Source organism: Halostella salina, assembly GCF_003675855.1.
GTDB classification, from domain to species: domain Archaea; phylum Halobacteriota; class Halobacteria; order Halobacteriales; family Natronoarchaeaceae; genus Halostella; species Halostella salina.
The window spans coordinates 216,678-272,337 of sequence record NZ_RCIH01000006.1 but is presented as its reverse complement, the minus strand read 5'-3'; the positions used below and the strand labels follow the sequence as shown (position 1 = coordinate 272,337).

Annotated in this window: 53 protein-coding genes, 2 tRNA genes and 3 pseudogenes (1 of these 58 running past the window's edge); 26 read left to right on the top strand and 32 right to left on the bottom strand. The window is 69.5% G+C overall.

The features are described from left to right. Window positions 1-94 precede the first annotated feature (94 nt). The 3 genes and pseudogenes from D8896_RS13650 to D8896_RS13640 all read left to right on the top strand — a co-directional run. Window positions 95-484 carry a DUF4260 domain-containing protein gene (locus D8896_RS13650; protein ID WP_121822658.1) on the top strand — a complete coding sequence of 130 codons (390 nt, stop codon included), beginning with the start codon at window positions 95-97 and terminating at the stop codon, window positions 482-484. 169 nt (window positions 485-653) lie between these two features. Further along, window positions 654-1,808 (top strand): galactonate dehydratase, encoded by a 1,155-nt coding sequence (dgoD, locus tag D8896_RS13645; RefSeq protein WP_121822657.1) that lies wholly within the window; start codon window positions 654-656, stop codon window positions 1,806-1,808. A gap of 127 nt (window positions 1,809-1,935) precedes the next feature. Then, a pseudogene (locus D8896_RS13640) lies at window positions 1,936-2,925 on the top strand (sodium-dependent transporter); the annotation flags it as partial. On the opposite strand, the pseudogene D8896_RS20145 reads toward D8896_RS13640, so the two are convergent. After that, window positions 2,860-3,531: pseudogene (locus D8896_RS20145) on the bottom strand (cytochrome P450); the annotation flags it as partial. The pseudogenes D8896_RS13640 and D8896_RS20145 overlap by 66 nt on opposite strands. A gap of 106 nt (window positions 3,532-3,637) precedes the next feature. On the opposite strand from D8896_RS20145, the gene D8896_RS13635 reads away from it, so the two are divergent. From D8896_RS13635 to D8896_RS13610, 6 genes are all read left to right on the top strand, one after another. Then, a complete protein-coding gene (locus tag D8896_RS13635) occupies window positions 3,638-4,297 on the top strand; it encodes a helix-turn-helix domain-containing protein (protein ID WP_121822655.1) in 660 nt (219 codons plus the stop codon). 88 nt (window positions 4,298-4,385) lie between these two features. After that, on the top strand, window positions 4,386-6,230 hold the full coding sequence (locus tag D8896_RS13630; RefSeq protein WP_121822654.1) for an acetyl-CoA carboxylase biotin carboxylase subunit: 1,845 nt from the start codon (window positions 4,386-4,388) through the stop codon (window positions 6,228-6,230). Window positions 6,231-6,325: 95 nt separating this feature from the next. Continuing rightward, window positions 6,326-7,063, top strand: a complete 738-nt coding sequence (locus D8896_RS13625; protein WP_121822653.1) for a zinc ribbon domain-containing protein — start codon at window positions 6,326-6,328, stop codon at window positions 7,061-7,063. Window positions 7,064-7,113: 50 nt separating this feature from the next. Further along, window positions 7,114-7,776, top strand: coding sequence for a zinc ribbon domain-containing protein (locus D8896_RS19470; RefSeq protein WP_162991565.1), 663 nt, complete (start codon window positions 7,114-7,116; stop codon window positions 7,774-7,776). 107 nt (window positions 7,777-7,883) lie between these two features. Continuing rightward, complete coding sequence (locus tag D8896_RS13615; protein WP_121822652.1) at window positions 7,884-9,335, top strand: hybrid sensor histidine kinase/response regulator; 1,452 nt, start codon at window positions 7,884-7,886, stop codon at window positions 9,333-9,335. Window positions 9,336-9,412: 77 nt separating this feature from the next. After that, window positions 9,413-9,889 (top strand): cupin domain-containing protein, encoded by a 477-nt coding sequence (locus tag D8896_RS13610; protein ID WP_121822651.1) that lies wholly within the window; start codon window positions 9,413-9,415, stop codon window positions 9,887-9,889. A gap of 5 nt (window positions 9,890-9,894) precedes the next feature. Here the strand turns inward: D8896_RS13610 and D8896_RS13605 are convergent, their stop codons facing one another. After that, the gene (locus D8896_RS13605; RefSeq protein WP_121822650.1) at window positions 9,895-10,782 is read right to left on the bottom strand and encodes a DUF4097 family beta strand repeat-containing protein; all 888 of its coding nucleotides are present in this window, start codon (window positions 10,780-10,782) and stop codon (window positions 9,895-9,897) included. 305 nt (window positions 10,783-11,087) lie between these two features. Between D8896_RS13605 and D8896_RS13600 the strand changes: the two genes are divergently transcribed. Both D8896_RS13600 and D8896_RS13595 read left to right on the top strand, forming a co-directional pair. Continuing rightward, window positions 11,088-11,600: a hypothetical protein gene (locus tag D8896_RS13600; protein ID WP_121822649.1), complete on the top strand. Its 513-nt coding sequence runs from the start codon at window positions 11,088-11,090 to the stop codon at window positions 11,598-11,600. Between the two features lie 447 nt (window positions 11,601-12,047). After that, entirely contained in the window at window positions 12,048-13,784 is a 1,737-nt protein-coding gene (locus D8896_RS13595) for a histidine kinase N-terminal 7TM domain-containing protein (protein ID WP_162991564.1), read from the top strand. Window positions 13,785-13,948: 164 nt separating this feature from the next. Here the strand turns inward: D8896_RS13595 and D8896_RS13590 are convergent. From D8896_RS13590 to thyX, 3 genes are all read right to left on the bottom strand, one after another. Next, window positions 13,949-14,023 (bottom strand) — tRNA-Glu (locus D8896_RS13590). Window positions 14,024-14,094: 71 nt separating this feature from the next. Next, a complete protein-coding gene (locus tag D8896_RS20140) occupies window positions 14,095-14,598 on the bottom strand; it encodes a helix-turn-helix transcriptional regulator (RefSeq protein ID WP_375137063.1) in 504 nt (167 codons plus the stop codon). Between the two features lie 90 nt (window positions 14,599-14,688). After that, complete coding sequence (thyX, locus tag D8896_RS13580; RefSeq protein WP_121822647.1) at window positions 14,689-15,432, bottom strand: FAD-dependent thymidylate synthase; 744 nt, start codon at window positions 15,430-15,432, stop codon at window positions 14,689-14,691. Window positions 15,433-15,568: 136 nt separating this feature from the next. On the opposite strand from thyX, the gene D8896_RS13575 reads away from it, so the two are divergent. After that, window positions 15,569-16,150, top strand: a complete 582-nt coding sequence (locus tag D8896_RS13575; protein ID WP_121822646.1) for an MBL fold metallo-hydrolase — start codon at window positions 15,569-15,571, stop codon at window positions 16,148-16,150. Window positions 16,151-16,187: 37 nt separating this feature from the next. Here D8896_RS13575 and D8896_RS13570 read toward each other — a convergent pair whose 3' ends face one another. The 6 genes from D8896_RS13570 to D8896_RS13545 form a co-directional block, all read right to left on the bottom strand. After that, window positions 16,188-17,003, bottom strand: a complete 816-nt coding sequence (locus D8896_RS13570; RefSeq protein WP_121822645.1) for an ATPase — start codon at window positions 17,001-17,003, stop codon at window positions 16,188-16,190. Next, on the bottom strand, window positions 17,000-17,263 hold the full coding sequence (locus D8896_RS13565) for a DUF5827 family protein (protein WP_121822644.1): 264 nt from the start codon (window positions 17,261-17,263) through the stop codon (window positions 17,000-17,002). The genes D8896_RS13570 and D8896_RS13565 overlap by 4 nt, the downstream gene beginning before the upstream one ends. 226 nt (window positions 17,264-17,489) lie before the next feature. Further along, window positions 17,490-20,462 (bottom strand): FAD-binding and (Fe-S)-binding domain-containing protein, encoded by a 2,973-nt coding sequence (locus D8896_RS13560; protein ID WP_121822643.1) that lies wholly within the window; start codon window positions 20,460-20,462, stop codon window positions 17,490-17,492. 137 nt (window positions 20,463-20,599) lie between these two features. After that, window positions 20,600-21,202: a superoxide dismutase gene (sod, locus tag D8896_RS13555; protein ID WP_121822642.1), complete on the bottom strand. Its 603-nt coding sequence runs from the start codon at window positions 21,200-21,202 to the stop codon at window positions 20,600-20,602. Window positions 21,203-21,316: 114 nt separating this feature from the next. Then, entirely contained in the window at window positions 21,317-21,943 is a 627-nt protein-coding gene (locus D8896_RS13550) for a hypothetical protein (RefSeq protein ID WP_162991563.1), read from the bottom strand. An 86-nt stretch (window positions 21,944-22,029) separates the two neighbouring features. Further along, on the bottom strand, window positions 22,030-23,457 hold the full coding sequence (locus tag D8896_RS13545) for a cryptochrome/photolyase family protein (RefSeq protein ID WP_121822640.1): 1,428 nt from the start codon (window positions 23,455-23,457) through the stop codon (window positions 22,030-22,032). Window positions 23,458-23,702: 245 nt separating this feature from the next. Here D8896_RS13545 and D8896_RS13540 point away from each other — a divergent pair, with 245 nt between their 5' ends. Beyond that, window positions 23,703-24,614 (top strand): DUF7504 family protein, encoded by a 912-nt coding sequence (locus tag D8896_RS13540; protein ID WP_162991562.1) that lies wholly within the window; start codon window positions 23,703-23,705, stop codon window positions 24,612-24,614. A 21-nt stretch (window positions 24,615-24,635) separates the two neighbouring features. Here the strand turns inward: D8896_RS13540 and D8896_RS13535 are convergent, their stop codons facing one another. Next, the gene (locus D8896_RS13535; RefSeq protein WP_121822638.1) at window positions 24,636-25,697 is read right to left on the bottom strand and encodes a phosphotransferase family protein; all 1,062 of its coding nucleotides are present in this window, start codon (window positions 25,695-25,697) and stop codon (window positions 24,636-24,638) included. A gap of 125 nt (window positions 25,698-25,822) precedes the next feature. Here D8896_RS13535 and D8896_RS13530 point away from each other — a divergent pair, with 125 nt between their 5' ends. From D8896_RS13530 to D8896_RS13520, 3 genes are all read left to right on the top strand, one after another. Next, window positions 25,823-26,599: an SDR family NAD(P)-dependent oxidoreductase gene (locus tag D8896_RS13530; RefSeq protein ID WP_121822637.1), complete on the top strand. Its 777-nt coding sequence runs from the start codon at window positions 25,823-25,825 to the stop codon at window positions 26,597-26,599. Beyond that, complete coding sequence (locus D8896_RS13525) at window positions 26,596-27,600, top strand: TIGR04024 family LLM class F420-dependent oxidoreductase (RefSeq protein WP_121822636.1); 1,005 nt, start codon at window positions 26,596-26,598, stop codon at window positions 27,598-27,600. Before D8896_RS13530 ends, D8896_RS13525 begins: the two co-directional genes overlap by 4 nt. A gap of 107 nt (window positions 27,601-27,707) precedes the next feature. After that, window positions 27,708-28,055: a DUF952 domain-containing protein gene (locus tag D8896_RS13520; protein ID WP_121822635.1), complete on the top strand. Its 348-nt coding sequence runs from the start codon at window positions 27,708-27,710 to the stop codon at window positions 28,053-28,055. Between the two features lie 100 nt (window positions 28,056-28,155). Here the strand turns inward: D8896_RS13520 and D8896_RS13515 are convergent, their stop codons facing one another. Continuing rightward, a complete protein-coding gene (locus tag D8896_RS13515) occupies window positions 28,156-28,398 on the bottom strand; it encodes a PRC-barrel domain containing protein (protein WP_121822634.1) in 243 nt (80 codons plus the stop codon). A 254-nt stretch (window positions 28,399-28,652) separates the two neighbouring features. Between D8896_RS13515 and D8896_RS13510 the strand changes: the two genes are divergently transcribed. Together D8896_RS13510 and D8896_RS13505 are read left to right on the top strand one after the other, a co-directional pair. Next, on the top strand, window positions 28,653-29,396 hold the full coding sequence (locus D8896_RS13510; RefSeq protein WP_121822633.1) for a TraB/GumN family protein: 744 nt from the start codon (window positions 28,653-28,655) through the stop codon (window positions 29,394-29,396). 105 nt (window positions 29,397-29,501) lie between these two features. Next, window positions 29,502-30,476: a quinone oxidoreductase family protein gene (locus tag D8896_RS13505; RefSeq protein WP_121822632.1), complete on the top strand. Its 975-nt coding sequence runs from the start codon at window positions 29,502-29,504 to the stop codon at window positions 30,474-30,476. Between the two features lie 3 nt (window positions 30,477-30,479). Here the strand turns inward: D8896_RS13505 and D8896_RS13500 are convergent, their stop codons facing one another. The 7 genes from D8896_RS13500 to D8896_RS13470 all read right to left on the bottom strand — a co-directional run bounded on the left by D8896_RS13500 (window position 30,480) and on the right by D8896_RS13470 (window position 39,932). Then, entirely contained in the window at window positions 30,480-31,169 is a 690-nt protein-coding gene (locus tag D8896_RS13500) for a hypothetical protein (protein ID WP_121822631.1), read from the bottom strand. Window positions 31,170-31,240: 71 nt separating this feature from the next. After that, complete coding sequence (locus D8896_RS13495) at window positions 31,241-31,927, bottom strand: 6-hydroxymethylpterin diphosphokinase MptE-like protein (RefSeq protein ID WP_121822630.1); 687 nt, start codon at window positions 31,925-31,927, stop codon at window positions 31,241-31,243. Between the two features lie 132 nt (window positions 31,928-32,059). After that, a complete protein-coding gene (folP, locus tag D8896_RS13490; RefSeq protein ID WP_121822629.1) occupies window positions 32,060-33,199 on the bottom strand; it encodes a dihydropteroate synthase in 1,140 nt (379 codons plus the stop codon). 102 nt (window positions 33,200-33,301) lie between these two features. Beyond that, the gene (locus tag D8896_RS13485) at window positions 33,302-33,502 is read right to left on the bottom strand and encodes a hypothetical protein (RefSeq protein ID WP_121822628.1); all 201 of its coding nucleotides are present in this window, start codon (window positions 33,500-33,502) and stop codon (window positions 33,302-33,304) included. 87 nt (window positions 33,503-33,589) lie between these two features. After that, window positions 33,590-35,998, bottom strand: a complete 2,409-nt coding sequence (locus D8896_RS13480) for a DEAD/DEAH box helicase (protein ID WP_121822627.1) — start codon at window positions 35,996-35,998, stop codon at window positions 33,590-33,592. After that, on the bottom strand, window positions 35,995-37,512 hold the full coding sequence (locus D8896_RS13475) for a ribonuclease H-like domain-containing protein (protein WP_121822626.1): 1,518 nt from the start codon (window positions 37,510-37,512) through the stop codon (window positions 35,995-35,997). Before D8896_RS13475 ends, D8896_RS13480 begins: the two co-directional genes overlap by 4 nt. 53 nt (window positions 37,513-37,565) lie before the next feature. Then, window positions 37,566-39,932 carry a DUF262 domain-containing protein gene (locus D8896_RS13470; RefSeq protein ID WP_162991561.1) on the bottom strand — a complete coding sequence of 789 codons (2,367 nt, stop codon included), beginning with the start codon at window positions 39,930-39,932 and terminating at the stop codon, window positions 37,566-37,568. Between the two features lie 98 nt (window positions 39,933-40,030). Between D8896_RS13470 and D8896_RS13465 the strand changes: the two genes are divergently transcribed. Further along, entirely contained in the window at window positions 40,031-40,504 is a 474-nt protein-coding gene (locus tag D8896_RS13465; RefSeq protein ID WP_121822624.1) for a metal-dependent hydrolase, read from the top strand. 70 nt (window positions 40,505-40,574) lie between these two features. Continuing rightward, complete coding sequence (locus tag D8896_RS13460; RefSeq protein ID WP_121822623.1) at window positions 40,575-42,260, top strand: thiamine pyrophosphate-binding protein; 1,686 nt, start codon at window positions 40,575-40,577, stop codon at window positions 42,258-42,260. 37 nt (window positions 42,261-42,297) lie between these two features. Here D8896_RS13460 and D8896_RS13455 read toward each other — a convergent pair whose 3' ends face one another. The 5 genes and pseudogenes from D8896_RS13455 to D8896_RS13435 all read right to left on the bottom strand — a co-directional run bounded on the left by D8896_RS13455 (window position 42,298) and on the right by D8896_RS13435 (window position 45,855). Then, complete coding sequence (locus tag D8896_RS13455; RefSeq protein WP_121822622.1) at window positions 42,298-42,498, bottom strand: hypothetical protein; 201 nt, start codon at window positions 42,496-42,498, stop codon at window positions 42,298-42,300. A 142-nt stretch (window positions 42,499-42,640) separates the two neighbouring features. Beyond that, window positions 42,641-42,742 (bottom strand): annotated as a pseudogene (locus tag D8896_RS13450) (helix-turn-helix domain-containing protein); the annotation flags it as partial. Between the two features lie 12 nt (window positions 42,743-42,754). Then, window positions 42,755-43,726 (bottom strand): bacterio-opsin activator domain-containing protein, encoded by a 972-nt coding sequence (locus D8896_RS13445; RefSeq protein ID WP_162991560.1) that lies wholly within the window; start codon window positions 43,724-43,726, stop codon window positions 42,755-42,757. Window positions 43,727-44,044: 318 nt separating this feature from the next. Further along, complete coding sequence (locus D8896_RS13440) at window positions 44,045-45,538, bottom strand: alpha/beta hydrolase (RefSeq protein ID WP_121822619.1); 1,494 nt, start codon at window positions 45,536-45,538, stop codon at window positions 44,045-44,047. Continuing rightward, complete coding sequence (locus D8896_RS13435) at window positions 45,535-45,855, bottom strand: hypothetical protein (protein WP_121822618.1); 321 nt, start codon at window positions 45,853-45,855, stop codon at window positions 45,535-45,537. The genes D8896_RS13440 and D8896_RS13435 overlap by 4 nt, the downstream gene beginning before the upstream one ends. A 99-nt stretch (window positions 45,856-45,954) precedes the next feature. Here D8896_RS13435 and D8896_RS13430 point away from each other — a divergent pair, with 99 nt between their 5' ends. Together D8896_RS13430 and D8896_RS13425 are read left to right on the top strand one after the other, a co-directional pair. Then, window positions 45,955-46,302, top strand: coding sequence for a helix-turn-helix domain-containing protein (locus D8896_RS13430; RefSeq protein ID WP_240452030.1), 348 nt, complete (start codon window positions 45,955-45,957; stop codon window positions 46,300-46,302). Further along, a complete protein-coding gene (locus tag D8896_RS13425) occupies window positions 46,295-46,600 on the top strand; it encodes a DUF7521 family protein (RefSeq protein WP_121822617.1) in 306 nt (101 codons plus the stop codon). Before D8896_RS13430 ends, D8896_RS13425 begins: the two co-directional genes overlap by 8 nt. A gap of 126 nt (window positions 46,601-46,726) precedes the next feature. Here D8896_RS13425 and D8896_RS13420 read toward each other — a convergent pair. Then, window positions 46,727-46,801: transfer RNA gene (locus D8896_RS13420), tRNA-Val, on the bottom strand. A 43-nt stretch (window positions 46,802-46,844) separates the two neighbouring features. Then, window positions 46,845-47,099: a DUF7553 family protein gene (locus D8896_RS13415; protein WP_121822616.1), complete on the bottom strand. Its 255-nt coding sequence runs from the start codon at window positions 47,097-47,099 to the stop codon at window positions 46,845-46,847. Between the two features lie 374 nt (window positions 47,100-47,473). On the opposite strand from D8896_RS13415, the gene D8896_RS13410 reads away from it, so the two are divergent. Together D8896_RS13410 and D8896_RS13405 are read left to right on the top strand one after the other, a co-directional pair. After that, a complete protein-coding gene (locus D8896_RS13410) occupies window positions 47,474-48,421 on the top strand; it encodes an MBL fold metallo-hydrolase (protein WP_121822615.1) in 948 nt (315 codons plus the stop codon). Further along, window positions 48,418-50,142: an adenine deaminase C-terminal domain-containing protein gene (locus tag D8896_RS13405; RefSeq protein WP_121822614.1), complete on the top strand. Its 1,725-nt coding sequence runs from the start codon at window positions 48,418-48,420 to the stop codon at window positions 50,140-50,142. The genes D8896_RS13410 and D8896_RS13405 overlap by 4 nt, the downstream gene beginning before the upstream one ends. A gap of 6 nt (window positions 50,143-50,148) precedes the next feature. Here the strand turns inward: D8896_RS13405 and D8896_RS13400 are convergent, their stop codons facing one another. Next, window positions 50,149-50,682 (bottom strand): cob(I)yrinic acid a,c-diamide adenosyltransferase, encoded by a 534-nt coding sequence (locus D8896_RS13400; RefSeq protein WP_121822613.1) that lies wholly within the window; start codon window positions 50,680-50,682, stop codon window positions 50,149-50,151. Between the two features lie 209 nt (window positions 50,683-50,891). Here D8896_RS13400 and D8896_RS19465 point away from each other — a divergent pair, with 209 nt between their 5' ends. Then, window positions 50,892-51,068, top strand: a complete 177-nt coding sequence (locus D8896_RS19465; RefSeq protein ID WP_162991559.1) for a DUF7838 family putative zinc beta-ribbon protein — start codon at window positions 50,892-50,894, stop codon at window positions 51,066-51,068. 659 nt (window positions 51,069-51,727) lie between these two features. Here the strand turns inward: D8896_RS19465 and D8896_RS13395 are convergent. The 3 genes from D8896_RS13395 to gcvPA form a co-directional block, all read right to left on the bottom strand. Further along, window positions 51,728-51,979 (bottom strand): hypothetical protein, encoded by a 252-nt coding sequence (locus D8896_RS13395; protein ID WP_121822612.1) that lies wholly within the window; start codon window positions 51,977-51,979, stop codon window positions 51,728-51,730. Window positions 51,980-52,016: 37 nt separating this feature from the next. Further along, complete coding sequence (gene gcvPB / locus D8896_RS13390; protein WP_121822611.1) at window positions 52,017-53,441, bottom strand: aminomethyl-transferring glycine dehydrogenase subunit GcvPB; 1,425 nt, start codon at window positions 53,439-53,441, stop codon at window positions 52,017-52,019. A gap of 82 nt (window positions 53,442-53,523) precedes the next feature. Beyond that, complete coding sequence (gcvPA, locus tag D8896_RS13385; RefSeq protein WP_121822610.1) at window positions 53,524-54,861, bottom strand: aminomethyl-transferring glycine dehydrogenase subunit GcvPA; 1,338 nt, start codon at window positions 54,859-54,861, stop codon at window positions 53,524-53,526. Between the two features lie 232 nt (window positions 54,862-55,093). On the opposite strand from gcvPA, the gene D8896_RS13380 reads away from it, so the two are divergent. After that, window positions 55,094-55,420, top strand: a complete 327-nt coding sequence (locus D8896_RS13380) for a DUF7344 domain-containing protein (protein ID WP_162991558.1) — start codon at window positions 55,094-55,096, stop codon at window positions 55,418-55,420. Window positions 55,421-55,447: 27 nt separating this feature from the next. Here D8896_RS13380 and D8896_RS13375 read toward each other — a convergent pair whose 3' ends face one another. Next, window positions 55,448-55,660, bottom strand: the 3' portion of a protein-coding gene (locus D8896_RS13375; RefSeq protein WP_121822608.1) for a HalOD1 output domain-containing protein. Its footprint extends 75 nt past the window's final position; 213 of the gene's 288 nt are visible here — the last part of the coding sequence; the start codon falls outside the window, past its right edge — the gene reads right to left on this strand; its stop codon occupies window positions 55,448-55,450.

Here is a 55,660-nt window from a genome sequence, read left to right as displayed (position 1 = left end):
GCAGCCGGTCCATCGGGTTGTACGGTTGTGCCGGCAGACACCTTTCCGGAGCCCGTCGGCTCCGGTTAAGGGCGTTCCCGGCGTCCGTACGCACATGGAACCGCGAACGCTGCTGCGGGTCGAGGGTGGGGTCGTACTCGGACTGTCGGTGGCCGGCTATCTGTCGCTCCTCGACGGGCCGGTCTGGCTGCTGCTGGCGCTCGCGCTGGCACCGGACCTGTCGATGCTCGGGTATCTCGCGGGGCCGCGGACCGGCAGTCGCCTGTACAACGCGGTGCACACGTACACGGTACCGCTGGCGCTCGGGGCGGTCGGCGTCGCGACGGAGACGCGGTTCGCCCTGCTCGTCGCGCTCGTGTGGACGGGCCACATCGGCGCGGACCGGCTGTTCGGGTACGGACTCAAGTTCGAATCCGGCTTCGGGGACACGCACCTCTCGACGCAGCCAGCCCCGGCGGCGGCGTTGACCGCCGACGAGGACTGACCGTGGTTGTGACGCCGACGCGTCGCGGCACACCGGGCGTGAGCGCCGCGGGAAACGGGACCTTCTTTGACGCGGGCCGACCACGCCGAACCATGACCGACCGACCCACTCAGCCGGGACCGACGGCGGGAACGCACGCGACAAGCGCCCCGAGTGGAGGTGCCCGGCCGTGACCGGCCGCATCGTCGACTACGACCTGTACGAGGTGCCGCCGCGCTGGCTGTTCCTCCGACTGGAGACGGCCGACGGCGTCGTCGGGTGGGGCGAACCGGTCGTCGAGGGCCGGGCACACACCGTCCGCGCCGCCGTCGAGGAACTGCTGGAGGGCTACCTCGTCGGCGAGGACCCGGCCGACATCGAGGACCACTGGCAGACGATGTATCGGGGCGGTTTCTACCGCGGCGGCCCGGTGCTGATGAGCGCCATCGCGGGCATCGACCAGGCGCTCTGGGACATCAAGGGCAAGCGCTTCGGCGCGCCCGTCTACGAACTGCTCGGCGGGAAAGCGCGGGACCGCGTCCGCGTCTACCAGTGGGTCGGCGGCGACGAACCCGAAGACGTCGCCGAGCAGGCGAAGGCGAAGGTCGACGCCGGGTTCACGGCGCTGAAAATGAACGCCACGCCCGCGCTCCGGCGTAACGACACGCCCGCCGTCGTCGACGACGCGGCCGACCGCCTCCGACAGGTCCGCGAGGCCGTCGGCGACGAGGTGGACGTGGCCGTCGACTTCCACGGCCGCGCGTCGAAGACGATGGCAAAGCGCCTCGCGGTCGCGCTGGAGGAGTACGACCCCTTCTTCATCGAGGAGCCGGTGCTGCCGGAACACAACGAGTTCCTCCCGAAGCTGGCGGCACACACCTCGGCACCCATCGCCACCGGCGAACGGATGTACTCGCGGTGGGACTTCAAGGAGGTGTTCGAGGGGGGCGCCGTCGGCGTGATCCAGCCGGACCTCTCGCACGCCGGCGGGATCACCGAGGTCAAGAAGATCGCAGCGATGGCTGAGGCGTACGACGTGGCGATGGCTCCGCACTGCCCGCTCGGCCCGGTCGCGCTGGCGTCGTGCATCCAGGTCGACGCCGTCGCGCCGAACGCGCTGATCCAGGAGCAGAGCCTCGACATCCACTACAACGAGACCAGCGACGTACTGGACTACCTCGCCGACCCCTCCGTGTTCGACTACGACGACGGCTACGTCGACCTGCCCGACGGGCCCGGCCTCGGCGTCGAGGTCGACGAGGCCGTCCTCCGCGAGCGCGCCGGCGACGTGGACTGGCACAACCCGGTCTGGCGGCACGACGACGGTAGCGTCGCCGAGTGGTGAGGCGATCGGCGCACGAACGCCCAGTCGGCACCGCCGCGCCGCTGTGTTCCCCGACGTTCGTGTAGTTTTTCGCCCGACACCTCGGAATTCGCAACGCTCTTTTGTCGCCCCGGGTGAGTGGTTCCCAGTGACACGCGAATCGTGGACGACGCGGACGGGCTTCATCCTCGCGGCGGTCGGGAGCGCCGTCGGCCTGGGGAACGTCTGGCGGTTCCCCTGGATGACGGCGGAGAACGGCGGGAGCGCGTTCCTGCTGGTGTACCTCGCGCTGGTGCTTTCCGTCGGCGTCCCGGGCCTGCTCGCGGAGTTCGTCATCGGTCGCCGGTCGCGGCGCAACCCGGTCGGCGCGCTGGCCTCCCTGTCCGACTCCGACCGGTGGGGGATCGTCGGCCTGCTGCCCGTCGCCACGACCGTCCTCCTGCTGTCGTTCTACAGCGTCGTCGGCGGGTGGATCCTCCGCTATCTCGTCGCCAGCGCGGGCGGCACGTACTTCGACGCGCCGGGGGCGTACTTCGACGCCGTCTCCTTCGGGCCGTCGGCCGTCGTGTATCAGGTCATCTTCCTGCTCATGACCGCCGGCATCGTCCTCGCGGGCGTCCGACGCGGCATCGAACTGGCGACGAAGGTGATGATGCCCGCCATCGCCGCCCTGCTGGTCGGCCTCGCCGCGTGGGCGGCGACGCTGCCCGGTGCCGGCGGCGGGTTCGAGTACTTCCTCGCCTTCGATCTGGCCTACCTCCGTGCGAACTTCGCGTCGGTGCTCGGCGCGGCGCTCGGGCAGGCGCTGTTTACCCTCTCGGTCGGCGCGGGGACGATGATCACCTACGCCTCATACATCGGCGAGGACCGGTCGCTCCCGGCCGACGGCACGACGATCGCCGTGCTGAACACGCTCGTCGGCGTCGTCGCGGGGCTGGTCGTGTTCCCGCTCCTGTTCGCCGGCGACCTGCCGGTCGGCGGGAGCGGCCCGGGCGCGCTGTTCGTCAGCCTCGCCAGCGCGTTCGCGACGCTCCCGGGCGGTCGGGTCGTCGACGGCGTCGGCGAAATCGTCCTGTGCGCGCCGGAATCGGCGGTTCGACGGCGTCGGGACCCATTCGGGGATGAACGCAGTCGCGCTCGACGAGTCGGCCCGACGGTTCAGTTCGGCGGCGGCGCGGGTGATCGCCTCGCCCCGGCCGTCGGCGTCGACGTCCACGTCGAACAGCGAGTCGGCGAGGATCCGGAGCGTGAGGTCGGAGAACCGCTCGTTGGCGACGACGCTGTCGCCGTCGCTCCACTCCGCGACCATCTCGCGGGCGAACGCCGTCATCCGGTCGCCGTACGCCCGCACGCGGTCCAGCTGGAACGCCGGCTGGGCGGTGGTTCGCTGCTCGCGCCACTGCTCGCCCTCCGTGAACAGGAGCCCGTTCGGCGCGAACTCCGTCCCGAAATCCTGTAGCTGCCACTTGCCGTACCTGTCGGCGTCGGTGACGAGCACGCGCTCCACGTGGTCGGGATGGAGCACCGTCACCATGTCCTGTCCGGCGACGCTGTAGCCGACCACGTCGCCGTGCTCGGCCAGCGTCTCGTAGAACCCGTGGGGGTCACGGACGAACTGGTGGGTGTTCCCGAGCAGCGGGAGCCCGGACGGGCCGGGCGGGAACCCACCGCGCCCGTCGTCGCCCCTGGCGTCGCCGTCGTCGCCCGCCGCGTCCGCGCTGCCGGTCTGGCTGGAGGAACTCATTGGTGATCGATACGCCGCCGCGGTCCAAGCCGGTTCTGTCGGTGTGGCTAGCCGATTTATAAGCGCGGTCGGCACCGTTTAGTCCCCCGGCTCCCGACGTGCGGGCGTGAACTACGTCGACGTCCGGCTTCGCCAGCCCGACGGGATGCTCCACCCGATGCAGACGTTCATCCGCGAGGGGGACGCCGTCGAGCGCGAGGAGCTTCGGGCGTGGCACCTGCTCCGGGAGCGGGAGATCGAGTACACGCTGTTCTACGTCGAGGGCGACCGCGACCGCTACGAGGCGGCCATGGACGGCGTCGACTCCGTGCGGTGGTACGACTGCACGTCGGTCGACGACGGCTCCTTTCACGTCTACGTCTGCCAGGAAACGCGGGCCGAGGACCGGCGGTGGCGGTCGGCGTTCGCGGCGCTGGACCTCGTCGTCGTGCCGCCGATCGTGTACGACCGCGAGGCCGCGATGCGGCTGGTTGTCGTCGGGGCGAGCGAGGACATCCAGACCATGCTGGACGGCCTCCCCGACGGCATCGACGTGCAGGTGAACGCGATCGGCGAGTTCGACGAGCGACGGCCCACGCTGGCCGGGGCGCTCACCGCCCGGCAGTCGGAGGCGGTCGAGGTCGCTGCGGCGCTTGGCTACTACGACGTGCCGCGGACTGCGTCGCTCGCCGACGTGGCAGCCGAACTCGGCTGTGCCGAGAGCACCGCGTCGAACCACCTCCGGAAGGCCGAGTCGGCCGTGATGACCGAACTGGCCGGGCGGTGACGCCACGCTCGTCAACCTCCTGTCTATCTGGGTTCACGATACGGTAGCGAAACAATAAGGTGCCCGCTCCGTGTCACTACTCTCAAGAATGTTCAGGAAGGTTCTGGTGGCCAACCGCGGGGAGATCGCAGTCCGCGTGATGCGAGCCTGTGAGGAACTGAACATCGGCACCGTCGCCGTCTACAGCGAGGCCGACAAGAACGGCGGACACGTCCGCTACGCCGACGAGGCGTACAACGTCGGCCCGGCGAAGGCGAGCGAGTCGTATCTGGACCAGGCGGCGATCATGGAGGCCGCCCGGAAGGCCGACGCCGACGCCATCCACCCGGGCTACGGCTTCCTCGCGGAGAACGCCGAGTTCGCGGCCCGCGTCGAGGAGAGCGAGATCACCTGGGTCGGCCCGGAAAGCGACGCGATGGAGCAGATGGGCGAGAAGACGAAGGCCCGGACGGCGATGGCATCGGCCGACGTGCCCATCGTCCCCGGGACGACCGACCCCGTCGAGGACCCCGCCGAGGTCGAGCACTTCGGCGAGGAGCACGGCTACCCCGTCGCCATCAAGGCCGAGGGCGGCGGCGGCGGCCGCGGGATGAAGGTCGTCGAGAGCGCCGACGAGGCCGCCGACCAGCTGGAGAGCGCCAAGCGCGAGGGCGAGGCGTACTTCGACAACGATTCCGTCTACCTGGAGCGCTACCTCGAAAACCCGCGACACATCGAGGTACAGATCCTCGCCGACGAGCACGGCAACGTCCGCCATCTCGGCGAGCGGGACTGCTCGCTCCAGCGCCGCCACCAGAAGGTGATCGAGGAGGGACCGAGCCCCGCGCTCTCGGACGAACTCCGCGAGAAGATCGGCGAGGCCGCCCGCCGCGGCGTCAGCGAGGCCGGCTACACGAACGCCGGCACCGTCGAGTTCCTCGTCGAGGAGGAGGACCGCGACCCCGACGACCCGCTCGGGCCCGACGCGAACTTCTACTTCCTCGAGGTGAACACCCGGATTCAGGTCGAGCACACCGTCACCGAGGAGATCACGGGGATCGACATCGTGAAAGAACAGCTCCGGGTCGCGGCCGGGCAGGAACTCGAGTTCGCGCAGGACGACGTTACCTTCGACGGCCACGCAATCGAGTTCCGGATCAACGCCGAGAACGCCGCCAACGACTTCGCGCCCGCACAGGGCGGCGAACTGACGACGTACGACCCACCGGGCGGCATCGGCGTCCGGCTGGACGACTCGCTCCGGCAGGGCGACGAACTCGTCACGGACTACGACTCGATGGTCGCGAAGCTGATCGTCCACGGCTCCGACCGCGAGGAGTGCATCTCCCGGAGCCTCCGGGCGCTCCGCGAGTACGACATCGAGGGGATCGTCACCATCGTCCCGTTCCACCGCCTGATGCTCACCGACGAGCGGTTCACGAACGGCACGCACACGACGAAGTATCTCGACGAGGAACTCGACCGCGACCGCCTCACGGAAGCACAGGAGCAGTGGGGTACCGAGGGGACTGGAAGCGCGGACGATGACGACGAGGATGTGGTCGAGCGCGAGTTCACCGTCGAGGTCAACGGCAAGCGCTTCGAGGTGAACCTGGAGGAGCGCGGCGCGGCACCGGTCGCCGTCGAGTCCGCCGGCACCGGCTCCGCGACGGCCGAACGGCCCGACTCGGCCGGATCCGGCGGCGACGGTGGCGACGGCGGCACCGAGATCACCGGCGAGGGCGAGCAGGTGACCGCGGAGATGCAGGGCACCATCCTCGACGTGAACGTCGCCGAGGGCGACGAGGTCGCGTCCGGTGACGTGATCTGCGTGCTGGAGGCGATGAAGATGGAGAACGACGTGGTCGCCGAGCGCGGCGGCACCGTTACGGGGGTCGCCATCGACGAGGGCGACAGCGTCGACATGGGCGACGTGCTGGTCGTGCTGGACTGAGGCGGCCCGTCGTGCCGGGACGACCAACGGGCAGGATCCGGACGAAAACGGCGAGAGGGCAACGTTTTTCTCCCCTCCTTCTGACACGAAGACGAATGCCGGAGGAAATGGAGTTCTGCATCGAGTGCGGCGAGAGCCTCCCAGACACGGCTGCGTTCTGCCCGAGTTGCGGTCTGAACATCGACCGTGCGAGGGAGTCGAACGCCGGCGGTGGGTCGGCCCGGGCGGCCGAACCGGCGCGTGGCGGGACTGCCGACGCAGCGACGGGAGCGACCGCCGGTGGGACGGCGGACCGGACGAAGGAGCCGAACGCCGGCCGAGCGCCGGCCGGCGGCGGGACAGCGCGCTCGGAGGCGGCGTACGACGACGCCGGCGAGTCGCTCGTCGAAGAGGGCGAACAGATCAGCACGGTGGCGCTCCTGTTCATGGGGGTCGCCGGCGGGCTGTTCGTGCTTGCAGCGTTCATCCCGACCTGGTACATGAAATGCGTCGAGATGGAGCAGTTCGGGTACGGCTGTGCGAGTCACGCACCCGCCGATGTCCCGGCAGAGTGGCGGGCCTGGGTCGCGTTCTGGGGCGGGTTCGTGTTGCTCTCCCTGGCCGACGAGTACGCGAACCTCGGCGTGTTCGGTTCCTGGCGGATCAAGAAGTCGAAGGTCCTGCTCATCGCCGGGATATTCGGGATGGCACCCACCAGCGCGCTCGAACCGGTCAACGGGGAACTCCAGCTCGGCGCCGTCGTCATCCTGGCCGCCGGGTCGCTGATGTTGCTGTACGCGGTCCCTGCGATAGTCTGGCAGTGGCTGTTCGACAAGCGCATCGGGAGCCGGTGAGCCGCCCCGGTACCACAACAAACTTACAGTTTCGCCGGGGTGAGTCGGATATGCAGGAACCGGAGGCGGCACAGGAGGCGGCCGAGGCGGAGTATCTCCGGTCGCTCGCGGGGCGACTCGAGGGGGCCGGACTGTCCGAGCGCGACGACGGCCCGGAGGGGTACCGGACGAGGGTGTTCCACCGTCGTGGCGTCTCGCTGAAGAAGCTCGGCTACGTGGACACGTTCGTCGTCGTCGCGGAGTTCGATTCGCTCACGCCCGAGCGGGCCGAGGAGTTCAGCAAGGCCGCTTTCAAATACGGACTGGCCAACAAGTCGTGGTTCCCGCGGATTCTCGGCACCGCGCTGGTCGTCTATCCGGTCATCGTCGGCGAGGAGTTCGACCGCTCGGTACTGGACTGGATCAACTCCTACCGGAACAACCACCTGTCGTCGTACGAGTTCCCGGTCCTCGTCGACCCGACCCACCGGCGGACGTTCTACAACGACAAGCGGTCCATCATGGGGTGGCTCCACTACGGGAGCTTCCAGCGGTTCGCCGACCGGCGGATCGGGCCGGCCGGCGAGCCGGTCGAGCCGTCCCCGGCCGGCGACGCCGCCGAACCGGGAGGCGACGCACGCGGGCAGGGGGTCGAAGTGAACTACTGCCCGAGTTGCGGGTCGGAGATCAGCCACGACGCGGCGTTCTGTGGGTCCTGTGGCACCGAACTGTAGCGCCGGCTGACCGATCCGCGCTCACCGGTCCGCGCGCGACTCGACCGTTGCCCGTCAAAGCTGCCCGCAACCACCGAGTATTTACCTCCTCTTTGGCATGAACGACCATGGAGCCGTCAGGTCCGACATCGCTGACAGTCCTCCACGTCGAGGACGACCCGGCCTTTAGTACCTTGACGGCCACACGGCTCGAACGCACCGACGCCGTCGGGTCCATCCTCCAGGAGGCGACGGTCGACGACGGACTCGCCCGGGTCGAGGCCGTCGGGACGGGCGAGGGGGGCATCGACTGCGTGGTGAGCGACTACCGGCTGGACGGCGACGACGGGCTGGCGTTCCTGCGGTCGCTTCGTGAACGGTATCCCAACCTCCCCTTTATTCTGTTCTCCGGGGAGGTCGACGACGAACTGACGACGACGGCGTTCGAGGCGGGCGCGGACGACTGCGTCGCGAAGGGGACCGGCGAGCGGTTCGAGACCCTCGCCGCGCGGATCGAGCGCGCCGTCGAGAGTGCGCGGACGGCCGACGCCCTCGCGGAGAAGCGCCGACAGCGTGAGACGTTCGTCCGCAACCTCCCCGGGGTTGTCTACCGCGCGGCCATCGAGGACCCGTGGGAGATGGAGTTCGTCGGCGGACAGGCCGAGGCGGTGACCGGCTACCCCGCCGAGGCGTTCGAGCGCCGCGAAGTGTCGTTCGGCGACGACCTCATCCTGCCGGAGGACAACGACGAGGTCAACGACACCATCAGCGAGAGCGTATCGTCGGGGACGGCGTTCGAGGTGACCTACCGGATCCGGACCGCCGACGGTGACCTCCGCCACGTCTGGGAGCGCGGCGAACCGGTGTACGACGGCGGCGAGGCCGTCGCGCTCGAAGGGTACATCATGGACATCACGCCGCTTCGGGAGCGGGAACAGCGCCTCCGCGAACAGAACGAGCGGCTGGACGAGTTCGCGTCGCTCGTCTCCCACGACCTCCGGAACCCGCTGAACGTCGCCGTCAGCCACGTGTCGATGCTCCGCGAGGAGGTGGACGAACCGGACCGGCTCGATGCGATAGAGCGGTCGCTGGCGCGCATGGAGTCGATCATCGAGGACCTGCTCACGCTCGCCCGCGAGGGCCGCGGCGTCACCGACCCGACGCCCGTCTCGCTGCACGAGGTCGCCCACAGGGCCTGGCGGACCGTTCCGACCGACGACGCCGACCTGGTGGTGGCCGACGACCGCCGCGTCGTCGCCGACGAGGGGCGACTCGGCAGGCTCCTCGAGAACCTGTTCCGCAACTCCGTCGAACACGCCGCCTCCGACGGCGTCACCGTCACCGTGGGGACGCTCGACGATTCCGATCCGGAGGGCTTCTACGTCGCCGACGACGGGCCGGGGATCCCCGACGAGCGCCGGGACGCGGTGTTCGACCGCGGGTACACGACCGCGGAGACGGGGACCGGCTACGGGCTTGCAATCGTCGAACGGATCGCGGAAGCACACGGCTGGACGGTCGCGGTCGCGGGCGACGACGACGGGACGCGAATCGAGTTCACCGGAGTCGGCGACGCCTGACGACCGTCGGCAGCAACGGTGCGCCACGGACTCGCGGTTCACGAACGGTTTTGCCGGTCTCGGCCGTGTGCCCCCGCATGGAGAAAGTCGAGATCGACGAGGTCGAGAACCGGGTTAACCCGCTGAAGGTCCACAGCGTCCGCAAGCCGGTGTCGAAGGAACTCGGCACCGAGCACTTCGCGATGAACTACTTCGAACTCGCCCCGGGCGAGTCCTTTTCCGGCGGCCTCCACGCCCACGGCGACCAGGAGGAGGTGTTCTACGTCGAGTCCGGGACGGCCACGTTCGAGGTCGGTCTCGACCGCGAGACGGTCGCGGTCGACGCCGGGGAACTGGTCCGGTTCCCGCCGGGGCAGTTCCAGAAAGGGTACAACGACGGCGACGAGCGCGTCGTCGGCTGGGCGCTCGGCGCGCCCGGCGCGAGCCACGACTGGGACGAACTGCAGTCCAGAACCTACTGCCCCGAGTGCGAGGGCGAACGGACACACGACGTCGACATGGCCGAGGGGGCGTTCGAACTCACCTGCACCGACTGCGGGACGGTCCAGGGCTGACGGGACTACGACCCGCCGGCGATCTCCACGTCGCCGGTATCGGTCGACACGGACAGCGAGTTCGTCCCCTCGGCGACCGTCGCCTCGAACGTCGACTCCGTCTCGATCCGGCCGATGTCGCCCAGCGTCTCGACGACGATGTCGCCCGTCTCCGTCGAGACGACCACGCCGGCGTCCAGCGGCTCGGCGAACGACAGCGACACGTCGCCGGTGTCGGCCGAGACCGACGCGTTGCCCCCGACCCGCGTCGCCGACACCTCGATATCTCCCGTATCTGTTTCGACGTCGCCGAGTCGGGACGCGCCCGTCGCCGTCACGTCGCCGGTGTCCGCAGTCGCGCTCAACCGTCCGGCCACGCCGTCGATTCGCTGGTCGCCCGTGTCGCTCAGGGTCGTGAGGTCGCCCTCGACCGACACGGCCTCGATGTCGCCGGTGTCCGTCTCCACCCGTAGCGGGCCGGTCGCCCGCTCGACGGTCACGTCGCCGGTGTCGGCGATTACCTCCGCGACCCGGAACCCCTCGGGCACCGCGACCGCGACGTTCGCCAGCGGCGACGGCGAGAGCTGGAACAGCCCGTTCTCCTCCTCCTCCCGGTCGGTCGTGACCGAGACCGTATCGCCCTCCCGGCCGACCTGTACGTCGACCCGGTCCAGTCCCTCCTCGCCGGCGGCCCGCTTCGTCGCCTCGACGCGGACGTCGTCGCGTGATTCGGCGGTCACCGTCACGTCTCCAGCGTCCCCGTCGACGACCAGCGAACTCACGCCGTCGACCGCAACTGTCTCGGTGACGGTCTCTTCGGCCTCCCTCGAGGTGGTGATACAGCCCGCTAACCCGCCGAGGACGGCCGTGACACCGGTCCCGAGCAGGGTCCGTCTCGTCAGCGTGTCGCTCATACTACAGCCTGCGACCGGACACCCATTAAAACCGGAGCAGGTGTCGTTCGCGCGGGGATCCTGGGAAACGTATTTATAGGAGGTTCGGATCCGGCGAGTAGGGTCCCGCGTAGGCGTCGTTCCCGGGGGGAGGAGCGGTCACGACCCGAGATTCGCTCCCGATACCGTCCGAGAGGTGAGTCGACCGAAACGAATACTGACAGCGACACCGGCGAACAGACCGTTGCCGTCGTTCGCTCGTCGGCGCTCTCCCGATAACCCATCTGTCAGGTGCGTTTATTACGGAGTCCGGACTACTCCGAATTGTGACTGCTCCGCTCCAGTTTGCCCTGTTTCGCGCTCTGCAACTCCAGCCCGACCCCGGTTTCCACGTCGACATCGATATTGGCACCCTCGGCGGCGGTGCCGTCGGCGGGTTCGTAACGACGCTCACCATCGGAGCGATCATGATCGCGGTCGTTCCCGAGTACACCGAGCGAACGATGGCGTCGCTGGTCGACGAACCGGTCGACTCGGCCGTGTACGGGCTCCTCTGTCTCGTCGGCGTCGCCGCTCTGGCGGTCCTGTTCGTACTCACCCTCGTCGGTATCGTCGTCGCGATACCGCTCCTGATCGTCGCCTGGCTGTTGTGGGCGGTCGGGGCCGCCGTCGCGTACCTGGCCATCGGCGAGCGGCTGGTCGGCCGGGAGGACGGCTGGCTGAAACCGCTGTTCGTCGGTGCGGCGATCAACGGCGGGCTGTTGCTCACCGGCGTCGGCGGCATCGTCGCGTTCATCATCGGTGCGACCGGGTTCGGGGCCGTCGCCCGGCAGCTATAGTAGACACTGACCGTCGTTGCTTGCGGATCGCACGACCGCGTTGCGTTCAGCGTGTGAATCGTTCCAGTAGCAAGGGCGGGGCATTCAGCAGTGTGAGCCTCTGGAGCCGACGGTACCGACCGGACTCCGCCCGGCGGCGTCCGGGCGGCGGGCCGAAGCTGCGGGACGAAAAATGCGGCAGGGGGAGAGGGGGCGGCTGGTGGGATGTCAGGGCGGCGGTGTCGGATACTTGGTCCCGCCTCCGATCCGGGCGGGCATCTGTGGATCGAGGCCATGGGAATATCAAACGGAGTCCAGCGTTTCAGGCTCTGAAACAGTGGCGGCGTTCGGCGGGCCGATACGCCGTTGTCCGCGGGTTCGTTCCCGGCCTGCGACGGTCGGGACGCGTCCGCAGCCCACAACCCCGGAACCCATAAATATAATTACCTGTCGGGGGTGTGATTACGAGTGAGTAGCGCAGCGCAGTCCATGGCTATCCTGATGGTTATCTGTGCCGTCCCGATAGCCGGCTTCGCTGCGTACGCGTTCACCAACCGACAGCAACCCGGCGCACGCGGCTTCTTCCTCTGTCTCGTCGGCGAGGCCGGGTGGTCGGTCATGCTCGCCCTGATAACGTGGCCGACCCCGATACTGCCGGTGTATCTCAACACCGCCCTCCGCTTTGCGTTCCAGTCGCTGGTCATCTTCGGCTGGCCACTGCTCGTCTGGGAGTACACCCAGCGCGACACGGTCCAGTTGCGTCCGCGGTACGTCGTCGCCCTCCTCGTCGTTCCCGTCTTCACGGTCCTGCTCACCGCGACGAACCCGCTGCATCATCTCGTCATCATGCCCGAGACGCCCGCGAACCCGGTCGGTATCAGCGGGATCGTGCTCGGCCCCGGATATCTCCTCCAGATGGCGTTCGCGATCACGCTGGTCATGCTGCCCGTCGGCGTCCTGCTGTACGACCTGCGCTCGGCCCACGGCGACCACCGCAGGCAGCTCCTGTTGTTGCTCGCCGGCTGGGCCGTCGGCTTTCCGGGGGCGCTCCAGACGCACCTCTTCAGAACGATCGAGAGCATTCCCCTGTACGTCGACCTGACCCCTGTTACGTTCATCGTCGCCACGGGATTTTGGGGTGCGGCGGTGTTTCGCTACCGGCTGTTCGGCATGGTTCCGGTGAGCCGTCGCACGACGGTCGAGACGATGGCCGACCCCGTCGTCTCGGTCGACACCGAGGGGACGGTCGTCGACAGCAATCCGGCGGCACGCCGTCTCTTCGGTGCCGACGGCACCGTCATCGGCACGGACTTTGCCGAGTTCTGCCGGGACTATCCGGCGGTTCTCTCCCTGTACGAACCGGGCGTCGAGCGCAACGAGGAGATCACCCTGAACACGGACGACGGGACCAGGCACTTCTCGCTCCACGTCCGTCCGATCCAGCAGGGGACGACGGTGACCGGGTCGCTGATCGTCCTCCGGGAGATAACCAGACTGCGGGAGCGCGAGCGCGAACTGGACCTCCTGAAACAGGTCTTCGGTCGCGTGTTCCGGCACAACATCCGAAACGAGTTGACCGTCCTCCAGGGGCAGGCCGAACTCATTGAGGAGCGGGACGAAGACGGCACGTTCGAGGCACAGACCACCCGGATCTCCGGTTCCACCGACAGGCTGCTCGCCCACACCGAGAAGGCCATCAGCCTCCGGAAAGTGATAGACGGCGAGACGACGGCCCGACGCGTGAACCTGGGTTCGGTGACAGCCGACCGGGTGCGAGACTGCCGGACAACGTATCCGGAGGCCCGTCTGGAAACGGATCTCGACGACGTGTCCGTCAGCTCCCTGCCGGTAGTCGGGAAGGCCATAACGGAACTGATCGAGAACGCCATCCGACACTACTCCGGCGACGAGCGTGACGTGCACGTCCGGCTGACGACCCGCCGAGGGGAGACGACCGGAACGCTCGTGATCGCGGACAACGGACCGGGGATCGACCCGTACGAGGTAGCCACCCTCGAGGAGAACGAGGAGTCGGTTCTGCAACACGGATCGGGCGTCGGGCTGTGGATGGTTCGGCTGATCATCCAGAAATCCGACGGAACGTTCAGGATCAGCGCCGACTCGGAACTCGGCGGGACCCGGGTCGAACTGACGTTCCCGCTCGCGGCGTCAACCGACGGTGACGATGACGACCGGCAGCGGTAGCGACTGCTGCTCGCGGGAGCGTATCGGCAGTAGTGGGGACTGGGATCAGGGAGACGCGAATCTGCGTCCCACCCGGATCTCCGCGGTTCCTGTCCCGCATATCCGTTGACTGCCCACGAATGCTCGCGACACGGCAGTCGCTCGCCGAGTGGTTCGCGGAAAAGTGCTCCGGCAGGGATTTGAACCCTGGTCCTTGCCGTGAGAGGGCAAGATGATTGGCCGGACTACACCACCAGAGCGCATCCTACCCTAAACCGGGCTGGTAATTTAACGGTTGCGCTTCGTCGTCGCCGTGTGGCGGTTCCCCGTGTCACTCGTCGTCGAAGGGGGAGCCGGCGGCCGCCGGTTCGTCGCCGTCGAGGCTGATGATGTTCTCACGGCCGACGCGGAGTTTGCTGATGGTCCCGTCCTCGGCCATCTCGGAGAGAAGCATGCTCACCTTGGACTTGGACCACTCGGTTTCCTCGACGATGTTGACCTGCTTCATGCGGCCGTCGTTCGCCTCCAGCAGCGCGACGACGCGGTCCTCGTCGGAGAGGGCCTCGGGTTCCTCGTCCGCCGGTTCGGCCGGTTTGGCCGCATCCGCGACATCGGGTTCGGGCGGGTCCGGTGTGCCGTCCGCGTCCACCTCGTCGGAGCGTCCCCTAAGCGCTGCGGCGGCGACGACGCCGGCGACGAGCAACACGACCACTCCGACCATCGGGTCGGGGTCGACTGTGGCAGGGCCAGCGGTCCCGTCCCCGGCGACTGCGACCCCCGCGTGGGGGCCGTCGGGAGGAAGAAGCGCGACGGCGAAACCGAACGGCCCAGTCATTCGTGTAAGCCAATTCGTGGCTGTATGAAAATCCTTGCGACCGCCGGGTCGGGCGTCCCGCTGCAACGGCCCGGGACTGATACCGTCACGTCAGGGCGCGAGACGGTTCTTGCGGCCCTTCATGTGCTCCTCGTAGTGTTCGAACGTGATCGGACACCAGTCCGCCGCAAGGTCGAGCACCGCCTCGGTCAGTTCGCGGATCTCCCACTGGGCGTCCGCCGCGGCGCGCATGTCGGCGACATGCATCAGCATCCGCGCGTTCATCGACATCACCATGTTCACCTCGGTTCCGATGGGGAGGACGAACCGCGCGTCCTCGGGCGGCATCCCGAGTTCGAGCAGTTCCTGATACTCCTCGACCGAGCGCCGCACGGATTCGCGGAACAGCTCCTCGCGCTGCTCGACCGTCTCCTCGTCGACCGTGCCGGACTGCTGGTTGCGGCCGACCCAGTCGGGGTCGGTCGCCGAGGGCGGCGTGACGACCATCTCGCCGTCCTCGACGGCGGCGGGGTCGACCTCGTCGAAGGAGACGTACCGCATCGACTGCACGTCGAAGCTGACGTGCCGATGTCGGGTGATCTGGGCCATACAGGAGCGGCTGATCCCCTTCACCGCGAAGGTCGCCTGCGGGTGCTCGAACGGGCCGAAGTGGCCGTGGTCGAGCAGGTGGCCGATGAGGGTCCGCTTTTTCTCCTCGATCGTGTCGCCCTCGGTGGTCGCCATCACCTCCTCGAACGACAGGTCGCCGACGAACTCCCCCATGTAGTCGTTTCGCGCCGCGGTACAGAGCACGCGCTCCGGGTTCTCGGTCGCCTCAAGCAGTTCGACGTCCATGCTGGGTCACTGCGTTGCCAGTCACGCTCGCCCGACAAAAGCGTTCCTCGTCGCTCGCGGCCGGGGTTCCGTCGCTCGGTTCCCGGCCGCGTCCGGGACGGCAAGACACAAGCGACGTGGGGGACTACCGACCGCTATGATCCACAACCTCGCCGCCGACGTTCAGGCCTTCACCAGCAACGCGTTCCTCGTCGACGGCGACCGGACGACGCTCGTCGACGCGGGCGCGAACTTCGACATCGTCCCGTCCATCGCGGAGCGCGTCGACGACCTGGACGCGCTCGTACTCACCCACACCCACCCCGACCACGTCGGCAACCTGCCGGACGTGGTCGAGTCGTTCGGCGTCGACGTGTGGGGGTTCGACCCCGAGGGGGACGGCGTCGACCACGCGATACCCGACGAGGGGACGGTGACGATCGGCGACGACGAGTACCTCGCGCTACACACACCGGGCCACAAGGACGACCACCTCTGCTTCTACTCGCGGGCCGCCGGCGTGCTGTTCGCCGGGGACCTCGTGTTCCCGAACGGCGGGTTCGGCCGGACCGACCTCGCGGAGGGCGACCGCGCGACGCTGATCGAGAGCATCGAGCGCGTCGAGGCCGCCGTCGACGACGACCTGGGGGAACTCCACGCCGGACACGGGCCCAGCGTCGCGCGGAACGCGTACTCCCACATCGAACTGGCGTCCGAGGCGGCCCGTCACACGCCGTAAGCGGCGCGGCGTTTCTGGAATCTCTGCCCGCCGGCGGTCACTCCAGCGCCGCGGCGAGGACGGCGTCGAACGCGACCTCGTAGGCGTCGGCGACCGCCGCCGGGTCGGTGCGGTCCTCGTCCGGGAGCGCCGGGAGCGCGACGGTCGCGGTCGGGTCCACCACGTCTATCACGTCCCCGACGGACTCCTCCAGGCGACCGCCGCGGGCGCTCCCGCCGACGACTTCGGTGGCCCGCAGATACCGCTCGCCGTCGAACACGCGCACCCGGCCGGGTTCAACCGCGGCGACGGCGTCGAACGACACGTCGCGGAGCGGCACCGCCACGTCGCCGTAGGACTCGACGACGGCGCGCTCGCAGTCGACGACGCGCTCCGCGAGACGCTCCAGCGCGGGGAGGTAGCGCTCGCGGGTCACCTCGTCCAGCGCCGCCGCCGAGTCGACGACCGTCGCGCCGTCGAGCGGCAGCCCCTCGCGGACGACGTCGGGCACGTCCGCGGCCGCGCCCACGACGAACTCGTCGCCGTCGGGCGTCCGCAGTCGGTCGGCGACCAACCGGCGGTCGCCGCGGCCGACGATCCCGGTGCCGCCGGCCGGTGCGGGCCGCCAGAGCCTGTGGATCGGGTTGATCGCCTCGGGTCGAACGTCGGCGGCACTGGCCGCCGCGAGCCGTTTCGCATCCTTGCCGTAGAGCCGGCCGTCGGCGACGGCCCGCACCACGTCGTCGTGGTCGAACCAGTGGTCGTTGCCGGCGCGGGGCTTGAAGCCGAGGCCGTCGACCCGGTGGAGCAGGCCGGTCGAGAACGTCGTCTTGCCGGCGTCGACGCGGTCGCTCCCGACGACCAGCAGCCTCATGCGAGCCCGTAGTACCCCGGTTCGTCGTCGGCCCGCGGCTCGGCGACCACGAGGTCCTCGGCGTTGTTCATGATCCACGGGATCGCCCAGTCGAGCAGCACGTCCTCGGTCTCGACGTCGATCTCGGCGTCCGGCTCCAGTTCCTGGAGCATGCGGGCGATCTCGTAGACGGTGTACATCCGGTCGTCGTCGAGCAGTTCCTCCGGGGTGTAGAAGTCACAGGGGTGTAGCTCGTCGAACTCCGATTTCGGGACGGGCATGCGCCCCGTTACGCGGAAGGCAGGGGTAAATCGCACGGTGTCGTAAAGCAGGAACGGGGGTGGGTGAAGCCCCCGGGCTGACAGACGCCGACGAAGCCGGGCGTGACGAGACCGGGTGCGGGCGGCGATGGGTACGCGCCGCGTCCGCAGTCGAACGGAGCCGTCGCTACAGTATAAAAATATCGGAAATAATATATTTAGGGCTATTGAGCCGTCCCGACGCTCCCTACAGCGCGTCCGCGAGCTTCTCGACGGGGTGGGGCGACCGCTCCGCCCCGTTACGGTCGCCCAGTTGCGTCCGGCAGGACGCGCCCGGCGCGACCACCTCGTCCCCGCGGCTCTCGGCGACCTGGTCGAACAGGATCGATCCGATCTCCCGGGAGAGGTCGTAGTGCTCGGCCTCGTAGCCGAACGACCCGGCCATGCCACAGCAGCCCGAGTCGAGCGGGTCGACGTCGTAGCCGGCCCGCCGGAGCACGCCGACGGCGTGGTGGTCGGTCCCCAGCGCCTTCTGGTGGCAGTGGCCGTGGTAGGTCAGCGACTCGTCGGGCGCGTCGAACGCGATCCGCTCGTCGACCCGCCGCCGGTCCAGATACTCGCAGACGCCCGCGGCGTTGGCGGCGACGGCTTCGGCCGCCGCCCGCCGGTCGTCCGCGATCAGGTCCGGCACCTCGTCCCGCACCATCGACGCGTCCGAGGGCTCGACGAACAGGAGCGACGCCCCGTCGGCGACCCGGGGTTCGACGGCGTCGACCAGCGACCGGGCGCGGTCGGCGGCCGCGTCGAGTAGCCCCTGCGAGTAGGCGGCGCGGCCCGTCGGCCCCACGTCAGCCAGTTCGACGCGTACGTTTGCCGCCTCCAGCACGCGGACCGCCGCCTTCCCCGGCCCGGGGTAGCAGTAGTTCGTGTACGTGTCCGGGAACAGCAGGACGCTGTCGGCCGCCTCCGCCGCGGGGACGGCCGGGCCGCCGCGGGCGTCGAACCAGTCCGTCAGGGACTCGCGGCTGAACGAGGGGAGCGACCGCTCCGGGGCGACCCCGAACAGCCGCTCGGCGACGGCGTCCGCGCCCGGCAGCCGCTGGGCGAGGTTCGACAGCGGCGCGGTCGCGCTCCCGAGCGCGGCGACGCGGTCGATGTTGCCGAACAGCCGCTCCCGGCGGCCGGTCCCTTCGCGCTCGTGGTAGTCGTGTTTCAGCTCCGCCTTCAGCTTCGCCATGTCGACGCCGGTCGGACAGTCGCTCTTGCAGGCCTTGCAGCCGACACAGAGGTCGAGCACCGCCGACTGGAACCGCTCGCTGTACAGCTCGTCCGCGGGGAGTTCGCCGCTTATCCCCGCCCGCAGGAGGTTCGCCCGCCCCCGGGTCGTGGCTATCTCCTCCCCGGTCGTCCGGAACGTCGGACACATCGTGTCCGCGTCCGTCTGCCGGCACGTCCCACAGCCGTTGCACAGCTCGACAAGCTGGTTGTAGCCTCCCTCCGCCGAAAAGTCCTGGACCGTCCCCCGCTCGACGGTGGCATACTCGGGGCCGTAGCGCAGGTGCTCGCGGATGTCAGTCGGGTCATCGTCCCGGAACACGACCTTCCCGGGGTTCAGCAGCCAATCGGGGTCGAACGCCGATTTTACCGTCTTGAACGCGTCCCACAGTTCCGGGCCGTACAGCTTCGGATTGAACTGCGTCCGGGCGAGCCCGTCGCCGTGCTCGCCGGAGAACGCCCCGTCGTACTCGGCGACCAGCGAGGTCACGTCCTGGGCGATGGACCGAAGCTGCTCGACGCCGTCCTCGGTCTTTAAGTTCAGTATCGGCCGGACGTGGAGCGTCCCGACGCCGGCGTGGGCGAAGTACGCCGCCGAGGTGTCGTGGTCGTCGAGTATCTCCCGGAACCCCTCGACGTACTCCGCCAGATCCGCGGGCGGCACCGACGCGTCCTCGACGAACGGGTACGGCTTCGGGTCGCCGTCGAGGCTCATCAGCAGCGGGATGGCCGCCTTGCGGAGCTTCCAGAGCTTCGCCTGCTCGTCGTCGTCGAACGCCGCCAGCGCGTCGTAGGCGGGGCCGCCGTCCAGCAACCGCGCGTCGGCGGCCTCGACGGCCGCCGGGAGGTCCCCATGGCGCTCGTCGTCGAACTCGACCATCAGCGCCGCGGCGGCGTCGTCGGGGACGGGCTCGGCGTACGCCGCGTACTCCGCCGACTCGCGGGCCAGCCGGAACACCTCGTCGTCCATCAGTTCGACCGCGCTCGGCTCCAGGTCGAGCGCCTCGGGCACGGCCCGCATCGCGTCGACGAGGTCGTCGTAGGCGTACAGCGCCAGCGCCGTCTCGTCGGGCTTCGTCACCAGCGACAGCGTCGCCTCGACGACGACGCCGAGCGTCCCCTCCGCGCCGACGAGCAGCTTCGAGAGGTTGATCACCCTGTCGCCGTCCGCCTCCCTGATCACTTTCTGGAGGTTGTAGCCGCTGACGGAGCGCTTGAGGTCGGGGTACCGCTCGGCTATCTCGTCGGCGTTGTCCTCGACGACCGCGCGGACCGTCCGGTAGATGTCGGCCTCGCGGTCGTCCTTGCCGACGATCGCCGCCCACTCGTCGCTGTCTATCACCACGTCCCGGGTCCGGATCGCGGAGCCGTCCGCGAGCACCACCCGGAGCTCGTCGACGTACGCGTCCGTGATCCCGTAGCGGACGGAGTGTGCGCCCGTCGAGTTGTTGCCGATCCCGCCGCCGATCGTCGCCCGGTTCGCCGAGGCCGGGTCGGGCGCGAACTTCAGGCCCCACTGCGCGAGGTGGTCGTCGAGGTGGTCCTGCACGACGCCGGGCTGGACCGTCGCCGTCTGTGCGTCGGGGTCCACCGCGACGATGTCGTCCATGTGCTGCGAGCAATCCAGAACGAGACAGCCCGGCCCGACGGTCTGGCCTGCCAGCGACGACCCGGCCCCGCGCGGGAGGACGGGGACGCCGTGCTCCCCGGCGACGGTCACGGCGGCCGCCACGTCGTCCGCGTCCGTCGGGAACGCTACCCCTGCCGGCCGGGCCTGGTAGACGCTCCCGTCGGTCGCGTACAGCACCTGCGTGTACTCGTCGAAGCGCACGTCGCCCGCCATCGCCGACCGGAGGTCCGCGGCGAGGGCCGCGGACGCCTCCGCGTCGGGGCCGGCGACCCCCTCGGGAACGATGCCCTCGCTCGGCTCTCCGTCGGCTGCCATGGTCGGGCCACGCGGGCCAGCATCATCAAAGTACGTCCCGCGGTATCGCGTGTCACATCGGACGGACGGGCGATAACTTGCGGTACGACGTTCGAAAAATGGAGTCGGTGAACGGCTCGACGCTTACGGGACGGAGCTCACTCGAACAGCTCTGCCACGTCGTGGTAGTTCTCGGCGACGGTGTCCCAGTCGACCACGTCGAAGAAGCCGTCGATGAAGCTGCCGCGGTCGGGGCCGTAGTCGTAGTAGTAGGAGTGCTCCCACACGTCCAGCGCGAGGATGGGGTGTGCGCCCCAGAGCGCGCCCTGGTCGTGCTTGTCGACCGCGACGTTGCGGAGCTGCTTGGCGACGGGGTCGTACACCAGCAGCGCCCAGCCGCCCGCGGCGCTCGCGGCGGCCTCGAACTCCCCCTTCCAGCCCTCGTAGGAGCCGAAGTCCTCCTCGATCCGGTCGAGGAGGTCGCCGTCGGGCTCGCCGCCGCCGTTGGGGTCCATGTTCTCCCAGAACAGCGTGTGGAGATAGTGACCGCTGCCGTTGTGGGTCACGTTGCCGAGCGCGCCGGCGGTGGAACCGTAGTCGCCGGACTCGCGGTTCTCGGCCAGCGTCTCCTCGGCCGAGTTGAGGCCGTTGACGTACCCCTGGTGGTGGGTGTCGTGATGCCACGTGAGCACCTGTTCGCTGATGGCCGGTTCGAGCGCGTCGTAGTCGTACGGAAGCGGTGGGAGTTCGTGGTCGGACATAGTAAGTACCTCGACTAACACGTTCCCCGCGACGCCAGTTAAAGCTACATGAACCGGCCACCGTCTCCGTAAGGAAATTTCAGTAACGCCGGTGAAACGTTCGCCGACGGTCGGTCAGCGCTCGTCCCGGCCGGCCAGCGCGCGGGCGGCGACGCCACCAGCGATCCCGCCGAGCGCGACGAGCGCGCCGAACCCCGGCAGCCCGGTCCCGGTATCGGTGTCGCCGCCGCCGTCGCCGTCCTCGGTCCCGGTTCCCTCGACCGTCGGTCCCGACGCGTTCCGCGCCAGCCCGTCGTCGGGGATCTGTTCGCCGCTGAGCCGGAGGTAGTCGCCGTCGCAGTCGACCGCCTGGGAGATCAGGAACGGCGTGCCGCGCTCGATGCGCGCCGCGGTGTCGTCCACGTACAGGTCGAGCTCCCGCTTCTGCGGGTCGTCCCGGAGCCGGTCGACGAGGATGCCGTTGTACAGCTCCGCCTGCGTCGGCGTCCAGCCGACCTCGCAGTTGTCGACGGCGGCGGGGTTGCCGTCCCGGTCCGGCCGGTGCGTCGCGATCACGATCTGCCCGGCGTAGTTGTTCGTCCACGGCTCGCCCTGCGACCGGATAACGATGTCCCGCGTCGCCTGTGACTCCTGTGCCGCGGCGGGCGTCGCCGCGACGCCGGCCCCGCCGACGACTCCCGCCACCCCGGCGAGATACGTTCGCCGCCCGATACGCCGGTCGCTGTCGCTCTGGTCGCTCACGTGTCTCACCCCCCATCAGCGATCCGGGCCTCGAACTACCTAACGGCTGGGTGCGGTCCGCGCCCGACGAAGACGGTAAGCCGACGTTACTCGTCCCCTCGTGCCCGCTCGAACGTCTCGATCGCTTCCTCGCGACGCTCGCCGTGGTCGACGATCGGGGCGGGGTAGCCCGGCGCGGTCCGCTGGCGCTCGGTCAGCGACAGGTCGGGCCACTCGTGGATCTGCCCGGCGGTCGCGTCCTGCAGTTCCGGGACGTACTCGCGGACGTACTCGCCGTCCGGGTCGTATTGCTCGCACTGGCTCGTCGGGTTGAAGATCCGGAAGTACGGCTGTGCGTCCGTGCCGGTCGAGGCGGCCCACTGCCAGCCGCCGTTGTCGTTCGCGGTGTCGTGGTCGACCAGCTTCTGCCGGAACCAGTCGTACCCTTCACGCCAGTCGATCAGGAGGTCTTTCGTCAGGAACGCGGCGACGACCATCCGGACGCGGTTGTGCATCCACCCCTCCTCGCGGAGCTGTCGCATCCCGGCGTCGACCAGCGGATAGCCCGTCTTCCCCCGCTTCCACGCGTCCAGCGCCTCGTGGTCCTCGCGCCACTCGATGGCGTTCTCGTACGCCTTGTAGTTCTCCGACACCACTTCGGGGTTGTAAAACAGGACGTGCGTGTAGAACTCCCGCCAGGCGAGTTGCGACTGGAACTCCTCGACGGACTCGGCGGCGTCCGCCGCCTCGTCGTCGGGTTTTGACTCGGCCGCTGCCATCGCGTCCGCCGTCGCGTCGTACACCTCCCGGATCCCGATGGTTCCCCACTTGAGATGGGCCGAGAGCCGCGAGGTCACGTCGTCAGCCGGGTAGTCCCGGCGCTCCTCGTACTCGAAGATGGGGCCGTCCACGAACGCGTCGAGCAGGTCGCGGGCGCGCTCGGCGCTCGCCGGCGGCACGTCCGCCTCGGGGTCGTCGAAACCGAGGTCGGACAGGGTCGGAAGCTCGCCGGGGTCGACGGCGTCGGGCGCGGCCAGGTCGTCGGCCGTCGGCGGGTCGGACGGCGACTCCTTCTCGCGGTCCAGCCACTTCCGGCCGAAGTACGTGAACACGGAGTACGGGTCGCCGTCGTTGGTCGTGATCGAGCCGGGCGGGTGGTGGACGGCGTCGTGGACGCTCTCGCGGGCCACGTCGGCGTCGTCCAGCGCTCTGCGGACGGCGGCGTCGCGCTCCCGCGCCAGGCCGGAGTAGTCCTTCGCCCACGTGACGCCGTCAGCGCCGCAGGCGTCCGCGAGGTCGGGAAGGACCTCGCGCGGGTCGCCCTGCCGGACGACCAGGTCGCTCCCGCGCTCGCGGTACGCCTCGCGCAGCGCGTCAAGCGCGTCCAGCATGAACGCGACCCGCGGCGGCGAGCCGTGGGCCAGGACGTTCGGATCGAAGACGAAGACCGGGACGACGGGACCGTCGGCGGCCGCCCGCGACAGCGCGCGGTTGTCCGCGACCCGCAGGTCCCGCCGGTGCCAGTGAAGTCGCATACCCTCCATGAGGACGGTGGCGGCAAAAGCGCGGCGGGCGAGACGCTCCGTGTCGCGGCCGGCACGGGAGCGCGGTGTCGCCCGGCGAGGGAGCCACGGCCAGCGCCCGTGGTCCGATCCGTGAAACCCTGAAGCGATCCCTCGCATGTCGCCTGCGGGCGGTCTCCCCCTTCCCGGAAGGTGGTCGGTGCACATGGTTTTATACCACGGGGTGCCGAACGTCGTGTCAACTCGGAGAGATCAAGATGTCGGAGACGAGGGCAGTACTCGGAGAGTCGGGGGCGCACGCGCTCGTGTGTGCCCGGACGTTCGGCGCCGACGAGCGTGCCAGATGCCTCGACATCGTCGCCGGCCCGGACCCCGGCGCGCGGACCGTGCTGGCGGTAGCCTGTGGCCGGTCCGCAGACGGGTTCGTCAAGCGGTGGCTGGACCACGTCGACACCGTCCCCACGCATCTCGGCGTCGTCGACGTGGGCGAACGCACCCGGGCGGCGGTCGCGACGCCGTCGTCCGGGGAGAGCGCGGTCCGTGGGGTGCCCGACCCCGGCGACCTGGACGGCGTCCGGACCGCGGTCGAGTCACTCCTCGACGCCTGGACGCCGCTGTCGGGCGACACCGTGGTGTACCTCGACGCGGTCGAATCGCTTCTCCACGCCGCCTCCCTGCCGGCGCTGACGCGCTTCTTGGAGGAGTTCGGCGCGGCGCTGTCGGCGCGACCGGCGAGCCTCTGTGCGGCGTTCGAAACCGGTGGATGCGAGGACGCGACGGTCGCGGCGGTCGCCGGAGCGTTCGACAGCGTACTGGACCTGGACGGCCGCCGGCGGACTGCCGTCACGGAGCAACTCGACCCCGGGACACTGTTCGAACTGCTGTCGAACCGCCGCCAGCGGCTCGTTCTGCGACGGCTCGTCCGCGACCGCGACGGCCTCCCCCTCTACGACCTCGCAGAGTGCGTGGCCGAGGCGGAGGATGCGGACGGCGACCGGGAGCACCGCGGTCGGGTGTACACCAGCCTCCACCACGTCGACCTGCCGAAGCTGACGGACGCGGGGGTCGTGACCGTCGACGACGACGTCGTCCGGCCGACCGACGCCATCGCCGCGGTCGAACCCCACCTGTCAATGGCCGGGGAGTCGACAAACGGGGACGCACCGTGACCGATCGGGCGGCGTCGGGGATCAGAGCGGCTCCTCGCCGTCGATGATCCGCATCGCGCGCTCGCCCAGCGCCGGGACCGTCTCCTCCATCTTCGGATACAGGGGGTCGTCTGCGTCGTCCTGCAGGTAGCGCGCGAAAAACATCTCGCCCAGCGCGGCGAGCTTGTACACCGCCAGCGCGCGGTAGAAGCGGTCGTTCTCGTACTCGATGCCGGTCTTCGCCTCGTAGCGGTCGACGAGTTCCCGCCGGGTGGGGTACCCCTCCGCCTCCATGACGCGGGTCACCATGTTCGACGCGGGCGGTTCGGGGTCTTTCGGGTCGCGCCAGACCGACAGCATCCAGCCGAGGTCGGTCAGCGGGTCGCCCAGCGTGCTCATCTCCCAGTCGAACACGCCGACGAGTTCAGGGTCCTCGCTCGGCCCGTACATCACGTTGTCGAGCTTGTAGTCGCCGTGGACGAGCGTGTGGGGGTGGTCTTCGGGCGCGTTGTCGGTGAGCCACTCCATCACGTCGTACAGCACCGGTACCTCGCGCTCGTCGGCCGTCTTCGAGAACGCCCAGGTGAGCTGTTCGGACCAGCGCCGCACCTGCCGCTCGGCGAAGCCCTCGGGGTGGCCGAACTCGCCGAGGCCGACCGCCTCGTAGTCGACGCCGTGGATCGCCGCCAGCCCGTCGACCAGTTCCTCGCCGAGCCGTCGCCGCCGGTCGGGGTCGGCGAAGCGCTCCGGCTCCGCGTCGCGGATCACGTCGCCCTCGACACGCTCCATCAGGTAGAACTCGTCGCCGATCACGCTCTCGTCGTCGCAGGCCAGCACCGTGGTCGGAACCGGCACCGGCCCGTCCTGCAGCGCGTCGACGACGCGGTACTCGCGGAGCACGTCGTGGGCCTTGTCCGCCGTCTCGCCCGGCGGGGGCCGCCGGACCACCAGGTCGCGGTCGCCCCACTGGAGAAACAGCGTCTCGTTGGAGTGGCCCTCGCGGTGGCGCTGTACGTCGAACCCGTCGGCCGGGCCGAGTTCGGATTCGAGGTAGGTCCGGAGCGCGTCCTCGTCGACGAGGCGCTCGTAGTAGTCGTCCGCCATGTGCCACCGCAGGGCAGGGACGACGAATAAACTTCCGGCGCGATGTCGGTTTCTCCCGACCGCACAACTTTATGGGCGTTGACTGTGTATAAATTCGTGACAATGACACGCACGGAGGGGTCCGCGTGACGGTCGAACAGTTCCGCGTCGACGGCGAGACCGCGGTGGTAACGGGCGCGTCGAGCGGTATCGGCAAGCGGATCGCCGAGCGGTTCGCGGACGACGGCGTCGACGTGGTCGTCTGCTCCCGCGACATCGACAACGTCGAACCGGTCGCCGACGGGATCGCGGACAGCGAGCGCCCGGGTGACGCGCTCGCCGTCGAGTGCGACGTGACCGAGCGCGACGCCGTCGAGGCGCTGGTCGAGGCCACGGTCGAGGAGTTCGGCGGGCTGGACGTGCTCGTGAACAACGCCGGCGCGAGCTTCATGGCGAACTTCGACGACATCTCCCCGAACGGCTGGGGCACCATCGTCGACATCAACCTGACGGGCACGTACCACTGCACGCAGGTCGCCGGCGAGCACCTGAAGGACGGCGGCGGGAGCGTCGTCAACCTCGCCAGCGTCGCCGGCGAGCAGGGCGCGCCGTACATGAGCCACTACGCCGCGGCCAAGGCCGGCGTGATCAACCTCACGACGACGCTAGCCCACGAGTGGGCGGGCGACGGCGTCCGCGTCAACTGCATCTCGCCCGGCTTCGTCGCCACGCCCGGCGTCGAGAGCCAGATGGGCGTCAGCGCCGACGAGATAGAGCGCGACGAGGTCGAGCGACGCATCGGCACCAGCGAGGAGATCGCCGACGTGGCGCAGTTCCTCGCCAGCCCCGCCGCGTCCTACGTGGTCGGGCAGACGATCACCCCGGCAGGGCTTCCGGACATCATGGAGAACCCCGACGTATGACCGACCGCACCGTCCACCTGCCCGTCGCGGCGCAGCCGAGCGTCGACACGCTCGTCGACCTCTCGCAGCAGGCGGAGGACCTCGGATATGAGCGCGCCTGGCTCCCGGAGACGTGGGGCCGCGACGCCGTCACCAGCCTGACCAGCATCGCCCACGGCACCGACGAGATCGGTATCGGCCCGAGCATCCTCAACGTCTACGCGCGGTCGCCGGCGCTGATGGGCCAGACCGCCGCAACGCTTCAGGAGGTGTCGGACGGCCGCCTCCGCCTCGGCATCGGCCCGAGCGGTCCCGCCGTCATCGAGGGCTGGCACGGCGTCGACTTCGAGCGCCCGCTCCGCCGGACCCGCGAGTACGTCGACATCATCAAGCGCGTCCTCGCCGGGGAGGAGCTGAACTACGACGGCGACATCTTCAACCTCGCCGGCTTCCGCCTGCGCTCCGAACCGCCCGACCCCGCGCCGCCGGTCGACGCCGCCGGGATGGGACCGAAGGCGGTCGAGCTCTGCGGGCGCTTCGCCGACGGCTGGCACGCCACCGTGTTCACGCCCGACGGCATGCGCGACCGGCTGGACAACCTGCGCCGCGGCGCGGAACTCGGCGACCGCGACCCCGACGACGTGCGCGTCACGCTGTCGCTGACCTGCTGTGCGCTGGAGGACGGCGAGCGCGCCCGCGAACTCGGCCTCCAGCACAGCGCCTTCTACATCGGCGGGATGGGCACCTACTACCGCGACTCGCTGGCCCGGCAGGGCCACGAGGAGGTGGCTAACGAGGTGGCCGCGGCGTGGGCGAGCGGCGACCGCGAGCGCGCCAACGAACTGCTGGACGACGAACTCATCGACGACCTCGCCGCGGTGGGCACGCCCGAGCGAGCGCGCGAGCAGTTCGAGAAGTTCGCGTCGATTGACGGCGTCGACGCCGTCGCCGTCGGGTTCCCGCGCGGCGCGACGGTCGACGAGGCGCGCGAGACGCTGGAGGCGCTCGCGCCCGAGCAGTAGCTCACGGGCCGCCGGTAGTAGCCTATTCAATTCCTTCACCTGTCTCCGGGGCGAAATATACGTTACATACAGCAACAATATTTGTCAGGAGCCGATTTTCTCACGAGATGGCATACATCGTCCATACACTTTCCCGAGCAGACTGGCAATCGTTTCAGGAGACTGGGGAACATCGTCCGGACTCACTTGCCACAGAAGGGTTCGTTCACTGTTCGAAACCGGGACAGATAGTCATCGTTGCCGACATCAACCACGCTACCGACGATGATATGATGCTTCTCGTCCTGGACGAATCCAAGCTCGACTCACCAGTTCGATACGAATCGGGAGACGACGGGAGCAGCGCATTTCCACACGTCTACGGCCCCCTATCGTTGGATTCAGTCGTTGACTCGTTCCAGTTCAAACAGGACGAAACCGGCTATCGCCTCCCCGACGAACTACTCCGGTACTGACAGTTCCGGAATTAACAACGGTCGATTCGCCCACTCACTTACCGATCTCTCTCCCCCGTTTCACATCCAAATATAATAAAAACCGCGCTAGCGACGACTGCTACAGGTCGCGCTTCAGTCGAACCTCATCGTCGGTGACAGCGTCGACGTTCGCCTCCTGCAGCGGGTACGTGTCGTCGTCCATGTCGCCCCAGCCGAGTTTGGACATGATCCTGTCGGTCATCCCCGGGTCGGGGTCGACGTGTGCCGTGCCGGCCCGGACGTCCTTCACGATGCCCACCTTGTCGCCGTCGGCGTTGACCACGTGCTTCCCCTCGTCGTCGTCTGTGATGTTGGATCGCATTCCGACCGGAACCGCGACGGGGGATTCAATAAGCGACGGCAGTCGTTCCGTCCGTTCCAGCCCGTAAGCCGGGCTTGCCAACCGTCATCGGTCGGATGCCGACCGCGTTCCGTCCGGCGGCGACGGGTAACGAGGGCTTTCGCCAGCACGCGGACCGACGAACTCCGGCGGTTCACACGACCGACCTGTCGAAATCCCGATCGTCCGGCGGAAAGCAACGGTTATCCGTCCGCGGTCGTAGGCGTCCGTAGCGAATGGCTCCCGCCCGCGACGACCCCCGCCTCCACGACGAGTACGTGCGAACCGTCACCGCCGACGAGTCGGCTGTCGGCGACGGATCGGCCGCCCCCGGCGACGTGACGCTCGTCGGCGTCGTCCACGACCACCCCGCCAGCGTCCACCGCGTCCGGGCGCTGATCGACGCCCGCGACCCCGCGACCGTCGCGCTGGAACTCTCGCCGCTCGCGCTCCCGCTGTTCGAGGCGTACGCCGACGCGGCGGACGGGGGCCCGCCGTCTCGCGGCGGCGAGATGAGTGCAGCCATCCGGGCGGCCGACTGCGACGTGACCGGCATCGACGCGCCCAGCGCCGCCTTTGTCCACCGGCTCGCTGCCCGGATCCGCGACGAGCGCCCGTCGCCCCGCACCGTCGCCCGGGTCCTCCGCGGCGTCGCGAGCGTCACCCGGCACGCGCTCGTCTGTCGGGCCGGCGCGGCCGTCGCCCGGCTGACTGGGCGCACTGTCGAACTGGACCGGCCGGTCGACCACGACTGCACCGCGAACGACCCGCCCGAGACCCAGGCGGCGGACGAACGGCGGCAGGCGTCTCGAAGCCTCTCGCTCACCCGGGCGTTCGAGACGCCCGAGCCGGTCCACCTGCGGGACGCCACGCGCGAGGCGTGCATGGCCGCGAAGCTGGAGGACCTGCGAAGACAGGGCGACGTGCTCGCCGTCGTCGGCATCGACCATCTGGACGGCGTCGCCGCGGAACTGGCCTGAAAGCGGACACGATGAAACGCGCTCCGGCGTGCCCGGCGTGGAACGGAGCCGCGGTTTCCCCCCGTTCACGGAGCTTTATCCGCCGCTCGTCCGTACGACGGTACCATGCAGGCCATCGAGGTTCAGGAGTTCGGCACGAGCGAGACGATGAGTGTCGTCGACCGGGAGACGCCCGAGCCCGGTGAGGGCGAGGTCCGGGTCGCCGTCGAGGCCGCCGGGATCAACTTCGCCGACGTGATGCAGCGCCGCGGCCACTACGAGGGCGGTCCCGAACCGCCGTACGTCCCGGGGATGGAGGCCGCCGGCACGGTCGACGCCGTCGGCGAAGGCGTCGGGCTGGACGTGGGCGACCGCGTCGTCGCGATGACGAACGGGAACGCGTACGCCGAGTACGTCACCGCCGACACGGCCTCGCTGTTCCCGATCCCCGACGGGATGTCGTTCGAGGAGGCCGCCGGGTTCCCCGTCCAGTTCCTCACCGCCCACGGCTGCCTGTTCGGGTGGGGCGACCTGAAAGAGGACGAGCGCGTGCTGATCCACGCCGCCGCGGGCGGCGTCGGCACCGCCGCGGTCCAGCTCGCATCCCGGGCCGGCGCGGAGGTGTTCGGCACCGCGAGCACGCGGGAGAAGCTTGACCTGGCCAGCGACCTCGGCTGCGACCATCCCATCAACTACGTCGAGGACGACTTCGTCGAACGCGTCGACGAGATCACCGACGGCGAGGGCGTCGACATCGTGCTCGACGGCGTCGGCGGCGAGACGTTCTCGGAGAGCCTCGACGCTATCCCGCAGTTCGGCCGGATCGTCGCCTACGGCGCGGCCAGCGGCCGGCCCGGCGAGGTCGACACCGGAACGCTCCTCTTCGGCAACAAGAGCGTCATCGGCTACCACCTCGGGCGCGCGATGCGGACCGACCCCAACCGCGTGCTGCAGGCCGTGCCCGACCTCCAGCAGGGACTGCAGTCGGGTGAACTCGAAGTGATCGTCGGCGAATCGTTCCCGCTGGCCGACGCCGCCGAGGCCCACGAGTTCATCGAGAACCGCGGGTCGACCGGGAAGGTCGTGCTGAAACCCGCGTAATCCTCAGTCCCGGTCGGCGATCACGGCACCGAAGACGCCGCCGAGCGCGCTCACTGCGACCGCGTAGAGCGCGCTCACGAACGCCGCGACGGCGAGTACCGCCGCGACCGGCGCGGCCGAACCGGTCGCGGTCGCCGCGATCGGAAATGCGACCAGTACCACGGCCGGAGCCGCGACGCCGAGACCCGCAAGGAGACCGAGCCGGAGGCCGTCCGCCCGGTCCCCGTCGCGGTAGTACCCGAGGACGCCGCCGACGGCCGCCGGGCCGAGCGGGACCGACCCCGTGACTCCGGACGCCGCCGCACCGACGGCGAAGGCGGTCAGGTCGTCGACCGGCGGCGATGGCTCGCCGGTCCGTCGCCGCAGGCGGGTCCGGTAGTGCGGAAACGCCGCCCCGAGCACGAGCAACAGCACGCCCGCGGCCGCCGTTCCGACTCCGGCCCACGTCGTCAGTTGGGTGACCACGTCGACGAGAACCGCCTCGTCCACGACCGTCGGCTGGACCTCGATTTCCGCGACGATCTCCCGGCTCCGTGCCGGCGACGCGAACTGATAGAGGGAGACGCCGACGACGGCGAGCAACAGCCCCTGCAGGACGAGCAGGACCGAGACGACCCAGTCGAGCGTCCTGTCCGGCGAACTACCCGTCCCGCTCTCGCGGGGTTCGGACGGGTCGGTAGCTGTGGAGGGCATTCGTGCGTCGGTCTCGTCAGCGACTACACATAAACCCGGTGGAACCCCGTCCGCGGCGTCCGCGCGGCGGATTACGCGCCCGGCACGGGTTCGATACCGCCGCGCCGGCCGTCCAGCACCGCGAACCGCTCGTCGCGGCGGCGTTCGAGCCACCGGAGCAGCCGTTCGGCCCAGTCCAGTTTTCGGGCCTTCAGGTCGTCCACCGCGGGGTCGTCGAACGACCACCCCGGGAACCGGAGTTCGGCGGCCCCGAAGTGGTCCGCGAGGAAGGCGGCGCGGTCGCCGTCCGTGAACCCGCCGAAATTCCGGACCGGGCCGACGGGTTCGGCCTGCGTCGTCGGCAGGAGGAACTCGTCGGCGAACCGCGGGACGGCCGAGCGAACCGCCGGGACGTTGTCGCCGTGCGCGTGGACCGCGACCGGGACGCCACGCTCCGAGAGCGCGACGGCGGTGTCGACGTTCTTGTCGAGATCCGTCGTCATCAGGTCCACCTCGACGCCCGCCTCCGCGAGCACGTCCGCCGCCGTCGACGCGGCGACCACCACGTCGGCCTCGCGGGCCGCGGCAAGTTCGTCCCCGAGCGAGGGGCCGGCTCCGGCGATGGCGACGGTCGCCCCCGCGAACGGCGGCAGGCGGGCCTCGTCGAACGGCTCCGCGAGGTCCGCGAGCAGGTCGCGGGCGCGCTCGTCGGCCGTCCGGTCGAAGCCGAAGTCGGCGAGGATCGCCTCGTAGACGGGGTTCCACTCGTCGAAGTTCATAGCTGTCGCTGGGGAGATAGCGTCGTCAGGATCCCGTAGTTTCGTGAGCCGGAGTGGCGTCCGTGTACCCCTACCCGGATGCCCTTCCGGCTACCACGCGGGCTTTCACAGCCATCCGGCATAAGTTTTCTCTTAGCTGAGAGCGTCCCGAATGCGCCGTTCGGTCGCCCGGAAATCCGGGGCACGCTCGGCGACGGCGGCGGTGACGCCCGCGATTTCGGCGGGCGTCCCGGCCAGCAGCGCGCCATCGCGACCGTCGACGAACGTCGCGTCCCGGTCCGCGGCGGCCGTCGACAGCGCCGCCGCCGTCTCGTCGGCCAGCCCGTCGAGTTCGAACACCCGCACCGTACAGTCGGTGGCGGCGTCCGGGTCGACGCCGAGTCGCTCCAGGTGTCGCCGCGCCTCGCCGACGGTCGTCACGTCGAGTTCCTCGACGGTCACGTCGTCGCCGTCGCGGAGTCGGTCCCGCGCGAACTCCTTCCCGATGAGCGCGGCGTCGCGCGTCTCGGCCACGTCGTGCGTCCGGACGACGTGCGCGCCGCGCTCGACGGCCATCGAGGTGGCGGCGAGGCTGACGGGGAGCGCCTCCTCGGTCGACCGGCCGGCGACCTCCTTCAGGAAGTTCTTGCGGTTGATCGAGACGAGGAGCGGGCGGTCCAGCCCGCGGAACTCGCGCAGGCGGCGGAAGGTCTCGCGGTCGTGTTCGAGGGTCTTGTCCTCGCTCCACCCGCCGAATGCCGGGTCGATGATCGTCTTGTCGGTGAGGCCGTTGCGCGTCAGCGCGTCGTAGATGTCGTCGACCTCCTCGACCGCGCCGGGGCGTTCGAGGTCCGGGGGGCTGGCCATCTTGGCGACAGCGACGTCGTGCTCCCGACAGACCGCGGGCATCTCGGGGTCCGCGAAGCCGCAGATGTCGTTGACCATATCGAACCCCCGCGAGAGCGCCGCGTCGGCCACCTCGGCGTAGCGCGTCTCGATGGAAAAGACGGCGTCGCCGCTCGTCTGCTCCATCGCCGCGACGGCGGTGTCGAGCCGGTCGAGCTCCTCCTCGGCGGAGAGCACCTCGAACCGCTTGTTCGCCGACTCCAGCCCCACGTCGACGATGTCCGCGCCCTCGCCGATCAGCGCCTCGTCGACGTACGCCGCCGCCTCGGCGGGGTCGTCGTACACCGAGGGGTCGTACGGCGACTCCTCGCTGACGTTCAGCACGCCCATGATCCGCGGCGGATGGTCGTCGCCGATCCCGAGGCCGGCGGCGTCGACGTTCTGCATACCAGTCCCGGAGGACCACGGAACCAAAAGGGACACGCTACGGGCGAACAGCGGCGCTCGCCCGCGCTCGATCCGATCGCGACGGCGACGCTCCCGTCCCGCTCAGCGACCGACCGCCCAGAGCGTGCTCAGCAGCGACTTCCCGGCGAAGAAACCGACGAGCGCGCCGAAGCAGGCACCCTCTGCTCCGGCGACGCCGGCCCCCAGCACGAGTCCGGCGACGCCGAGTGCGTACCCCGGATTCCCGGCCGCGGCCCGGACCAGTCCCGCCAGCGGTCGCCCGGAGCCGTTCGCTCGTGACACAGGCAACTCGATGGGGCCGCGCCACTGGCGGGTTTCGCCGAACGTGTTCGCACGGGGGCGGCGGTCGGCGCGAGCGCCGCACGGGGCTCAGTCCAGTCGCTCCAGCACGGCGTCGAGTATCTCGACCGTCGCGGGCGCGTGGAGCGGTTCGTTCCCGTTGCCACACTGCACGTCCATCAGGCAGGCCGGGCAGCCGTTGACGCCGCCGCAGTCGCAGTCGGCGATGCGCTCGCGGGTCCGCTCCATGACGGCCCCGGCGTGCTCGTAGATCCCCTTCGCGAAGCCGATGCCGCCCTCGACGGTGTCGTGGATGAACCACGTCGGCACGCCCGTCTCGGGGTGGCGGTTGACGCTCAGGCCGCCCATGTCGCCCTTGTCCAGCCGGAGTTCGAGGGGCGCGAGCTTGATCATCGCGTGCTCGGCTCCGTGGAGGCCGCCGAGGAACGTCCACTCCTTCGTGCCGAGCGACGCCGCGCCGGACGGCTCCGCCAGCTGCTCGTCGGGCACCGCGTCGACGACGCGCTCGAACAGGTTCCGGGGCGTCTCGACCCACATGAGCTGGGTCCGCAGGTCGACCGGCGGGAGGCCGGTCGGCTCGGGCGGCCCCTTCGGCTTCCCGGTGGACACGTCGATCCGCTCGTAGTGGCTGTAGTGGACGGACACGGTTCCGGTGCCGAAACAGAGGCGGTAGCCGCCGCCCAGGTCGCGGACGCGCTCGCGCTCGATCTCCGAGACGCTCTTCTCGGACTGGGTCCGCGTGTACTCGTTCGTCCGGACCTCGCGGACCGTGACGTGGGGGCGCGGGGCGGCCTCGACCAGCTCCGTTACCTCGTACTGAACGCCGTCGTGGAGCGCGAGCGCGCCGGGGTGGAAGTCACGGTAGGCGCGCTGGCGGTCGATCGGCTCCATGTCGATCTCGCCGTTCTCGCAGCGCAACTCGAACGTCTCGCCCGAGGCGGCGTACATCGAGATGTCGGCCTGCGGCCGCGGCGGGCCGTCGTACTGGACGCCGTGGTCGAGGTGGCCGACGAACCGCCCGGCGTCTTTCCACATCTCGACGGCGCGCTCCAGCCGGTCCGCGCCGCCGAACCAGCGGGCGTCGTCGCGGTCGAGCGGGAGTTCCGCGGCGGCACACAGCAGGTGGCGGGCGTACACGGCGTCGTTGTCGAGGTCGACGACCGCGTCCTCCATGGCCTCGCCGAGCAGGTAGTCGGGGTTGTCCAGCACGTACTGGTCGATGGCGTCGGCCCGCGCGACCAGCACGCCGAGCGCGTCGGCCGTCCCGCGGCCCGCCCGCCCGATCTGCTGGAAGAACGACTGGCGCGTCCCGGGGTAGCCCGCGGTCACGGCGGCGTCGACCGACCCCACGTCGATGCCGAGTTCGAGCGCGGTCGTCGAGACGACGCCGTCCAGATCACCTGACTTGAGTCGGTGTTCCGTGCCGCGGCGGCTCTCCTTCCCGTGGCCCGCGTGGTACGGCTCGACCGAGAGGTAGCCGTCGGACGGATGTTCGCCGGCCGCGCGCTCCGCGGCCTTCGCCGCCAGTTCGACGCCCTGCCGGGAGCGGGCGAAGGTGAGCGTCTGGACGCCGTTGAGGCCGAGGTGCGCGAGCACGCCGGCGGCCTCGTCGTTGGCGCTGCGCTTCGCGCCGAGGAACTCGTCGATGTCGAACTCGTCGAGGGCGTCGTCCTCGAACGGCGGGTCCCAGAGGACGATCCGCCGGCGGCCGTGCGGGCTGCCGTCGTCGTCGACGGCGACGAACGGCGCGCCGGTCAGGGCCTCGGCGTGCTCGACGGGGTTGCCGATGGTCGCTGTCGTGCAGACGATCCGTGGGTCGCTCCCGTAGTAGTCGAGGACGCGCCGGAGGCGGCGGAGCGTCCAGGCGACGTGCATCCCGTGGACGCCGGTGTAGCTGTGGGACTCGTCGACCGCAAGCAGGCGGCAGTTCGCAAAGGCGTCGCGCCACTTCCGGTGGTGGTTGAGATACACGTTGACCCCCGCGAAGTTCGAGACGACCACGTCCGCGTTCTCCCGGATCGCCCGGCGGCGGTTCCGCGGCGTGTCGCCGTCGTACACCGCCACGGTGACATCCATCCCCAGATCGTCGTACAGGTCGTTCAGCGCGCGCTCCTGGTCGCGGGACAGCGCCTTCGTGGGGTAGCAAAACAGCGCGCGGGCGTCCGGGTCGCGGCGCTTCAGCAGCGCGAAGTAGAGGGCGTACACGTACGTCTTGCCGGAGGCCGTCGACGTGGCGACAGCGACGTTCTCGCCGTCGAGCAGGCGCGCTATCGCCGCGGCCTGGTGCGTGTACAGGTCGTGGCCGAGCGCGTCGGCCAGTTCCGCGCCGAGCACGGACTCCGCGTCGACGTACTCGGCGTCGGCGGCGGGCTGGGTCGCGACGTGTTCGATCTGGTCCTCGTAGCCGGGGAACCGCTCGCGGAGGTGGTCGGGCGATAGCACGTCCGCGCGCTCGCTCCACCCCTCGGCGTCGCTCATCGGAACTCACCCAGCGTGCCCTGCGTGGTGTTCGCCTCGCTCGTCGCCGTCCCGCCGGCCTCGCGCCCGTCCGTCTCGCGTCGCTCCCCACCGCCCCCGCCCTCGCTCCCGGCCGCGTCGAGCGCGTCGTACACGTGGGCGAGCGCCCGCACGTCGTCCTCGCAGTAGCGCTCGTGGCGCTCCCACTCCGGTTCGGCCTCGGGCGTGCGCTCGCGCATCCACCGCCGGTAGGCGCGACCGACCGCCGCGCCGGTGAGGCCGGCGTCGTCGCCGTCCCACCCCAGCGCGGCGGCCACGCCGCCGAGTTTGTCCGTCCGCCCCGGCAGAATTGCGTTGTCGTCGCGGACAGCCCAGTGGTACGGGTCGAACGTGTACGCCGACTCCCAGTCGTCGAGCAGGTCGGGACAGTGGCGCTCGACCTGCTCGGCGATGGCGGGGAAGTCGAAGGAGAGGCCGTTGTACGCGACGACCGGCCGGCCGGCGGCGTTCGCGGCGTACCACGAGACGAACGCCTCGACCGCCCGGCCGGGGTCGTCCGGGTCGCGGTTCAGGAAGGAGAGGTACCGCTCCTCGCCCGCGCGGTCAAGCACGCCGATCAGCCAGACGACCGTCGGCGTCAGTCCGTCCGTCTCGATGTCGACGAACACGGGCTCCCGGTCCGGGAAGTACTCGTCGCCCTCTCGGACGACCTCGCCCGCCGCCATCGCCCGAGCGCCGTCGTGAATCGTCCCGGCGGTGTCGCGCCCGACCCCCGCGGCCTCGCGCAGGTCGGCGACCGTCGCGTCGGCCACGTCCGCCGGCGTCCGATAGCCCGCCTCGCGGAGCCGCTCGGCGCGGACCTCGCCGACCTCGGGGAGCGCGCGCATGCCGAGGCGGTCCGTCCCGATACCGGTCGAGCAGACGGTCCCGTCGGCGTGGAGCACGAGCGTCGGTACCTCGTCCCCGCCGCGCTCGCCGCCCGGCGCGTCGTCGCCGTCGGGGTCCGCGCCGGCGACGGTCAGCCCGTCCCACTCGCGGTGGTAGCCGACCGGCGCGGCCGTCGAGACGTGCGTGTACGAGCCGTCGAGGTCGGCGGGCGAGAGCGCGTCGCGGTACGCCTCGCGCCCCTCCAGCGTCGCTTCGAGGTCGGTCAGCTGGACCGTCACGTCGAGGCGATCGGTGAGGACGTACGTCTCCGTCGTCGCGTCGAAGCGGTCCTCGCGCTCCAGCGCGCCGACGGCGGCGAGGTCGTCGTCCGCCGACGCCGCGACGAGGTCGACGCCGCAGACGCTGCGGTGAGCCGGGCCGTCGGCAGCGTCGTCCGAACCGCGCTCGGTGCCGCCGCCCGGAACCAGCGCCGGGCCGTACTCGTCGAGCAGGTCGGGGGCCACGGCGCGGAGCCGGACGAGCGCGCCCGGCGACGTGAGACAGAGGGCGTCCGGGTCGGCGTAGTCGAGCGCGTCGCGGAGCCGCGGGGCGTCGAGCCGCTCGACGAGTTCGGACGAGAGGACCGTCACGCGGGGCGGGGGTGACATTCGCGTCGATCGGTGGGGACGGAGGGGTAAAAAACGCCCGTCGGCGGCGGTCGCTACTCGATGACCGACTGGTAGTTCGCCTCTATCAGTCCGAGGCGGCGGTCCGACTCGCGTTTCACCTTCGCCTCGATGTCGTAGGGTTCGAACTCCTCGTCGAGGATCCCGTCGAACCGCACGGACCCGAGCACGAGTTCGAGGAGCGTCGTCTTCCGGTCAGTGAGCCGACGATGAGTCCAGAAGTCGTCGAGCGAATGTGGCGGGTCCTCACTACGCAGTCGGTCGATTTCCGTCTCGGTGAGCTCGCCGCCGTCGGTCGTGAAGTACTCGTTGACCCGGATCGACTCGAAGTCCGTCGTGTCGTAGTACGCGAGCACCTTCTCCGAAAACGGCTTGTTGCCGATCCTGACGTTGTCCTCGGATTCGAGCAACACCATGTTGGCGATGTCGTCGACGAAGTAGCCGGCGATCGACTCGATGCGCTCGTCGCGGTTCTCGGCCGTTTCGTCCTCGATCAACGTCTCGACGATGTCGGCGACGACCGTGTCGTCACGCCCTATCTCGAAGAAGTTCCGCAGCCAGTCGTACTCGTCCCCGTCCGGCGCGTCGTCGCGGATCGGCGTCTGCGGGAGGACGTGTTCGAGGTGGATGTTGTCGACGTTCAGCCGGCTTTCGACGGCCCCCTCGGACGCGTAAAACGCCTCCGAGGTGATCTTCCAGAGGAGCGTCCGGGCGTACGTGCTGCTCCAGTCGTAGTTCTCGTTGACCGTGTCGATGAACGACTCGAAGAACAGCTGCTGTGCCCGGTCCTTGATCCCGTCGACGATCTCCTCGAACAGCTCCCGGTCGAAGGGACGGTTCCGGAACGACTGGCAGGCTGCGATGTACACGGGGTCCTGCTTGCTCGGGTAGACGTTGGTCAGCGAGACGCGGAAGCTCACGTTCTCGACGACCTCCAGCAGGTCGACGAAGAACCGCTCGCGTGACTCCGTCGCGTTCTCCATCACCTCGCCGTACACGAGCAACACGAGCGGTCGCCACTGCTCGTACCCCAGCTTGTTCAACCGGGTGATGATTTCGTTGGCCCGGTCCTCCCGAACGTCGTCACGCAGTTCGATCCGGCGGTCCGGGTCGATGATACGATGGTAGTAGTCGGAGTACGTCTCCACGTCGTCGAGGAACTCCCGCGTCGCCTCCTTCGAATCCAGCAGCGGGCTGATCGTCCGATTGCCGCCGTTGCTCTGCTCGAACGCTTCGAGGAAGTTCTTCGTGACATCGGTCTTGGAACTGATCGCGTCCTCGCGGGCGGCGACGTAGTCGACGAGGAAGTCCTCCACGTCCCCGTAGTCGTTGTCCAGCGTCTCGATCATCGCCTCGAACTTCCGGATGTCGTCGGCCGCACCCTCCTCGCCGTTCTCGCGGAGGCGACTCACGATCCGTGCCCTGACGATGTCGACCTTCTTCAGGTTCATCCCCCGGTCGTTGAGGATCTGGAACACGTTCATCATCAGCGAGGACCGGTTGGACGTGATCTCGAAGTACCCGACGATAAAGGAGTTGAGCACGTAGTTGACGACGTTCGTCAGCGCCCGTACGCGCTGGTCATCGGTGTCGAACGTGTCGTCGAGCGCGTTCGTCAGTCGGTCGTAGAAGTAGCGGTACGCACGGAGGATCCGGTCGTTCGCGTTGTCGAAATGCCTGTTGTCGTCGTCGTACTCCTCGTACCGCTCGGGCGGAACGTTCAGCAGTTCGGCGTAGTCGTGGATCCGGATCGCGTGCCGCCGCCGGTTGCCGTGGACGCTCTCGCGGTCGAGGATGAACGCCATCCGGGACGCCTCGTCGCCGACAAGCGCCTCGTAGAACTCGCGGTTGTGTTCGTTCAGGTTCAGCGCCGGTCGCTGTCGACCGGGAATGCTCGACGGCAGGTAGAGAATGTTCTCGACCGTCGAGCGGAGCGCGTCGGCCATCCGCCGACACTCGCTGCTCTCCGGGCTTCGGTCGTCGAGCGCGTCCACGACGACCTTGAAGAAGATAGAGAGGGTGGTGAGCCGCTGCTGGCCGTCGATGACCTCAACCACGTCCGTGTTGCCCCCTTCGGAGGTCCCGCGCTCGGCGAAGAACATCGACCCGAAGAACACGTCAGGCGTCTGCTCGCCGTTCGTCGACAGCGACGCGTCGAACAGCTTCTCTATCTCGGCCCAGAGGTCCGCCCACTGCGGTTCCTCCCACTCGTAGTTGCGCTGGTACTCGGGGATCTGGAACTCGTACTCGTCGATGAACTTCGCCAGCTTGTACTGGGCGATCTCGATCTCGTCCTGGGCGAGGAGGTCGATCACCGACCCGTAGTAGATCAGGTCCTCGTCGTAGTTCTCCTCGTCGTAGTCGATGAGGCGGTTGCCGATGTCGTAGGCGTCCTCGGGCATGAGGGCGTTGTTGTCCCCAACGTGATATAAACCCATCCGCAGCCAGTGCCCCGCGCCGACCGTCGGAGCTTTTACCTCCGGGACCGGATCCTGGACCGGTGACGCTCTTCCACAGCCTCCCGGGCGGCCACACCGCCTTCCTCGTCGTCGCCCTCCTCACCCACGCGTTCGTGGGCTACGCGCTCGGCGCGGGCCTGTTCGACGCACCCCGGGCGGGGCTGGTCGGGGGCGTGCTCGCCGACGCGGACCTGCTCCTGCCCGCAGCGTGGGGGTTCCCGCTCGTCCACCGGGGGATCACCCACACCCTGCTCGCGCTGGCGGTCGTCACCGCACTCGTGGCAGCGGTCGGCGGTCGGCGGCCCGCGGCCGGCCTCGGCGTCGGCTACGCCTCGCAGCTGGCCATCGACGCGACGACGCCGATGGGCGTGCCGCTCCTGTACCCCCTCACCGACGAGTTCTACGGCGTCGTCCTCGGCGGCCACTCCGCGCCGGTAACCTTCGCCCTGTGGGCGGCCTGTCTCGGCCTGCTGTGGCGGGCAGAGCGCCTGCACCCGACCGCACTGCGGTCCTGACCGCGGCGGCCGTCGCCGTCCCGCGCCGGCCGGGACAGCGCATTTGTGGGTCGCCCCCGAGACGTGTGGCATGGGAACGACACGCACCGGCGCGGAGCTGTTCGTCGAGGCGCTGGAGCGGTACGGCGTCGAGCGCGTCTTCGGCAACCCCGGCACGACGGAGCTGCCGCTCGTCTCGGCGCTCGGCGGGAGCGACCTTGAGTACGTGCTCGGCCTGCACGAGGACGTTGCCGTCGGGATGGCCGGCGGGTACGCCAGCACCCGGCGCTACCACGCTCACGACGACCCGAGCGTGCTGCCGGTCGGCGTCGCCAACCTCCACATCGCGCCCGGCGTCGCCCACGGCCTCGGCAACCTCTACGCCGCCCGGATGGCCGGCGCGCCGCTGGTCGTCACCGCCGGCAACCACAGCACCGACTTCCGCCACGAGGAGCCGATCCTCTCCGGCGACCTGGTCGACCTCGCGGAGAACTTCACGAAGTGGAGTGCGGAGGTACTGGACGTTTCGGCGCTCCCGACGATGCTCCGCCGGGCATTCCGCGTCGCGCTCACGCCGCCGACCGGCCCCGTCTTCCTCGCGCTCCCCCTGGACGTGACGACCGCCGAGACCGACGCTGATCCGGAACCGCTCGGGCCGATCCCGAACGCGGGCCGGGGCGACCCCGCGCAGGTCGACCGGGCGGCGGAACTGCTCGCAGCCGCCGACGCGCCGGCGATGGTCGTCGGCGACGGCGTCGCCCGGTCGGAGGGCGGCGTCGACGCCGCGGTCGAACTCGCCGAGGCCGCGGGGCTTCGCGTGTTCGGCGAGATCCTCGCCTCGGAGGTCGACTTCCCGACCGAGCACGAGCAGTGGGTCACCTTCGTCCCGCCGGACGAGGGGATGGCGGCGACGCTCATGGAGACCGACACGCTCCTCTTTGCGGGCTGTTCGACCAACACGACGCTGACCCGTCACGAGCGCCCGCTGGTCGATCCGGACACGACCTGCATCCACGTCAGCGACGACGCGTGGCAGGTCGGGAAGAACCAGCCGGCCGACGCCGCGGTGCTCGGCGACCCCGGCCTCGCCCTGTCCGATGTGGCGGACGCCGTTCGGGACCGCCTCGACGGGACGGTCCGCGAGAACCGCGTCGAGCAGGTCCGGGCGCTCCGGGAGTCCATGGCCGGGACGGTCCGGGCGATGGGCGAGGACGACGCCCCGGACGACCCGCGTCCGTCGAAGGCCGAACTCGTCGACGAACTGCTCGCGGCCGCGCCCGACGCCTACGTCGTCGACGAGGGCGTCACCGCGAAATACCCCCTGCTGACGCGCTGGCCGCTGGAGGAGGGCGGACTGATCTCGAACAAAGGCGGCGGGCTGGGCTACGGCCTGCCCGCCGCCGTCGGCGCGGCGGTCGCCGAAAGCGAGCGGGCGGAGCCGCGGGACGTGGTCGGCTTCGTCGGGGACGGCTCCTACCTCTACTATCCGCAGGCGATCTACTCCGCGGCGCGCCACGGCGTCGACCTGACCGTCGTCGTCCCGGACAACCGCAACTACCGCATCCTGAAGGACAATGCGGCCGACCTGCTCGGCGACGACGCTGCCGAGTCGCTCGTCGGCGTCGACTTCGACCCCGCTGTCGACCTCGTGGCCAATGCCGAGAGCCACGGCGCAGCCGCCACGCAGGTAAAAACGCCAGAGAACATCGTGCCCGCCGTCGCGGACGCGCTGGCCGAGGACGGCCCCTCCGTCGTGGACGTGCTGGTGCACGACTGACGCCCCCCGCGGCGCTGGCTCGTCACCGGTGGCCGCTTCAGTCGAGCAGGCCGATGTCCTCCGCGACCCGGTCCGCGAGGTGTTCCCTGATCGCCGGGTCGACCTCGGCCACCGCCTCGCCGTCGTGAAGCTGGTCGTTGTGGCGAGCGACCGACTCGGACACGTCGTCGAGCGGCACCTGCGTCCGCGTGTCGCACTTGGGACAGATTACCGGCACGTCGGGCTGGTCGTCGGACATTCGTTGCGAAAGGGTGGCCGGCCGGCGGATAAATGCTTTCCGAGGTCGCCGCTACTCGCTACCGTCCTCGGCTCGCTCGTCCGCGGTCCCGGGTTCGTCCAGCAGTTCCGCCGCCTGCACCGGGTCTGCCGACGAACTTCGTCTAGCCGTAGAGGCTCCCGAACAGCTTCTGCTGGGCCGTCCGGAGATGCTGGAGGAACGTGGAGTGGGCGATGCCGAGCGACTCGGCCACCTCGGTCGCCGAACTCTGCCGCGGCTACTCGAAGTAGCCGTGATGAAACGCCGCCTCCAGCGACGTTGCCTGCTTCTCGGTGAGCGCGTGCGTGTCGACCCGGATTCGCGCCGTCTCCTCCCGTTCTGCTTCGACACAGGACAGCATCGTCGCCGACCCGTACCGCTCTTCCAGCACGTCCACGAAGGAGCGCCGGTCGCGTTTCGCGGGGAGTTCGGCCTCCAGCACCGCGCTCGTCGCCGTGACCGAGGCCGAGCGCACCACGGCACCCAGCGACGCGAGGTCGACCTCCGGGACGGCCCCCGACACCGTGACCTGGAATCGGGGGGTGTCGTCCCCACCGATGTCCGTGACCGCCGTCCGAAACGCCTCCACCGGGATCCCGTCGAGGCGGAGGTACTGGAGCAGTTCGCCGTCGCCGGTGGGCATCGTCCCCTGTACGGTCACCGCGGCGTCGGCGGCCCCGGGCGCTGCCTCGCTCACGACGTCCAGCAGGTAGTACCCGTCGCCGCTCACCTGAAGCGTCGCCTCGTGAACGCGGTCCGACGAGAGCGCCCGGCCGGCTTCGAGGCTGTGGATCGCGAACGCGACCGTGTCCGCGAGGTCGGTCAACAGCTGTCGCTCGGCCCCGTCGTACCGGTTGGGTTCCTCGTGGTACACCGCCAGCACGCCGAACGGGATGCCGTCGTGAAGCAACGGGAGCGCCGCCCCGGAGCGGTACCCGTGCTCGATCGCCGCGTCGCGCCACGGCGTCTCGAACAGGTCGCGGAAGTCCTGAACGAACTTCGGCTCCCCTATCCGGACCGCCCAGACGCTCGGCTCGCTTTCGGTCCCGTCCGTCTCGGTACAGAACTCCCGGTTCTCGACGTAGTCGGTGTCGGTCCCCTCAACGACGCGTGGCAGCAGCCGCGAGTCGCCTCGTTCGCTCCCCCGGCGACGGTGACCTGCATCGCCGGCTCGCGCTCCTCGATATCGTCGGCCAGAACCGTCGCCCACTCCTCGTTGTCGTCGACCAGCAGCACCTCGATCGGCTCGTCGGGTTCGGGGTCGTGTCGCCGCCGTGGGACGGCCATCTCGTTCATGGCTGTCCCGCTCCCGTCCCGACGCTGCGGGCGGCACCACGTACGTGGTCACTGCTAGCAGTTCTGACGGGGAACATACCGGCCCCATTCTGCCGAGAGTTTGAAAACGATTACGGCCAGCGATCGGCTCAAACCGCGGGCAGTCGTCGAGTCACGGACGCGGGCCGTGGCGGTTCGCCCGCGCCGAGTCGGCCGCCCGGTGTCTCCCCGTCCTGACGGATCGCCGCCCGCCTCACCCCGTCCCAGTGACGCCGCGGACCCACGTCGCCAGGTCGGCCACGAGCGCCTCGGCAACGTGGTTCGGCCGATAGTACTCGCTCGGGTTCGGCGTCCCCTCCCCCGGCATGAACAGGTGGTTGAGGTCCGGGTAGCGCTCGAACGTGACGTTCGCCCGCGTCAGCGCGTCCCGCCACCGCCGGAAGTCCTCCTCGACGGTGACCTGGTAGTCGCGGCCGCCCTGTGCGATGAACAGCGGACGGGAGAGAGAGGCCGCCGTCTCGACCTGGTCGTACGACTCCAGGCTCTCCCAGTAGCCCGGCGGCGCGTTGAGGACGAGTTCGCCCTCCGCGACTTCGCCCGCGCGGATCCGTTCGACGGCGTCACGGACGGCGTCGATCCGCTCGCGCTCCAGGTCGCTGACGGAGCCGTCGAGGGTCGCCAGATACTCGTACTGCTGGATCTGGAGGTCGAGCAGCGAACGCGCCGGCGGCGCGAGCATACCGCCGCCGGCGAGTTGCTCCGACCGCGCAACGATCCGCGGGGCGAGCATCGCGCCGAGGCTGTGACCGACGACGCAGGTGTCGCCGGGGCGGACGCGCTCCGCCTCCCGAAGCCGGGCCAGCGCCGTGAGCGCGTCGTCGGTCACCTCGGCATCTATCGTCACCGTCGCCGGGTCGACCCGGCAGGCCGCGGTCCGCTTCTCGTACCGGAGCACGGCCACGCCCCGGCTCGCCACCCCCCACGCGAGGTCCTTCAGCGGCTTGTTCGGGCCGATGGTCCCGTCGCGGTCGCTCGGCCCGGAGCCGTGGACCAGCACGACGCCCGGCACCTGCCCCTCGCCGGCCGGCATCGTGAGCGTCCCGGGGAGCGAACACGAGTCGGTCGCCGACAGGGACACCTCGGTCTCGGCGAACGCGTCGCGGTCCGCGTACGCCGGCGGCGACCACGACCCGCCCGTGTCCGGCGACCCGGCGACCCGGAAGCCGATCACGGCCCCCTCGTCGTCGAACACGAGGTTGAGGACCTGCCGGGCGTTCCGGAACTGTACCGTCACGCTGATCAGGTCCCGCCCCTCGACCGTCCCGTGTTCCGTCGTGGCGATCCGAACGAACCGCCCGGCAGCCCGTTCGAGCGAGGTCCAGACCGTTTCGAGCTGGTCGGTCGACACCTGCTCCCGGGCGCTCGGAGCAAAGGCGCTCCGGGCCGCCCCGTAGTCGCCGCTCGCGAGGTCGGTCACGAAGCGACGGGCCGTCGTCTCCAGCCCGGCAACGGTCGCTTCGGGGGTGGTGGTTCCCGTTGTCGGCTGCGTCGTCCCGGTTCCCGGCCGCGCCGTCGGCGACGCCGACGTACCGTCGCTCGTCGTCAGGAGCGTCGTGGTTTCGTTCGACCCATCGGTCGTCGTGGTCGTCGCATCGTCGCCAGACCCGCCACAGCCGGCGAGAGTGACGAGTCCGCCGGCACCGGCGAGCCTGAGCACCGTCCGTCTGCTGAGGCCGTTCGCGGTCATCCGTTGGACGGTGCGTAGGTGTTCAGTCTGTAGATCGTCCGGACCACCTCGGCCACGATCACGACCTCGACGACCAGCGCGAGGTACGTCGGCAGGTCGACGTACGAGGCGACGACGCCGAACACGGACACGCCGATACCGACGCGCAACACCATGTTCCCGACCATGTTCGCGACCACGTTCTCCGGAACGTCCGTGCTGTCGTCGTACCCCGCCACCAGGAACGTCCAGTTTCGGAACCGGATGAGCGCGCCCAGCGCGGTGACGAACGCTCCAGCCACGAGCCATTCGACGGCGATCGATTCGGGGACCGACATACGAGACGGTTCGCCCGGCGGGCCGATAAACATCCCCGTGCGGTCTCACGCGCTGAGACGTGCCCCGATTTTATATTCCCCTCGCCACGAATCGGTAGCGTGGCGCAGTCGAACCGACTGGACACCGTCGCGCGGCTCCTCGAAGACGACTGCACGCAGACGATCCTCAAACGGACTCACGACCAACCCATGACGGCAGCGGAACTGACGGAGACGTGTTCGGCGTCCCGGGCGACGGTGTTCCGTCGGCTGGACGACCTCACCGACCAGGACCTGCTCGAAAAGCGAACGGAACTCGACGCCGACGGCCAGCAGCGAACGGTGTATGCCGCGACGCTCGACAAGGTCGTTGTGAACCTCACGGACGACGGCCTCGAAGTCACCGTGACGACGCGACAGCGTGCCGCCGACCGCTTTACCGACTTCGTGGAGGGACTGTATGACTGAACTCACCTCGCTCCAGCTCCTGTTTCTCGTCTCGGACTACGTCGTCGTCGCGCTCGCGCTCGGCATCGCCTACGTCGCCTACACCGGGGCCAGACGGAACGACAGCCGCCCGATGCTGTTCATCGCGGCCGGGTTCGTCCTGACGTTCGGCGTCCCCGGCGGTATCTTCCTGCTCGGGCAGGTCCTTCCGATCTCCACCGCTGTCGTCGGGATCATCACCCAGACCGGCGAGGTGGCCGGAATGCTGTCGATCCTGTACGGCTTCGTGGCTCCTGCCCGGTCGTCGGGGATGGAGTAAACGAGTGGGTCGGGGCGGCGTCGAACCGGAGCCAGACGTGCTCACTCCGTTGCGCGCGACTGGCAGGGTTCGATCCGCCCAACGCTTCGCGTTGCTCCTCACGTCCGTTCGTCGCAAAACGCGAAATGGGTTGGGGCGGAGTCGAACCGCCGACCTGCTCCGTGTGAAGGAGCCGTCATAACCGGGCTAGACCACCAACCCGCACGAGAACGTACCGCCGTCGCCGTAAAAAGGGTTCCGAAAGTCAGTCTTCCCGGTAGCGGCGAAGCCGCTCGCGTGCGTCCGCGACGGCCTCCTTGGCCTCGCCCTCGGCGCGCTGTTCGATCTCTTCCAGGTCCTCGCGGACCCTGTCGAGGCGGCTCGGCTCCGGCTCCTCCTCGCGGCCGGTCAGTTCGCGGAACCGTTCCTCGACGGGTTCGAGTTCCTCGCTGACGCCTTTCTTGGCCTGTTCGCCCGCTCGCTTGATGTAGTACCGAGCGTCTTCGAAGTGCTTGTTCATACATGACAGTACGCCGGGAGAGAATATATCCTTTGTGGGAGGACAGAATTGGTCGTCGATAGGTCAGTCGGCCCGAGGCGTGTTTTTAGGTCAGCCGAAACCGAAGCGTTTTTGAATTTCTTAGGCGAACCTAAAACCGCGGGGGCGCTGATGGCGCGCGGACGTTCGGGGTCATGCCGTCTCACCGCCGTCCCGCCGACTCTGTAAGGGTACTGACCGTGGGCATCCACGGTCGAGCGCGGCCGGTCGTGGCACAGTCCCGCCAGACCACCACGACGGCGCGCCGACCGTGCCGCGTCGGTGCCGGCAACTCCTCTTCGGAGGTTCCCGGTTGCACAACCTCTTTAGCCGTGGCCGGGCGTATCGTGGTCGTAATGTTCAGTCGGCTCTCCATCCCGACGCCGTTTCAGGTGGGGCCGGTCAACGCCTACCTCGCCGGCCGGACGCTGGTCGACCCGGGTCCGGACAGCGAGGAAGCGTGGTCCGCCCTCCTCGGGGAACTCGAAGCGCGGAACCTCGCCCCCGCGGACATCGAACGCGTGCTCGTCACCCACCCCCATCCCGACCACTTCGGGCTGGCGCGCCGCTTTCGCGACGCCGGCGCGCAGGTCGTCACGAGCCGGGCCTCGGCCGACATCGTCGGCGACTTCGCGGGGCGGCTATCGTACGAGCAGGACTTCTTCGTCGACTGCTTCGAGCGCCACGGGATGGCACGGTCGACCGCCGAGTCCGTCCTCGAACTCCCCGAGGTGTATCTGGAGTACGCGCCCTCCTGCGAGACAGACCGGGTTCTGGCCGACGGCGACCAGCTCACCGTCGCAGACCAGACGGTCACCGCGCGGGCCGCCGAGGGCCACGCCGCCGGCGAACTGGTCTTCGAGTACGACGGTGAGGGGGGCCGCGAGGCGGTCGTCGGCGACCAGGTGTTGCCCGACATCACGCCGAACCCGCTGCTCCAGCCGCCGCTGGAGCGTGGCACCGAGCGTCCCCGGGTCCTCCCGGCGTTCAACGACTCGCTCGACGAACTGCGGGAGGTCGGCTACGACCGCGTCCTGCCGGGCCACCGCGAGATCATCGACGCGCCGGCCGAGCGCATCGCCGAGATCCGCGCCGAGCACGAGGACCGCTCGGAGAACGTCCTCGCGGCCGTCGACGGGAAGACGACCGCCGTCGACGTGATGGAGGATCTCTTCGGCGACCTGCCCCTGACCGAGCTGTTCCCGGGGATGAGCGAGGCGGTCGGCCACCTCGACGTGCTCGAACTCCGCGGCGAAGTGACCCGGTCGGAACAGGGCGGCGTCGTCCTCTACGAGCGCACATGAGACGGGCCCAGGCGGTCGCGCTCGGCGCGGGCACCGCGGACCTGGTCGTCGAAAACGGCCGCGTCCTGCTGACCGACCTCGGCGAGTTCCGCGAGCGCGACGTAGCGGTCGTCGGGGACCGGGTCGCCGCCGTCCCCGAGGACGCGACCCCTGTGGTCGGCGACGATACCACGGTCGTCGATGCCGACGGTCGCGCCGTCGTCCCCGGCTTCGTCGACGCACACACCCACGCCGACGTGTTCCAGACCGTCGAGACGGCGTACTCGAGCCTTCTGGAGGGCGGAACGACGACCGTGGTAACCGAAGCGTCCGCCGTCGGCGGCGCGTTCGGTGCCGACGGGGTCCGGGAACTGCTCGACGCCGCGGCGGACCTCCCGCTCGCCGTCCGGCCGACCGTCCCGCCGCACGCGTTCTTCGACACGTTCGGTGAACCGGCCGACGAAGCCACCCGGGCTGACCTGCTCGAACTGCTCGACGACGACCGCGTGGTCGGCGTCGGCGAGTCCGACTGGGTGCACGTCGTCGGCCGCGAGTCGCCCGCCGACGAACTGTACGACCGCGCCCACGAGCGCGGCAAGCGCGTCGTCGGCCACGGCGCGGGCTGCGCCGACGAGAAGCTCACCGCCTTCGCGACCGTCGTCGACAACGACCACGAGGCCATCGCGGGCGAGGAGGTAACCGACCGCCTCGAACGCGGGATCCACCCCGTCGGCCGGAGCGGGTCGGTCCGGGACGACAGCGAGGCCATCGCCGACGCCGCCCGCCGCCACGACGCCGCGCTCTCGCTGTCGACCGACGGCGTCTGGCCGGGGGCGCTGGCCGACGGCGAGGCGATGGACGGCGCGGTCCGCCGCGTGGTCGACCACGGCATCGACCCCGCCGAGGCGATCCGGATGGCGACGCTCGCGCCCGCCCGCCACTTCGGCCTGGACGACCGTGGCTCGATCGCACCCGGCAACGTCGCCGACATCGTCGTGCTCGACGAGGCGGAATCCGTCGCCGTCGACACGGTTGTCGCCGGCGGCGGGGTGGTCGTCCGCGACGGGAGCGCGACGGTCGAACCGCGGGAGCACGACTACCCCGACGCGTTCTACGACTCCGTCGCCGTCGACCCGGTACCAGAAACGTTCCGCGTCCCCGCGAGCGCCGCCCGGGACGGCGCAGTGCGCGCCCTCCACTACCGCCACGGGCTGATCACGACCGCGACGACCGTCCGGCCCGGCACCGACGGCGACTCGCTGACCGCGGCCCCGGACGACGACGTGGCGAAAGCCGCGTTGCTGGACCGCCGCCCCGACGAGGACGCCGCCTTTACCGGCTTCATCACCGGGCTCGGCCTGGACGAGGGAGCCGCAGCGACGAGTCTCACCTGGGAAGCGCCGGGCGTCGCGGTCGTCGGCGTCGACGACGACGCGATGGCCCGGGCCGCCCGCCACGTCGCCGCGATGGGCGGCGGCTGGGCGGTCGCCCGCAACGGTGACGTGGTCGCGGACCTGCCGCTCCGCGTCGCCGGCGTCGCGTCGGACCGCCCGGTCCCCGAGACTGCGGACCGGTTCGACGCGGTCAACGCCGGACTCCGTGACATCGGCTTCGACATCGAGCGGCCGCCGCTCGCCGTCCAGACGCTCACCTTCCTCGGCGTCCCCTCGCTCAAGCTGACGGCGAACGGCTACGCGGACGTGTTCGACCGGGAACTGGTCGGCCTGACGCCCGACGAGTGACCCCACTCAGTACGTCGGGCTGTCCGCAGTGATGCCCTCGCGCTCATTGACCACGCGGGCGAAGGTGAACAGGCCGTCCGAGAGCCGGTTGAGGTACTCGACCGCGAGGTCGTTGATCTGCTCCTCGCCGGCCAGCGCGACGACGCGGCGCTCCGCGCGGCGGCACACGGTCCGCGCGTGGTGGAGCCGCGCCCCCTTCTCGCTCCCGCCGGGCAGGATGAACGACTCCAGCGGCTCCAGTTCGTCGTCGTAGCCGTCGATCCACGCCTCTACCTGGTCGACGTGCTCCTCGCGCACCACGGGGTCGTCCTCGTCGGGATCCGGGTTCGCCAGGTCGGCCTGCACGACGTGGAGGTGGTTCTGGACGCCGGTCAGCTGCTCGTCGACGTCGTCGTGCCCCGTCGGAACCACGGTGCCGATCAGCGCGTTCAGTTCGTCGACCGTCCCGTACGCCTCGATCCGGGCGCTCGTCTTCGAGACGCGGGACATGTCCCGCAGGTCCGTCATCCCCTCGTCGCCGCGGCCGGTGTAGATCTTCATGCGCCAACCCACGAACGGGGTGCACTTAGTTACCACCGCGAACGTCCCAAACGAGCGTGTGTCGAAGGGATGAGTTTCCGTATAGTCGTATAGGATTTACTTGTGACGCGCGACCCGCCTCAGCCATCGGATTCTGCCGTTCAGTACCAACCGGCGGTCGCCACGGGAAAACCAGTACGTTCAACTGTATCCCGGCGGTAGCGCCGCGCATGGCTCAGGAACTGGACCACTACTGCCCATCCTGCGAGGACGAACGGACGTTCTGGCGCGCCGCCAGCACCAACCTCCACCTCGGCGAGAAAGTCAAGTGGCGGTGTCCCGACTGCGACTACGCGTTCCTCCTGATCGACGGCATCGACTCCAGCGACGCCGACATCGAGGCGTAACGCTCACAGCCGACCGGCTGGTCCCGGACCGCCGTCGTCACAGACTGCTACATGTTCTCTCTCCTCGCGAGCCCCGGGGTGGGCGTCGACGTGGAGCGGACTACCGGTCCTGCATCGATCGTGCGTGCGCGCGACCGGTGAGCAGACTTCTGCTGGTAGCACCACACCGACAGCTGGACGCTGCTGCTAGAGCCACATCGCCGCCTCGGACGTGCACCTCCAACGACCACACTACGTTTCGGCCGAACGACGCGACGGGTAACCGTCAGAGGGAGACGGTCGCGTCGGCGAGGAGATCCCCCCGGTTCTCGGTCATCCATTCCGACCGACCACCGTACCCCGACACAACAAGCCGACGAACCGGTATCGACGAATCGCACCCGGTCGCTCGTTCCGGCTGTCCGTCCTGTATCACTGAACGACAGAGTGGCACTCACGCGTGACCCCGTTTCCCCGACACAACCCCAGGGGTAGGGTCCGGGACTCTCGCTCGTCCCGATGAGTGACCCTCGGCAGTCTCAGGGCGTTCCGGTCGTCTACAGCAGAAATAGCCGACTGTCCGTCGACAAATAAATCATATACAGCTATATCAAATGTACTGTATGCGACTTGGACGCCTCTCTGTGCCATCACCGTCGGTAACGCGCGACCTACCGGCGCTACCCGTCGTCCCGGCGTTCGCCGCCGTGGCGCTCGCAGAGCACGTCGCCCGCCTCCGTGTCGAAGAAAAACGAGTCGTCTGCCTCGATGGGGTCGCCGTCGACGGCGCAGCCGTCGTCGTGCAGGAGGAAGTACTTCCCGCGGTCCTGCCCGGTCTCCAGTCTTCCAGCCGCGACGGCGAACTTCACGATCCCCTCGCCGATCTGCGTTCGCTCCGCCGAGTCGGCTGTTTCGAAATGGATTACCGGCACGGACGTACGTAGAGCAGGGAGGCCCAAAACCGCGGGGCTACTCCTCGATGGACTGCCAGGAGAGCCGCAGGTTTCGGGCCGCCGAGGTCTGGTCGATCCGGCGCGCGGCCGTTCGTTCGGGGGCGGCGTCGAGCGCGTCGTCGTCCTCGCTCGCGACGGCGTCGAACGCGGCGGCCAACTGGTCCAGCGTCTCGCGGTTTTCGATCTCGGTGGGTTCGGTCATCAGCGCCTCGGGGACGATCTCCGGCCACTTCGTCGTGGGGGGGTGGACCCCGTAGTCGAGCATGCGCTTTGCCACGTCGGCGGCGTCCTGGTCGCCGGCGCTGGCGACGAACTCGTGGTGGTACGGGCCATAGGGCACCTCGTAGTCGATCTGCTCCCCGAGGTAGTTGGCGTTCAGCACGGCCTTCGCGCTGGCGTCGCGGAGGCCGGGGTCGCCGAGACGGGCGATGTAGGCGTACGCCTTCACCAGCACGAGCCAGTTGCCCTGGTAGCCGTGGACCTTGCCGACCGTCTCGTCGGGTTCGAACAGTTCGTAGGTGTCGTCCTCGGTCTCCCGCACTCGCGGCGTCGGGAGGAACGGTTCGAGGTCCGAGACGACGCCGACCGGGCCGGCACCGGGCCCCCCGCCGCCGTGGGGCGTGGCGAACGTCTTGTGGACGTTGTAGTGCATGATGTCGAAGCCCATGTCGCCGGGCCGTGCGCGGCCGAGCAGGGCGTTGAGGTTCGCGCCGTCGTAGTACAGCAGGCCGCCCACGTCGTGGACCATCTCGGCGATCTGCTCGATGTCGCGCTCGAAGAGGCCGAGCGTGTTCGGGTTCGTCAGCATCAACGCGGCGGTGTCCTCGGAGAGCGCGGCTTCGAGGGCGTCCAGATCGACCCGTCCGTCGTCACCGCCGGGGAGGGAGACCACGTCGTAGCCGCCCAGCGCGGCGCTGGCGAAGTTGGTGCCGTGGGCGCTCTCGGGGACGATCACCTCGTGGCGGCTCCCCTCGCCGTTGGCCTCGTGGTACGCCTGGGCGAGCAGGATGCCGGTGAACTCCCCGGCCGCGCCGGCCGGCGGCTGGAGCGTAACGGCGTCCATCCCGCCGATGCGGGCGAGGTAGTCCTGCAGCCCGTGGAGGAGTTCGAGCGACCCCTGAACCGTCCCCTCGGAGCGGTCGGGGTGGACCGCGGCGTCGGGGAGCGCCGCCACGTCCTCGGTGAACTTGGGGTTGTACTTCATCGTACAGGAGCCGAGCGGGTACGGCCCGCTCTCGACGCCGTAGTTCATCTCCGAGAGGCGCGTGTAGTGGCGGGCGAGTTCCGGTTCGGAGAGTTCGGGGAGTTCGACCGAATCGCGCGTGAGGTCGTCCGGAAGCGGCGAGTCGTCGACGGTCGCCTCGGTCGCGTCCTTCTCCGAGAGGAGGGGTTCGTACCCCTCGCTCTCGTCGTCGCTCCAGCGAGCCTGGTCGAATCTCATTCGGACCACCCCCGTGGTCCGAATGAGGCTCGTGGGGCGCTCCGCGTCCCACGGTGGGTCGCCGAGCGGAGCGAGGCGAGCGTCATCGGGCCACCTCCGTCAGGGCCGCGACCAGCTCGTCCGTCGACCCGGCGTTCGCGTCGGTGACACAGAACTGGAGTTCGTGGTCGTCGACGGCGTGAACGGCGTAGCCCTCGGCTTCGAGGTCCGCGGCGACCGCGGGCGCGGGCTGGTCCGTGTGGGCGACGAACTCGCGGAAGTGATGGCGGTCGTGGACGGGTGCACGAACGCCGTCGATGGCGTCGACCGCCTCGGCCAGGTCGCGGGCCTCGGTCACGCAGGTCTCAGCGAGGTCGACCAGCCCGGACGGGCCGAGCGAGGCGACGTGGATCGCCGTTCGGAGCGCGACCCACGCCTGGTTCGTACAGATGTTGCTCGTCGCGCGCTCGCGGCGGATGTGCTGCTCGCGGGTCTGGAGCGTGAGCGTGTACGCCCGCCGGCCGGCTTCGTCGTCGCTCGCGCCGACGAGACGGCCCGGCACCTGCCGGACGTACTCCTCGCGGGTAGCAAAGAGGCCCATCCCCATCCCGTAGCTGGTCGGGAGGCCGAGACTGGCGTCGCCGACGACCACGTCAGCGTCCACGTCGGCCGGGCGCTGGAGCAGGCCGAGTGCGACGAGGTCGGTGCCGAGGACGAACAGCGCGTCGTTGGCGTCCGCGAGGTCGCCGATCTCGGCGAGTCGCTCCTCGATCGTGCCGCGGACGGTGGGATTCTCGGCGTACACCATCACCGTCTCGGCGTCGACCCGGTCGGCGAGCGCGTCGAGATCCACGTTGCCGTCGTCCTCGGGCACCGTCTCGACGACGAGGTCGGTGCCGGCGACGTAGTTCTCCAGCACGTCGCGGCGCTCCTCGCGAAGCAGTTCGGGGACGAGGACGCGGTGGCCGCTCGTGGCGCGGACGCGGTCGGCCAGCGTCGCCGCCTCGCCGAGCGCGGTCGCGGCGTCGTACATCGAGCAGTTGGCGATCTCGAGGCCCGTCAGCTCCACCAGCATCGACTGGTACTCGAACAGCGCCTGCAGGAACCCCTGGGTGATCTCGGGCTGGTACTGCGTGTACGAGGTGAGAAACTCCGAGCGCAGCGAGAGGTGGTCGACGATCGAGGGCACGTAGTGGTCGTAGTGCCCCCGGCCGAGGAACTCCGTCAGGTCGTCGTTCTCGCCGAGCGTCTCGCGGAGTTCGCGCCTGACCGCGCGCTCGCTCCGGGCTTCGATACCGAACTCGCCGTCGAAACGGACCGAATCGGGAATGTCGAACAGGTCCGCCTCGTCGTCGGCACCGACGGCCGAGAGCATCGCTTCGGTCTCCTCGGGCGTGTGCGGTGCGAACGGACTGCCTGCCGCTGTGTGATGTCCGGTCATGGTTTACGGGTCCCGTCTCCGGGGAAGGAAAGCCGCGTGGCCCGCGGCGGTTCGCGGGCGTTGGTCGAAAGCACGGGTACTGGACCGTTACGACGCTGTCCTTATGATGCCCCCGGTTTGACGCGGTCCCGCGTCGACGGCGTGCCGAGTACTGTAACTCAGTTCATCAAAACTCCCGGTAGTGTAAAAACTACAACCGCTAAAGTGGCTGTGGGCCGGAGTAACACACACGATGAGTGACGCTCAGCGGGACGCACACCTTGATCTGATGGCGGACGAGTCTCGTCGGAAAACGGTCAACTTCCTGCACCACGAGGCAACCGGACCGGTGTCGCTGGAGGAGCTCGTCGACAACGTCCACAAGCCCCCGCCCGGGACGGGGGACGCGAAAGACAGGGAGTCCGTCGCGGTCGAACTTCATCACATACACCTGCCGAGGCTAGCGGAACACGACATCGTCGCGTACGACCCGGAGTCCCGGCTCGTCAGCTACCAGCCGGACGAACAGGCCGCAGCGTCGCTCGGATCGCTTCTCGACACCGTGGCCAGCGACGACTGACACGGCCCGCACTGCCTCGCCCGTCGTTCACGCGCTGCGTTCCGCAGGTCGCACCACGACCTCGCCGTCACTGCTGACGGTCACTTCGTACTCACAGACCGTAAACGACACCGTCGGCTCCGCCGCGCCGTCCGATCGGACGACTGCGTCGAGCGCCCCCGGGTCGAGTTCCTCGAACAGCGGATCGATCAGCGTCGGCTCGCTGTCGGCTGCGAGCGCGACGGTCTCGGCGACCGCGAC

Bases quoted from the DNA above. Each gene is read 5' to 3' on its own strand.
- D8896_RS13435 (WP_121822618.1), bottom strand. From the start codon at position 45,855: ATGTCGGTCCCCGAATCGATCGCCGTCGAATGGCTCGTGGCTGGAGCG.
- D8896_RS13525 (WP_121822636.1), top strand. From the start codon at position 26,596: ATGACCGACCGCACCGTCCACCTGCCCGTCGCGGCGCAGCCGAGCGTC.
- D8896_RS13440 (WP_121822619.1), bottom strand. From the start codon at position 45,538: ATGACCGCGAACGGCCTCAGCAGACGGACGGTGCTCAGGCTCGCCGGT.
- D8896_RS13405 (WP_121822614.1), top strand. From the start codon at position 48,418: ATGAGACGGGCCCAGGCGGTCGCGCTCGGCGCGGGCACCGCGGACCTG.
- D8896_RS13500 (WP_121822631.1), bottom strand. From the start codon at position 31,169: ATGCCCTCCACAGCTACCGACCCGTCCGAACCCCGCGAGAGCGGGACG.
- D8896_RS13560 (WP_121822643.1), bottom strand. From the start codon at position 20,462: ATGGCAGCCGACGGAGAGCCGAGCGAGGGCATCGTTCCCGAGGGGGTC.
- sod (WP_121822642.1), bottom strand. From the start codon at position 21,202: ATGTCCGACCACGAACTCCCACCGCTTCCGTACGACTACGACGCGCTC.
- D8896_RS13455 (WP_121822622.1), bottom strand. From the start codon at position 42,498: ATGTCCGACGACCAGCCCGACGTGCCGGTAATCTGTCCCAAGTGCGAC.
- D8896_RS13495 (WP_121822630.1), bottom strand. From the start codon at position 31,927: ATGAACTTCGACGAGTGGAACCCCGTCTACGAGGCGATCCTCGCCGAC.
- D8896_RS13625 (WP_121822653.1), top strand. From the start codon at position 6,326: ATGCCGGAGGAAATGGAGTTCTGCATCGAGTGCGGCGAGAGCCTCCCA.
- D8896_RS13510 (WP_121822633.1), top strand. From the start codon at position 28,653: ATGGCTCCCGCCCGCGACGACCCCCGCCTCCACGACGAGTACGTGCGA.
- D8896_RS13540 (WP_162991562.1), top strand. From the start codon at position 23,703: ATGTCGGAGACGAGGGCAGTACTCGGAGAGTCGGGGGCGCACGCGCTC.
- thyX (WP_121822647.1), bottom strand. From the start codon at position 15,432: ATGGACGTCGAACTGCTTGAGGCGACCGAGAACCCGGAGCGCGTGCTC.
- D8896_RS13475 (WP_121822626.1), bottom strand. From the start codon at position 37,512: ATGTCACCCCCGCCCCGCGTGACGGTCCTCTCGTCCGAACTCGTCGAG.
- D8896_RS13545 (WP_121822640.1), bottom strand. From the start codon at position 23,457: ATGCGACTTCACTGGCACCGGCGGGACCTGCGGGTCGCGGACAACCGC.
- D8896_RS13415 (WP_121822616.1), bottom strand. From the start codon at position 47,099: ATGAACAAGCACTTCGAAGACGCTCGGTACTACATCAAGCGAGCGGGC.
- D8896_RS13520 (WP_121822635.1), top strand. From the start codon at position 27,708: ATGGCATACATCGTCCATACACTTTCCCGAGCAGACTGGCAATCGTTT.
- gcvPA (WP_121822610.1), bottom strand. From the start codon at position 54,861: ATGACCGGACATCACACAGCGGCAGGCAGTCCGTTCGCACCGCACACG.
- D8896_RS13535 (WP_121822638.1), bottom strand. From the start codon at position 25,697: ATGGCGGACGACTACTACGAGCGCCTCGTCGACGAGGACGCGCTCCGG.
- D8896_RS13410 (WP_121822615.1), top strand. From the start codon at position 47,474: ATGTTCAGTCGGCTCTCCATCCCGACGCCGTTTCAGGTGGGGCCGGTC.
- D8896_RS13470 (WP_162991561.1), bottom strand. From the start codon at position 39,932: ATGCCCGAGGACGCCTACGACATCGGCAACCGCCTCATCGACTACGAC.
- D8896_RS13630 (WP_121822654.1), top strand. From the start codon at position 4,386: ATGTTCAGGAAGGTTCTGGTGGCCAACCGCGGGGAGATCGCAGTCCGC.
- D8896_RS13570 (WP_121822645.1), bottom strand. From the start codon at position 17,003: ATGAGGCTGCTGGTCGTCGGGAGCGACCGCGTCGACGCCGGCAAGACG.
- D8896_RS19465 (WP_162991559.1), top strand. From the start codon at position 50,892: ATGGCTCAGGAACTGGACCACTACTGCCCATCCTGCGAGGACGAACGG.
- D8896_RS13505 (WP_121822632.1), top strand. From the start codon at position 29,502: ATGCAGGCCATCGAGGTTCAGGAGTTCGGCACGAGCGAGACGATGAGT.
- D8896_RS13515 (WP_121822634.1), bottom strand. From the start codon at position 28,398: ATGCGATCCAACATCACAGACGACGACGAGGGGAAGCACGTGGTCAAC.
- D8896_RS13480 (WP_121822627.1), bottom strand. From the start codon at position 35,998: ATGAGCGACGCCGAGGGGTGGAGCGAGCGCGCGGACGTGCTATCGCCC.
- D8896_RS13650 (WP_121822658.1), top strand. From the start codon at position 95: ATGGAACCGCGAACGCTGCTGCGGGTCGAGGGTGGGGTCGTACTCGGA.
- D8896_RS13400 (WP_121822613.1), bottom strand. From the start codon at position 50,682: ATGAAGATCTACACCGGCCGCGGCGACGAGGGGATGACGGACCTGCGG.
- D8896_RS13425 (WP_121822617.1), top strand. From the start codon at position 46,295: ATGACTGAACTCACCTCGCTCCAGCTCCTGTTTCTCGTCTCGGACTAC.
- gcvPB (WP_121822611.1), bottom strand. From the start codon at position 53,441: ATGAGATTCGACCAGGCTCGCTGGAGCGACGACGAGAGCGAGGGGTAC.
- D8896_RS19470 (WP_162991565.1), top strand. From the start codon at position 7,114: ATGCAGGAACCGGAGGCGGCACAGGAGGCGGCCGAGGCGGAGTATCTC.
- D8896_RS13610 (WP_121822651.1), top strand. From the start codon at position 9,413: ATGGAGAAAGTCGAGATCGACGAGGTCGAGAACCGGGTTAACCCGCTG.
- D8896_RS20140 (WP_375137063.1), bottom strand. From the start codon at position 14,598: ATGACTGGGCCGTTCGGTTTCGCCGTCGCGCTTCTTCCTCCCGACGGC.
- D8896_RS13460 (WP_121822623.1), top strand. From the start codon at position 40,575: ATGGGAACGACACGCACCGGCGCGGAGCTGTTCGTCGAGGCGCTGGAG.
- D8896_RS13615 (WP_121822652.1), top strand. From the start codon at position 7,884: ATGGAGCCGTCAGGTCCGACATCGCTGACAGTCCTCCACGTCGAGGAC.
- D8896_RS13565 (WP_121822644.1), bottom strand. From the start codon at position 17,263: ATGCCCGTCCCGAAATCGGAGTTCGACGAGCTACACCCCTGTGACTTC.
- D8896_RS13575 (WP_121822646.1), top strand. From the start codon at position 15,569: ATGATCCACAACCTCGCCGCCGACGTTCAGGCCTTCACCAGCAACGCG.
- D8896_RS13605 (WP_121822650.1), bottom strand. From the start codon at position 10,782: ATGAGCGACACGCTGACGAGACGGACCCTGCTCGGGACCGGTGTCACG.
- D8896_RS13380 (WP_162991558.1), top strand. From the start codon at position 55,094: ATGAGTGACGCTCAGCGGGACGCACACCTTGATCTGATGGCGGACGAG.
- folP (WP_121822629.1), bottom strand. From the start codon at position 33,199: ATGCAGAACGTCGACGCCGCCGGCCTCGGGATCGGCGACGACCATCCG.